Source organism: Achromobacter sp. 413638, assembly GCF_043119405.1.
Classification (GTDB): Bacteria; Pseudomonadota; Gammaproteobacteria; order Burkholderiales; family Burkholderiaceae_B; genus Achromobacter.
Genome location: NZ_JBICCO010000024.1, coordinates 1 through 55,368, shown reverse-complemented (window position 1 = coordinate 55,368; position 55,368 = coordinate 1). Strand labels below are relative to the sequence as shown.

General features: G+C 67.8%; 51 protein-coding genes. 32 read left to right on the top strand and 19 right to left on the bottom strand.

All coding sequences use genetic code 11. The annotated features are described in order from the left end of the window. Positions 1-78 precede the first annotated feature (78 nt). Positions 79-423: a DUF1840 domain-containing protein gene (locus ACEU5R_RS12255; protein ID WP_392410411.1), complete on the bottom strand. Its 345-nt coding sequence runs from the start codon at positions 421-423 to the stop codon at positions 79-81. Positions 424-753: 330 nt separating this feature from the next. Here ACEU5R_RS12255 and argS point away from each other — a divergent pair, with 330 nt between their 5' ends. The 3 genes from argS (at position 754) to ACEU5R_RS12240 (ending at position 3,888) form a co-directional block, all read left to right on the top strand. Then, positions 754-2,439 (top strand): arginine--tRNA ligase, encoded by a 1,686-nt coding sequence (gene argS / locus ACEU5R_RS12250; protein WP_392410409.1) that lies wholly within the window; start codon positions 754-756, stop codon positions 2,437-2,439. A gap of 9 nt (positions 2,440-2,448) precedes the next feature. Next, positions 2,449-3,186, top strand: coding sequence for an SPOR domain-containing protein (locus tag ACEU5R_RS12245; protein WP_103271930.1), 738 nt, complete (start codon positions 2,449-2,451; stop codon positions 3,184-3,186). Positions 3,187-3,252: 66 nt separating this feature from the next. Then, positions 3,253-3,888: a thiol:disulfide interchange protein DsbA/DsbL gene (locus tag ACEU5R_RS12240; protein WP_392410407.1), complete on the top strand. Its 636-nt coding sequence runs from the start codon at positions 3,253-3,255 to the stop codon at positions 3,886-3,888. 106 nt (positions 3,889-3,994) lie between these two features. Here the strand turns inward: ACEU5R_RS12240 and metC are convergent, their stop codons facing one another. Both metC and ACEU5R_RS12230 read right to left on the bottom strand, forming a co-directional pair. After that, positions 3,995-5,182: a cystathionine beta-lyase gene (gene metC / locus ACEU5R_RS12235; protein WP_392410405.1), complete on the bottom strand. Its 1,188-nt coding sequence runs from the start codon at positions 5,180-5,182 to the stop codon at positions 3,995-3,997. 86 nt (positions 5,183-5,268) lie between these two features. Continuing rightward, positions 5,269-5,961 carry a nitroreductase gene (locus ACEU5R_RS12230; protein ID WP_392410402.1) on the bottom strand — a complete coding sequence of 231 codons (693 nt, stop codon included), beginning with the start codon at positions 5,959-5,961 and terminating at the stop codon, positions 5,269-5,271. A gap of 171 nt (positions 5,962-6,132) precedes the next feature. Between ACEU5R_RS12230 and ACEU5R_RS12225 the strand changes: the two genes are divergently transcribed. Next, positions 6,133-6,759, top strand: a complete 627-nt coding sequence (locus ACEU5R_RS12225; RefSeq protein WP_103271926.1) for a LysE family translocator — start codon at positions 6,133-6,135, stop codon at positions 6,757-6,759. 25 nt (positions 6,760-6,784) lie between these two features. Here the strand turns inward: ACEU5R_RS12225 and ACEU5R_RS12220 are convergent, their stop codons facing one another. Beyond that, entirely contained in the window at positions 6,785-7,852 is a 1,068-nt protein-coding gene (locus tag ACEU5R_RS12220) for an MBL fold metallo-hydrolase (protein ID WP_392410399.1), read from the bottom strand. Between the two features lie 99 nt (positions 7,853-7,951). On the opposite strand from ACEU5R_RS12220, the gene ACEU5R_RS12215 reads away from it, so the two are divergent. Then, a complete protein-coding gene (locus ACEU5R_RS12215) occupies positions 7,952-8,332 on the top strand; it encodes a MerR family DNA-binding transcriptional regulator (RefSeq protein WP_392410396.1) in 381 nt (126 codons plus the stop codon). A gap of 7 nt (positions 8,333-8,339) precedes the next feature. Then, positions 8,340-8,672 (top strand): YnfA family protein, encoded by a 333-nt coding sequence (locus ACEU5R_RS12210; RefSeq protein ID WP_103271923.1) that lies wholly within the window; start codon positions 8,340-8,342, stop codon positions 8,670-8,672. A gap of 64 nt (positions 8,673-8,736) precedes the next feature. Here ACEU5R_RS12210 and ACEU5R_RS12205 read toward each other — a convergent pair whose 3' ends face one another. Both ACEU5R_RS12205 and ACEU5R_RS12200 read right to left on the bottom strand, forming a co-directional pair. Continuing rightward, positions 8,737-9,708 carry a tripartite tricarboxylate transporter substrate binding protein gene (locus ACEU5R_RS12205; protein ID WP_103271922.1) on the bottom strand — a complete coding sequence of 324 codons (972 nt, stop codon included), beginning with the start codon at positions 9,706-9,708 and terminating at the stop codon, positions 8,737-8,739. Positions 9,709-9,870: 162 nt separating this feature from the next. Next, positions 9,871-11,049: a M20 aminoacylase family protein gene (locus ACEU5R_RS12200; RefSeq protein WP_392410392.1), complete on the bottom strand. Its 1,179-nt coding sequence runs from the start codon at positions 11,047-11,049 to the stop codon at positions 9,871-9,873. Between the two features lie 245 nt (positions 11,050-11,294). On the opposite strand from ACEU5R_RS12200, the gene ACEU5R_RS12195 reads away from it, so the two are divergent. The 10 genes from ACEU5R_RS12195 (at position 11,295) to ACEU5R_RS12150 (ending at position 25,943) form a co-directional block, all read left to right on the top strand. Continuing rightward, entirely contained in the window at positions 11,295-12,473 is a 1,179-nt protein-coding gene (locus ACEU5R_RS12195; protein ID WP_103271921.1) for an isovaleryl-CoA dehydrogenase, read from the top strand. Positions 12,474-12,498: 25 nt separating this feature from the next. Beyond that, positions 12,499-14,430: a bifunctional isocitrate dehydrogenase kinase/phosphatase gene (gene aceK / locus ACEU5R_RS12190; RefSeq protein WP_392410389.1), complete on the top strand. Its 1,932-nt coding sequence runs from the start codon at positions 12,499-12,501 to the stop codon at positions 14,428-14,430. Positions 14,431-14,453: 23 nt separating this feature from the next. Continuing rightward, positions 14,454-15,635: an acetyl-CoA C-acetyltransferase gene (locus tag ACEU5R_RS12185; protein WP_103271919.1), complete on the top strand. Its 1,182-nt coding sequence runs from the start codon at positions 14,454-14,456 to the stop codon at positions 15,633-15,635. A gap of 222 nt (positions 15,636-15,857) precedes the next feature. Next, positions 15,858-17,465 carry a carboxyl transferase domain-containing protein gene (locus ACEU5R_RS12180; RefSeq protein ID WP_392410386.1) on the top strand — a complete coding sequence of 536 codons (1,608 nt, stop codon included), beginning with the start codon at positions 15,858-15,860 and terminating at the stop codon, positions 17,463-17,465. Between the two features lie 55 nt (positions 17,466-17,520). Continuing rightward, a complete protein-coding gene (locus tag ACEU5R_RS12175; RefSeq protein WP_392410384.1) occupies positions 17,521-19,533 on the top strand; it encodes an acetyl/propionyl/methylcrotonyl-CoA carboxylase subunit alpha in 2,013 nt (670 codons plus the stop codon). Between the two features lie 175 nt (positions 19,534-19,708). Further along, the gene (locus ACEU5R_RS12170) at positions 19,709-19,987 is read left to right on the top strand and encodes a hypothetical protein (protein ID WP_103271916.1); all 279 of its coding nucleotides are present in this window, start codon (positions 19,709-19,711) and stop codon (positions 19,985-19,987) included. Positions 19,988-19,991: 4 nt separating this feature from the next. Continuing rightward, on the top strand, positions 19,992-21,041 hold the full coding sequence (mdtN, locus tag ACEU5R_RS12165; protein WP_103271915.1) for a multidrug transporter subunit MdtN: 1,050 nt from the start codon (positions 19,992-19,994) through the stop codon (positions 21,039-21,041). Continuing rightward, positions 21,022-23,064, top strand: coding sequence for an FUSC family protein (locus tag ACEU5R_RS12160; protein WP_392410381.1), 2,043 nt, complete (start codon positions 21,022-21,024; stop codon positions 23,062-23,064). Before mdtN ends, ACEU5R_RS12160 begins: the two co-directional genes overlap by 20 nt. Before the next feature lies 1 nt (position 23,065). After that, on the top strand, positions 23,066-24,625 hold the full coding sequence (locus tag ACEU5R_RS12155; protein ID WP_369869780.1) for a TolC family protein: 1,560 nt from the start codon (positions 23,066-23,068) through the stop codon (positions 24,623-24,625). Positions 24,626-24,716: 91 nt separating this feature from the next. Further along, complete coding sequence (locus ACEU5R_RS12150; RefSeq protein ID WP_392410379.1) at positions 24,717-25,943, top strand: MFS transporter; 1,227 nt, start codon at positions 24,717-24,719, stop codon at positions 25,941-25,943. 49 nt (positions 25,944-25,992) lie between these two features. On the opposite strand, the gene ACEU5R_RS12145 is transcribed toward ACEU5R_RS12150, so the two are convergent. The 7 genes from ACEU5R_RS12145 to ACEU5R_RS12115 all read right to left on the bottom strand — a co-directional run bounded on the left by ACEU5R_RS12145 (position 25,993) and on the right by ACEU5R_RS12115 (position 32,933). After that, the gene (locus ACEU5R_RS12145; RefSeq protein ID WP_392410377.1) at positions 25,993-27,309 is read right to left on the bottom strand and encodes an NAD(P)/FAD-dependent oxidoreductase; all 1,317 of its coding nucleotides are present in this window, start codon (positions 27,307-27,309) and stop codon (positions 25,993-25,995) included. A 57-nt stretch (positions 27,310-27,366) separates the two neighbouring features. Continuing rightward, positions 27,367-28,137: an ABC transporter ATP-binding protein gene (locus ACEU5R_RS12140; protein WP_103276268.1), complete on the bottom strand. Its 771-nt coding sequence runs from the start codon at positions 28,135-28,137 to the stop codon at positions 27,367-27,369. A gap of 32 nt (positions 28,138-28,169) precedes the next feature. Further along, positions 28,170-28,940: an ABC transporter permease gene (locus ACEU5R_RS12135; RefSeq protein ID WP_212321048.1), complete on the bottom strand. Its 771-nt coding sequence runs from the start codon at positions 28,938-28,940 to the stop codon at positions 28,170-28,172. A gap of 71 nt (positions 28,941-29,011) precedes the next feature. Further along, positions 29,012-30,013 carry an ABC transporter substrate-binding protein gene (locus tag ACEU5R_RS12130; protein ID WP_103271908.1) on the bottom strand — a complete coding sequence of 334 codons (1,002 nt, stop codon included), beginning with the start codon at positions 30,011-30,013 and terminating at the stop codon, positions 29,012-29,014. Positions 30,014-30,253: 240 nt separating this feature from the next. Further along, the gene (locus tag ACEU5R_RS12125) at positions 30,254-31,225 is read right to left on the bottom strand and encodes a LysR family transcriptional regulator (RefSeq protein WP_392410374.1); all 972 of its coding nucleotides are present in this window, start codon (positions 31,223-31,225) and stop codon (positions 30,254-30,256) included. Positions 31,226-31,512: 287 nt separating this feature from the next. After that, positions 31,513-31,653, bottom strand: coding sequence for a hypothetical protein (locus ACEU5R_RS12120; RefSeq protein WP_392410372.1), 141 nt, complete (start codon positions 31,651-31,653; stop codon positions 31,513-31,515). 221 nt (positions 31,654-31,874) lie between these two features. Beyond that, the gene (locus ACEU5R_RS12115; RefSeq protein WP_392410370.1) at positions 31,875-32,933 is read right to left on the bottom strand and encodes a YwqG family protein; all 1,059 of its coding nucleotides are present in this window, start codon (positions 32,931-32,933) and stop codon (positions 31,875-31,877) included. A gap of 449 nt (positions 32,934-33,382) precedes the next feature. On the opposite strand from ACEU5R_RS12115, the gene ACEU5R_RS12110 reads away from it, so the two are divergent. The 7 genes from ACEU5R_RS12110 (at position 33,383) to ACEU5R_RS12080 (ending at position 38,184) form a co-directional block, all read left to right on the top strand. Beyond that, on the top strand, positions 33,383-34,288 hold the full coding sequence (locus ACEU5R_RS12110) for a hypothetical protein (RefSeq protein WP_392410369.1): 906 nt from the start codon (positions 33,383-33,385) through the stop codon (positions 34,286-34,288). Between the two features lie 148 nt (positions 34,289-34,436). Further along, complete coding sequence (locus ACEU5R_RS12105; protein ID WP_392410367.1) at positions 34,437-35,012, top strand: isochorismatase family cysteine hydrolase; 576 nt, start codon at positions 34,437-34,439, stop codon at positions 35,010-35,012. Between the two features lie 43 nt (positions 35,013-35,055). Continuing rightward, positions 35,056-35,757, top strand: coding sequence for a hypothetical protein (locus ACEU5R_RS12100; protein WP_392410364.1), 702 nt, complete (start codon positions 35,056-35,058; stop codon positions 35,755-35,757). 124 nt (positions 35,758-35,881) lie between these two features. Beyond that, positions 35,882-36,256, top strand: a complete 375-nt coding sequence (locus ACEU5R_RS12095) for a glutathione S-transferase N-terminal domain-containing protein (protein ID WP_103271901.1) — start codon at positions 35,882-35,884, stop codon at positions 36,254-36,256. A gap of 16 nt (positions 36,257-36,272) precedes the next feature. Continuing rightward, entirely contained in the window at positions 36,273-36,698 is a 426-nt protein-coding gene (locus tag ACEU5R_RS12090; RefSeq protein ID WP_392410361.1) for a hypothetical protein, read from the top strand. A 182-nt stretch (positions 36,699-36,880) separates the two neighbouring features. After that, on the top strand, positions 36,881-37,321 hold the full coding sequence (locus ACEU5R_RS12085; protein WP_392410359.1) for a GNAT family N-acetyltransferase: 441 nt from the start codon (positions 36,881-36,883) through the stop codon (positions 37,319-37,321). A gap of 671 nt (positions 37,322-37,992) precedes the next feature. Beyond that, positions 37,993-38,184 (top strand): hypothetical protein, encoded by a 192-nt coding sequence (locus tag ACEU5R_RS12080; protein WP_392410358.1) that lies wholly within the window; start codon positions 37,993-37,995, stop codon positions 38,182-38,184. Positions 38,185-38,250: 66 nt separating this feature from the next. Here the strand turns inward: ACEU5R_RS12080 and ACEU5R_RS12075 are convergent, their stop codons facing one another. After that, the gene (locus ACEU5R_RS12075) at positions 38,251-38,865 is read right to left on the bottom strand and encodes an ATP-binding cassette domain-containing protein (RefSeq protein ID WP_392410356.1); all 615 of its coding nucleotides are present in this window, start codon (positions 38,863-38,865) and stop codon (positions 38,251-38,253) included. A gap of 177 nt (positions 38,866-39,042) precedes the next feature. On the opposite strand from ACEU5R_RS12075, the gene ACEU5R_RS12070 reads away from it, so the two are divergent. Continuing rightward, positions 39,043-40,413, top strand: a complete 1,371-nt coding sequence (locus ACEU5R_RS12070; protein ID WP_392410354.1) for a Fic family protein — start codon at positions 39,043-39,045, stop codon at positions 40,411-40,413. A gap of 355 nt (positions 40,414-40,768) precedes the next feature. Here ACEU5R_RS12070 and ACEU5R_RS12065 read toward each other — a convergent pair whose 3' ends face one another. Beyond that, entirely contained in the window at positions 40,769-41,959 is a 1,191-nt protein-coding gene (locus ACEU5R_RS12065) for an acetylornithine transaminase (RefSeq protein ID WP_103271896.1), read from the bottom strand. 207 nt (positions 41,960-42,166) lie between these two features. Here ACEU5R_RS12065 and ACEU5R_RS12060 point away from each other — a divergent pair, with 207 nt between their 5' ends. After that, positions 42,167-43,132 (top strand): Bug family tripartite tricarboxylate transporter substrate binding protein, encoded by a 966-nt coding sequence (locus tag ACEU5R_RS12060; protein WP_392410351.1) that lies wholly within the window; start codon positions 42,167-42,169, stop codon positions 43,130-43,132. Positions 43,133-43,205: 73 nt separating this feature from the next. Here ACEU5R_RS12060 and ACEU5R_RS12055 read toward each other — a convergent pair whose 3' ends face one another. Then, positions 43,206-43,463, bottom strand: coding sequence for a hypothetical protein (locus ACEU5R_RS12055; protein ID WP_158658318.1), 258 nt, complete (start codon positions 43,461-43,463; stop codon positions 43,206-43,208). A 179-nt stretch (positions 43,464-43,642) separates the two neighbouring features. On the opposite strand from ACEU5R_RS12055, the gene ACEU5R_RS12050 reads away from it, so the two are divergent. From ACEU5R_RS12050 to ACEU5R_RS12030, 5 genes are all read left to right on the top strand, one after another. Further along, positions 43,643-45,136, top strand: coding sequence for a PAS domain S-box protein (locus ACEU5R_RS12050; protein WP_392410349.1), 1,494 nt, complete (start codon positions 43,643-43,645; stop codon positions 45,134-45,136). A 183-nt stretch (positions 45,137-45,319) separates the two neighbouring features. After that, positions 45,320-45,505, top strand: coding sequence for a CsbD family protein (locus ACEU5R_RS12045; RefSeq protein ID WP_103271892.1), 186 nt, complete (start codon positions 45,320-45,322; stop codon positions 45,503-45,505). Between the two features lie 55 nt (positions 45,506-45,560). Next, positions 45,561-45,926: a hypothetical protein gene (locus ACEU5R_RS12040; protein WP_392410345.1), complete on the top strand. Its 366-nt coding sequence runs from the start codon at positions 45,561-45,563 to the stop codon at positions 45,924-45,926. 65 nt (positions 45,927-45,991) lie between these two features. Beyond that, a complete protein-coding gene (locus ACEU5R_RS12035; protein ID WP_369869779.1) occupies positions 45,992-46,090 on the top strand; it encodes an entericidin A/B family lipoprotein in 99 nt (32 codons plus the stop codon). Positions 46,091-46,693: 603 nt separating this feature from the next. Next, positions 46,694-49,429 carry an autotransporter outer membrane beta-barrel domain-containing protein gene (locus ACEU5R_RS12030; protein WP_392410343.1) on the top strand — a complete coding sequence of 912 codons (2,736 nt, stop codon included), beginning with the start codon at positions 46,694-46,696 and terminating at the stop codon, positions 49,427-49,429. Positions 49,430-49,462: 33 nt separating this feature from the next. On the opposite strand, the gene ACEU5R_RS12025 is transcribed toward ACEU5R_RS12030, so the two are convergent. Beyond that, positions 49,463-50,602, bottom strand: coding sequence for a DSD1 family PLP-dependent enzyme (locus ACEU5R_RS12025; RefSeq protein WP_392410341.1), 1,140 nt, complete (start codon positions 50,600-50,602; stop codon positions 49,463-49,465). A gap of 489 nt (positions 50,603-51,091) precedes the next feature. On the opposite strand from ACEU5R_RS12025, the gene ACEU5R_RS12020 reads away from it, so the two are divergent. Both ACEU5R_RS12020 and ACEU5R_RS12015 read left to right on the top strand, forming a co-directional pair. Next, positions 51,092-52,054 (top strand): TAXI family TRAP transporter solute-binding subunit, encoded by a 963-nt coding sequence (locus ACEU5R_RS12020; RefSeq protein ID WP_392410339.1) that lies wholly within the window; start codon positions 51,092-51,094, stop codon positions 52,052-52,054. 326 nt (positions 52,055-52,380) lie between these two features. Then, complete coding sequence (locus tag ACEU5R_RS12015) at positions 52,381-54,405, top strand: TRAP transporter permease (protein ID WP_392410338.1); 2,025 nt, start codon at positions 52,381-52,383, stop codon at positions 54,403-54,405. Positions 54,406-54,510: 105 nt separating this feature from the next. Here ACEU5R_RS12015 and ACEU5R_RS12010 read toward each other — a convergent pair whose 3' ends face one another. Next, a complete protein-coding gene (locus tag ACEU5R_RS12010; RefSeq protein ID WP_103271885.1) occupies positions 54,511-54,813 on the bottom strand; it encodes a DNA-binding transcriptional regulator in 303 nt (100 codons plus the stop codon). Then, on the bottom strand, positions 54,797-55,180 hold the full coding sequence (locus ACEU5R_RS12005; protein WP_392410336.1) for a type II toxin-antitoxin system RelE/ParE family toxin: 384 nt from the start codon (positions 55,178-55,180) through the stop codon (positions 54,797-54,799). Before ACEU5R_RS12005 ends, ACEU5R_RS12010 begins: the two co-directional genes overlap by 17 nt. Positions 55,181-55,368: the final 188 nt, after the last annotated feature.

The following is a 55,368-nucleotide window of genomic DNA, read 5'->3' as shown; positions in this document are numbered from 1 at the left end:
GGCAGAATTCCTTGATGTGGCGTCAGCCGGCAAGCGTAGGCAAAAATCGCCGGACAGATTGTCCGCCCGGCGACATTGCTACCAGCCGCGCGACACTTCCCAGGTGACTTCGGCGCCGGCGGCCTGCGACTGGCGCATCATGTCCAGCAGCGGAAAGGCGCGTTCCTTCAGGCCCACGGCGCGCGCCATCGGCGCCACCGGCTGCTTGTCCTCGTCCTCGTCGTCATCATGGCCGCTCTTCTGGTAGTCGGCGATGGCGCGCTCGATGCCCTGGATGGCCGGACCGAGCTGGTCCGCGGTGAACACGCCGCGTTCCGGAATCTTGTCCCCGAAGGACTTGCCCGCAGCCTGCAGCAGCGCGCCGGCGTGGTCGGTCAACATCAGCACTTCGGCCACGACCTTGGAATGAAAAGTGATCAGCATATTCCTGTCTCCGGGATAGGGTGGGACTCCATAACACTACCGCAACCCCGCCCCGGATGCCACCGGCCATCCGGTGCCTGGCCTAGCGCCTTGATTTCATTGGCGCTTTGAACGCGCCGCCAGAAACGCCGCGGCATGCCTGCATGGGCCGGCCCGCCCCCGGCAAGCGCCGGTCCGGCCGCCAAATCAACTATGATTCAGGGGATTCCCGTGACAGCAGGACCTGCGGCAGCCACGAATCCGGCGCCGACGCGCCGCGCATCCCTGGACGCCCCCGGCCCGCCCGGCCCGGCCGCCTGCGCCACTCCTACCGAACTACTCCGGACGCCCATGCTCCTCGAGCAACAGAAACAACTCATTTCCCTGATCCAGGCCGCCGTCGCGCAAAGCCTGCCCGACGCCCAGCCCAACGTGCTGCTGGAGCGCCCCAAGGTCGCCGCCCACGGCGACGTCGCCACCAATGTGGCCATGCAGCTGGCCAAGCCGGCCAAGCGCAATCCGCGCGAGCTGGCCCAGGCCATCGTCGACGCGCTGATGGCGCAGCCCGACGCCCGCGCCCTGGTCGAGAGCGCCGAGATCGCCGGCCCCGGCTTCATCAACCTGCGCGTCACCCCCGCCGCGCGCCAGGCCGTCATCGCGACGGTGGCCGAGCAGGGCGCCTCCTATGGCCACGCGCCGCGCACGGGCGAGAAGATCCTGGTCGAGTTCGTGTCCGCCAACCCCACCGGCCCGCTGCACGTGGGCCATGCCCGCCAGGCCGCGCTGGGCGACGCCCTCTGCCGCCTGTACGACGCCAGCGGCTGGGACGTGACCCGCGAGTTCTATTACAACGACGCCGGCAACCAGATCGAGAACCTGGCCATCAGCGTGCAGGCCCGCGCCCGCGGCCTGACGCCGGATTCGCCCGAATGGCCGGCCGACGGCTACAAGGGCGACTACATCAGCGACATCGCCCGCGACTTCCAGGCCGGCAAGACGCTGCAGGCCTCCGACGGCGCGCCCGTCACCGCCAGCGGCGACATCGCCAACCTGGACGACATCCGCGCCTTCGCCGTGGCCTACCTGCGCCGCGAACAGGACCTGGACCTGCAGGCCTTCGGCCTGGCGTTCGACAACTACTACCTGGAAAGCTCGCTCTACACCTCCGGCCGCGTCGAGGCCACGGTGAAGGCGCTGATCGCCGGCGGCCACACCTACGAAGACGGCGGCGCGCTGTGGTTGCGCACCACCGAACTGGGCACCGGCGACGACAAAGACCGCGTCATGCGCAAGAGCGAGGGCGGCTACACCTACTTCGTGCCCGACGTGGCCTATCACAAGGCCAAGTGGGAACGCGGTTTCCACCGCGCCGTGAACATCCAGGGCAGCGACCACCACGGCACCGTGGCGCGCGTGCGCGCCGGCCTGCAGGCGCTGGGAGAGGGCATCCCGAAGGACTACCCGTCCTACGTGCTGCACAAGATGGTCAAGGTCATGCGCGGCGGCGAAGAGGTCAAGATCTCCAAGCGCGCCGGCAGCTACGTCACCATGCGCGACCTGATCGACTGGGTCGGCCGCGACGCTGTGCGCTACTTCCTGATCCAGCGCCGCGCCGACACCGAGTTCGTGTTCGACGTGGACCTGGCGTTGTCCAAGAGCGACGAGAACCCCGTCTACTACATCCAGTACGCGCACGCCCGCATCTGCTCGGTGATCGCCAACGCCGGCATGCCGGCCGACGACGTGGCCCGCGCCGACGCCGCGCTGCTGACCGCGCCCACCGAATTCGCGCTGATGCAGCGCCTGGCCGAGTTCCCGCAAGTGGTGGCCCTGGCCGCCCAGGATCTGTCGCCGCACCACATCGCCTTCTGGCTGCGCGATTGCGCGTCCGACTTCCACGCCTGGTACAACGCCGAGCGCGTGCTGGTCGACGACACCGCCCTGAAGCTGGCGCGCCTGCGCCTGGCCGCCACCACCCGCCAGGTGCTGGCCAACGGCCTGGAGCTGATGGGCGTGTCGGCGCCGGAGCGGATGTAACATCGGCACATGGCGACCAAGCGCAAATCCTCCGGCCGGTCGGGCGAAAGCGGCAGCACCCTGTACGGGGCGCTTGCCGGCCTGCTGATCGGCCTCATCGTCGCCGCGGTGGTGGCGTTCTACGTGACCAAGGCGCCGGTGCCCTTCGTGGACCGCGCCAGCCGCGACGCCGGCAAGCTGCCAGACCCGCGCCAGGCGCCGGATCCCAACGCCGGCCTGTACGGACGCGACGGCGCGGCGGGCACGCCGCCCAGCGGACCCACCGCGACCACGCCGGCGCCGCTGCCCGGCACCGGCACGGCCGGCGCCGATACGCCGCCGTCCAAGTCCGACGACCTGGGCGCGCTGATCGCCACGTTGCCGACCTCCAACAACAAGCCGGCCGCCGCGGCCGTGGCGCCAACTCCCGCCGCGCCCAATCCGCTGCCCACGCCGATCGCCAAGGTCGCGCCGACGCCAGCCCCGGCGCCCAAGGCCAGCGCGCCGGCGGCATCGGCGTCCGCCTCGGCATCGGCCAACGGCTCCTACTATCTGCAGGCCGGCGCCTTCCGCAGCGCCGACGACGCCGAATCGCTCAAGGCCCGCATCATCCTGCTGGGCCTGCCGGTGTCGGTGCAGAAGGCCGAAGTCAACGGCAAGGCGCTGAACCGCGTCCGCGTGGGGCCGTATGCCCGCCTGGACGACATGAACCGGGCGCGCGGGCGCCTGGGCGAGAACAAGATCGAAACCGCGGTGGTGCGGCAGTGAATGGCCGCATTGAACTAATCCGGCCTTGGGCCTGTCTGTAACGTTTTCTCCAGGAACCTCATACCCATGCTGTCCCAAAAGCTCATCCGCCTTATGGCCGCCGCCGCCCTCACCGCGACGGCCTTCCTCAGCCCGGCGAGCCACGCCCAGGGCGGCGCCCAGCAATACCAGGCGATCAACCCGCCGCTGCCGTCGGACACCCCGGGCAAGATCGAAGTGCTGGAATTCTTCGCCTACACCTGCCCGCACTGCGCCGCCATGGAACCGCTGGTCGAAGACTGGGCCAAGACCGCCCCGCCCGACGTGGTGCTCAAGCAGGTGCCGATCGCCTTCAACGCCGGCATGAAGCCGCTGCAGCAGCTGTACTTCACGCTGATCGCGCTGGAACGCCCCGACCTGCACGCCAAGGTCTTCACCGCCATCCATGGCGAGCACAAGCGCCTGATCGACAAGAAGGCCATGGGCGAATGGGCCGCCGCGCAAGGCGTGGACCGAGCCAAGTTCGATTCCGTGTTCGATTCGTTCAGCGTCCAGACCCAGGTGCAGCGCGCCAACCAGCTGGCCGACGCCTATCGCATCGACGGCACGCCGTCCTTCGCCGTGGGCGGCAAGTTCATGACCTCGCCGGTCATGGCTGGCAACAGCTACGAAGGCGCGCTGAAGGAAGTGACGCGCCTGATCCCGATGGCCCGCGGCAACTGAGCGCGCCAGGCTGCGCCCGACAGGGCGCGGGAATGAAAAATGCCCCCGGGAACCCGGGGGCATTTTTCATGGGCGCCGTTCACAGGCACCCGATTTCAGACCAGTCCTACTTCGCCTGATCCAGCGCCTGCGCCAGATCCGCGATCACGTCCTCGGTCGATTCCAGGCCGATGTGCAGCCGCACCAGCGCGTTCTGGCCCTCGCCCCAATAACGGTGCTTGGACAGGTCCTTGGGCGAGACCAGCTGCACCAGGCTCTCGTAGCCGCCCCAGGAAAAGCCGATGCCGAACAGCGTCAGCGCGTCGACGAACTTGCGCGCGTTCTCGGGCGACAGGCGCAGCTCCACCGACAGCATGCCGTTCGAGCCGGTGCAGTCGCGCTGCCACAGCGCATGGCCGGGATCCTCCGGCCAGGCGGGATGGAACAGGCGCACGGTCTCGGGCCGGCTCTTGAAGAATTCGCAGACCTGCAAGGCGTTGCGCGCATGCTGGGCCATGCGGATCGGCATGGTGCGCACGCCGCGCAGCGCCAGCCAGGCGTCGTCGGCGCTGATGGAATAGCCCATCGCGTACTGCGTGCGGTTGAGCTTGCGCGCGATCTCTTCATCGTTGGTCACCACCGCGCCCAGCATCAGGTCGGAGTGGCCGCCCACGTACTTGGTGCCGGCGATCACCGACACCTGCGCGCCCAGCATCAGCGGACGATAGATATAGCCCGAGCCCCAGGTGTTGTCGGTGGCCAGCACCAGACCGTGGCGCTGCGCGAAGGCCGCCATCGCACCCATGTCCAGCATCTCGAACAGCAGCGAGCCCGGCGATTCCACGTAGAGCAGGCGCGTGTTCGGACGCACCAGCTCGTCCAGCGCGTCGTCGGCCGAGAAGTACGTGATGTCGATGTTCAGGCGCTTGAGCACGGCGTCGTCCAGCTCGCGCATCGGGCCGTACACGCAGTCCGAGATCAGCGCGTGATCGCCGGCCGAGCACAGCGCCAGCATCACCATCGTCATGGCCGACAGACCCGACGAGGCCAGGTAGCAATGCGTGCCGCCTTCCAGCTGCGCGAAGACCTCTTCCAGCGCGGCATGCGTGTCCATGCCCATGCGGCCGTAGGTGGTGGCGCGCTGGCCGGCGGCCTTGGTGCGCTGCGCGTTCTCCAGCGCGGCCAGGTTCTGGAAGCGCACGGTGCTGGCGCGCATGGCCGGCAGCGGCACCGGCGCGGTGCCGGTGGCGGGGTTGAACGGGGCCGTGCCGGCATGCTGCAGGACGGTGTCGATGTGCGGATGGGGCGTCTTCAAGGCAGGCTCGCGAGGTTCGGTGTTCGGAAAGCGACAGTCGGAAAATAGTACCGCGCGGGCGTGCCGCGCGGTGTTCAGCGCGATGGTCAGCGCGACAGCCAGGTCACCGCTTCGTCCAAGGTGGCGCGGCTGGTGCGATAGCTGTTGGCCGGATGGGCCGTGTCTTCATAACCAAAGGAAATGCCGCAGACCACGCGACGCGCCGGATCGATGTCCAGCGTCTCGCGCAGCACCTCGGGATACATGGCCAGGGACGCCTGCGGCACCGCGGCCACGCCGTTGGCCTGCGCCGCCAGCAGGAAGGTGGCCACATAGCCGCCGCAGTCGATGGCGCCGTACTCGCCCAGCGCGGCATCGGTGCTGATCACCGCCACGTGCGGCGCGTCGAACAGTTGGAAGTTGCGCAGTTCCTGGCGGCGGTAGCCTTCGCGGTCGCCGCGCGCCACGCCCACGGCGCCATAGAGCTGGAAACCGGCCTCGCGGCGGCGCGCCAGATAGGCGTCGCGGTACTCGGCGGGGAAGGGGAAGTCCGGCGTGAAGCCGGGCTCTTCGGCGCGCGCCAGCAGCGCCTGCCGCAACCGCTCGGTGGCTGCGCCCTCGGTCACCGCCACCTGCCAGGGCTGACAGTTGCACCAGGACGCGGTGCGCTGCGCCAGCGCCAGGATGCGCTCGATGACGGCGCGCGGCACCGGCTCGGGCAGGAAGGCGCGGCAGCTGTGGCGCTCGCGCAGCCAGGTTTCCAGCGGCTGATCGCCGGCGATGGGGCTTTCGGTGGACACGGTGTCTCCTGTCTGATGTTCGTCTTGCGCGCCGGCGGTCCTCCGCGCTTATGGTTCGCGGTTCGTGGCCCTGGCGGCGCGCCGGAATGCCGGCGCGCCGTCTCGCGGTTTGCCCGTATCATGCCACTTCCGGCCGATGACGGCCGGCAACACCCTGCCGCCGGAACTCCCATGCTGCCCCTGGACAACCTGATCGCCTTCTTCGGCATCGCCGTACTGCTGGCCCTGACGCCGGGGCCGGACAATCTTTTCGTGCTGATGCAATCGGCCATCTGGGGCCGCAAAGCCGGCATGTTCGTGGTGCTGGGGCTGGCCACGGGCATCCTGGGGCATACGATGGCCGTGGCGATCGGACTGGCGGCGGTGTTCGCCGCCTCGCCCATGGCCTTCACCGCGCTCAAGCTGGCGGGCGCGGCCTACCTGCTGTATCTGGCCTGGCAGATCCTGCGCGCGCCGGTCGGCCCGGAACAAGGCCAGCGGCCCGAGCCGCAGAAGCCGGCCGCGCTGTACCGCCGCGGCATCATCATGAACCTGACCAATCCGAAGGTGCTGCTGTTCTTCTTCGCCTTCCTGCCGCAGTTCACCTCGCCCGCGCTGGGCCCCATCGGCCCGCAGACGGTGCAGCTGGGCGCGGTGTTCATGCTGGCCACGCTGCTGGTGTTCGGCGCCATCGCCTTCTTCTCGGGCGCGTTCGGCGAGCTGCTGCAGCGCTCGGTGACGGCGCGGCGCTGGCTGAACCGGATCGCGGCGCTGGTGTTCGTGGGACTGGCGCTGCGGCTGGCGACGGCGTCGCGCTGAGGCGCGACGCGTCCACGCCTGACAATCAGGCCGCCGTGAAGCGCACGATGCCGTCGGCGTCCTGCGCGCGCTTTAGCTTGCCTTCGAAGTACAGCGCATGCAGGTGCGCCAGGGCCTCGCCCATGGCAAAGGTCAGCTGGTGCAGGTCCAGCTTGCGCTTGAACAGCACCGGCACGATGTCCGACGTGGACTTCGGCCCCTGCGCACAGGCCTCCAGCACTTCGGCCAGGCGATCGCGGTGATGCTCGTGCTGCTGCGCGATGCGCGCATGCAGCCCCTTGAACGGACGGCCGTGCGAGGGCAGCACCAGCGTGTCCTCGGCCAGGTCGGCGTAGCCGTCCAGCGAACGCAGGTACAGCGGCAGCGGATTGGCGTCGGGCTCGTAGTCGAACACGCTGACGTTGGTGGAAATGCGCGGCAGCACCATGTCGCCGGAGATCAGCACGCGCAGGTCGGGCGCGTACAGCGAGGCATGCTCGGGCGCATGACCGTAGCCCACGATGACGCGCCAGTCGCGGCCGCCGATACGGACCTGATCACCGTGCAGGATGCGCGTGTAGCGCGTCGGCATGGCCGGCACCAGGCCGGGATAGTAATTGGCGCGCTGGCGGATCTGTTCCTGCGAGGCCGGGTCGACCAGTCCGTGGCGCGCGAAATGGTCCACCGCCGACTGGCCGCCGGGGCCCACGCCGTCGCCGCCCCGGCGCGAGGACCAGAGCGAAGCCACCATGAAATCCGTCATGGTCATCCACAGCTCGGCGTTCCAGCGCTCGCACAGCCAGTGCGCCAGGCCGACGTGGTCGGGATGCATGTGCGTGACCAGCACGCGCAGCACCGGCAGGCCGTCCAGTTCCTGCTCGAACACCCGCTCCCACAGCGCCTTGACCTCGTCGCGGGCGATGCCGCAGTCGACGATGGTCCAGCCCTGGCGTCCGTTGAGCTCGTCGCGCAGCAGCCACAGGTTGATATGATCCAGCGCGAACGGCAGCGGCATGCGGATCCACTTCACGCCGTCGGCGACCGCCTGGGCCTTGCCGGGTTCGGGCTGGACATCGCCCCATGGGTACTGCAGCTGGTGCTCGTTGGGATTCATTGCCTTGCGCTCCGTGCTTGACGATCGGGTCAAGGCATCATAATTTACGTTTACGTAAACTGCCACCCACCACTACTACCCACCCCCGCCACCCGCCGCATGTCCCCGTCAACCTGGACCATCTCCGAACTCGCCCGCGAGTTCGACGTCACGCCCCGCACGATCCGCTTCTATGAAGACCAGGGGATCGTCAGCCCGGCGCGCGAGGGGCGCAACCGCATCTTCGGTCCGCGTGACCGCACGCGGTTGAAGCTGGCGCTGCGCGGCAAGCGGCTGGGCCTGCAACTGTCGGAAATCCGCAGCCTGATCGACATGTACGACGGCCCCGGCGACACCGACGTCCAGCTGCGCCAGTACCAGAGCGTGCTCGCGCAGCACCGCGCCATGCTGGAGCAGCAGCGGCGCGACATCGACGACACCCTGCGCGAGATCGCGGAACAGGAACGCCAATGCAGCGACCTGTTGGCGCACAAGTCCTGAACGCGCCGTGGCGGTCCTGCAAACCTTCCTGCTGTTCGTCCTGACGGCGCTAGCCGAGATCATCGGCTGCTATCTGCCGTACCTGTGGCTGCGCAAGGGCTATTCCGCCTGGCTGCTGCTGCCCGCCGCCGCCAGCCTGGCGCTGTTCGCCTGGTTGCTGACGCTGCATCCCGAGGCCTCGGGCCGCGTCTACGCGGCCTACGGCGGCGTGTACATCAGCATGGCGCTGCTGTGGCTGTGGCTGGCCGACGGCGTGCGCCCGGTCGCCAGCGACTGGATCGGCGCGGGACTCTGCCTGGCCGGCATGCTGGTGATCATGTTCGGCCCGCGTTCGGGTTAGCGTGCGCGGGCCGGCATCGCCAGGGCCCGCGATCAGCGCGGGGCCCCTGGCGAAACGCCGGTCGTCACTCGGCCTTGATGCCACCTTCCTTGATGACGCGGGCGTTGCTCGCGTACTCGTCCTGCACCTGCTTGACGAAGGCATCGCCGGCGGCGGTGCCCGGCTGCAGATAGGACTTGGCCAGCAGGTCCTTGAAGTCGGCGCTGGCGGTGGCCTTGGCCAGCGCGGCCTGCACCGACTGCACCACGGCCGGCGACAGCTTGGCCGGGCCGAACACGCCGAAGTTCGAGTAGTACTGCAGCTGCGGCAGCTTCAGTTCGGCCATGGTGGGCACGTCCGGCCAGGCGGCCAGGCGTTGCGGCGCCATCACCGCCAGCGGCTTGAGCGCGCCGCTGGCCACGTGCGGCAGCACCACGTCGCTGTTGATCACCAGCAGCTCGACCACGCCGCCCAGGCCGTCGGTCAGCGCCTGGCTGTTGCCGCGATACGGCACGTGCAGCATCTTGGTGCCGGTCTGCGCGGTCAGCGCCGACATGCCGATGTGGGCCACGGTGCCCTGACCCGGCGTGCCGTAGCGCACGCCGTCCGGACGCGACTTGGCGAATTCGATCAGGCCGGCGAAGTCCTTCACCGGCAGCGCCTTGGTGGCGACGATGGCGACCGGAGCGACGGCCACGCTGGCCAGCGGCGTCAGGTCCTTCAGCGGGTCGTAGTTGGTCTTGGCCAGATGCGGGTAGATCGTCAGCGGGCTGGTCGAGGCCAGCAGCAGGGTGGTGCCGTCCGGCTGCGCCCGGGCCACCACGTCGGTGCCCACCGAGGCGCCAGCGCCCGGCTTGTTCTCGACGATGACGGTGATGTTCGATTCCTTGCGCAGCACGTCGCCCAGGCGGCGCCCGATCGCGTCGGCGCTGCCGCCGGCGGTGTAGGGCACGACCAGCGTGACGGGCTTGGCGGGCCAATCCTGGGCCATTGCGCCGCTTGCCATGATTGCCAGGGCCGCCCCCGCGGCCTTGATCAGCAATGTCTTCTTTTTCATATCTTCCTGATGATGTTGCGTAGCACTGCGTTGAAGTAAAGCGTGTGCCGGTCGACGGACCGGGTAGAACAACCTGCGGGTAAGACTAGGGAAAAGCGGGGTAAGACATCGGTCGGGCGGCCCGCGCGCGTAGCGCCGGCCGCCCTGGATTCGGAAACGGGATCAGGCCGCCAGATAGCGCTGCGCCAGCCGCACCCAGTAGCTCGCGCCCGGCGCGATCAGCGCGTCGTTGAAGTCGTAGCTGGCGTTGTGCAGCATGCAGGGGCCCAGGCCGTGGCCGGCATGGCGGTGATCGCCGTCGCCGTTGCCCAGGAATATGTAGCAGCCGGGCTTGGCCTGCAGCAGGAACGCGAAGTCCTCGGACGCCATGGCCGGCTCGATGATCCGGGCGCGGCCTTCGCCGGCCACTTCGCGCGCCACCTCCAGGCAGAACGCCGTCTCGGCCTCGGTGTTCACCAGCGCCGGGTAGCGGCGCTGGAAATAGACCTCGGCCTCGCAGCCGTGCGCGGCGGCGATGCTGCCGGAGATCTCGTGCATGCGGCGCTCGATCAGGCCGACCACTTCATCGCTGTAGGCGCGCACCGAACCGCCCAGCCAGGCGCTGTCGGGAATCACGTTGATCACGCTGCCGCCGGCCTGCACCTGCGTGATGGACAGCACGGCCGCGTCCAGCGGGCGCTTGCTGCGGGTCAGGATGGTCTGGAACGCCTGGCCGATGGCGAACAGCGCGGGCACGGGGTCGGCGCAGTCCTGCGGCGCGGACGCGTGGCCGCCCTTGCCGCGCACGGTGATCTTGAAGCCGTTGGCCGCCGCCATCATGGGACCGGCGCAGACGCCGAACGTGCCGGCTTCCATGCCCGGCCAGTTGTGCATGCCGAACACGGCCTCGCAGGGGAAGCGCTCGAACAGCCCGTCCTGGATCATGGCGCGGGCGCCGGCGCCGCCTTCCTCGGCCGGCTGGAAGCACAGGTACACCGTGCCGTCGAAGCCGCCGTGCTGCTGCAGGTGGCGGGCCGCGGCCAACAGCATGGCGGTGTGGCCGTCATGGCCGCAGCCGTGCATCTTGCCGTCATGGCGCGAACGGTGTTCGAACTGGTTTTCCTCCTGCATCGGCAGGGCGTCCATGTCGGCGCGCAGCATGATGGCGCAGTCCGACGTGCCCTGGCGCAGCACGCCGACCACGCCGGTCTTGGCGATGCCGGTATGGACCTCGATGCCCCAGCCGCGCAGCGTGTCGGCCACCACCTGGGCGGTGCGGTGCTCTTCGTAGCACAGCTCCGGATGGGCGTGCAGATCGCGCCGCAGCGCCACGATGTCTTCCAGGTTCGATAGTTCGGGCACCGCCAACTCCGTTGCAATGTTTCGAAATAAAACAGGAGCCCGATAATACTCAGACACCGTGACCGGCACACAATCATTTGCCTAGGGAAAACCCCAATCTAATTTACGTTTACGTAAACGTAATATTTGCGGTGCATCATTGCGCGGCGACGACGGTTCGGCGCATGATGCGAGCACGCGACGGATCTGGCGCGGTAGTTGGCGCCTACAAGAACATGTAAGTACCTACTATCACGGAGACATCGATGAATCTTCCCGGACTGAACTTCGACCTGGGCGAAGACCTGGATATGCTGCGCGATGCGGTGCGCACTTTCGCGGCCGCCGAGATCGCCCCGCGCGCCGCCGAAGTCGACCGCAGCGACCAGTTCCCGATGGATCTGTGGCGCAAGTTCGGGGACCTGGGCGTGCTGGGCATGACCGTCGGCGAGGAATACGGCGGCGCCAACATGGGCTACCTGGCCCACATGGTGGCGATGGAGGAAATCTCCCGCGCCAGCGCCTCGATCGGCCTGTCCTACGGCGCGCACTCCAATCTGTGCGTGAACCAGATCAACCGCAACGGCACCGCCGCGCAGAAAGCCAAGTATCTGCCCAAGCTGATTTCCGGCGAGCACGTCGGCGCGCTGGCGATGAGCGAGCCGGGCGCCGGCTCCGACGTGGTCAGCATGAAGCTGCGCGCCGACAAGAAGGGCGACCGCTACGTGCTCAACGGCACCAAGATGTGGATCACCAACGGCCCCGACGCCGACACCCTGGTGGTCTACGCCAAGACCGATCCCGAGGCGCATCAGCGCGGCATCACCGCCTTCCTGGTGGAAAAGGGTTTCAAGGGCTTCTCGGTGGCGCAGAAGCTGGACAAGCTGGGCATGCGCGGCAGCCACACCGGCGAGCTGGTATTCCAGGACTGCGAGATCCCCGAGGAAAACGTGCTGGGCCAGGTCAACGGCGGCGTCAAGGTGCTGATGAGCGGCCTGGACTACGAGCGCGCCGTGCTGTCCGGCGGCCCGGTCGGCATCATGCAGGCCGTGATGGACGTGGTGGTGCCCTATATCCACGACCGCAAGCAGTTCGGCCAGGCCATCGGCGAATTCCAGCTGATCCAGGGCAAGGTCGCCGACCTGTACACCACGCTGCAGGCCAGCCGCGCGTTCTGCTACCAGGTCGGCAAGAACCTGGACCGCCTGGGCGCCGAGCACGTGCGCCAGGTGCGCAAGGACTGCGCCGCGTTGATCCTGTACACGGCCGAGAAAGCCACCTGGATGGCGGGCGAGGGCGTGCAGATCCTGGGCGGCAACGGCTACATCAATGAATACCCGGTGGGCCGCCTGTGGCGCGACGCCAAGCTCTACGAGATCGGCGCCGGCACCAGCGAAATCCGCCGCATGCTGATCGGCCGCGAGCTGTTCGCCGAAACGGCCTGATCCACCGCCCCGCCCGCGTGCCGCCATGATCCGCATGTCCGACGTCCAGCGCATCGAGCAGGCGCCCGTTCCCGGGCCCTCGCCGCGCGACGTCGCCCAGCGCATCCTGGCCGGCTTCGACCGCCACTACGCGCTGTTCCGCTACAGCGCGCAGCGCGCCAAGTCGCTGTATGAATCGGGCGACTGGCACGGCATCCAGCGCCTGTCGCGCGAGCGCATCGAGTACTACGACATGCGCGTGCGCGAATGCACCGCGCAGCTCGAAGGCGCGCTGCGCGGCCGGCCCGGCGGCGCGACGGGCCCGAACGGCGCGGACGCGGCCAACGGCAAATCCACCGCGAACGGCGCCGGCGGCGCGGACGGCAGGTCCGCCGCGCTGGACGATGCGCAGACCGCGTTCTGGCAGCAGGTGAAGCAGGAATTCGTCGGCCTGCTGGCGGACCACCGCCAGCCCGAGTGCGCCGAGACCTTCTTCAACTCGGTGTCGTGCCGCATCCTGCACCGCGACTACTTCCACAACGATTTCCTGTTCGTGCGCCCGGCGGTGGCCACCGACTACCTGGACAGCAGCATGCCGTCCTACCGGGTCTATTACCCGGTGGCCGACGGCCTGCAGAAAAGCCTGATCCGCATGGTGGCCGACTTCGGGCTGGCGCTGCCGTTCGAGGACCTGCCGCGCGACACGCGCCTGCTGGCCCGCGCCGCCGTCAAGCAACTGCGCGCGCAACTGCCGCGCCACGTCGGCCGGCGCATCGCCAGCGATTGCCAGATCCATGCGCTGGGCTCGCTGTTCTTCCGCAACAAGGGCGCCTACATCGTAGGCCGGCTGATCAACCAGACCACCGTCTACCCCTTCGCCGTGGCGCTCACGCGCAACCCGGCCGGACAGGTGACGCTGGACGCGCTGCTGCTGGGCGCCGACGACCTGAGCACGCTGTTCAGCTTCACGCGCGCCTATTTCCTGGTGGACATGGAAACGCCGGCCGCCGTGGTCAACTTCCTGTCCACGCTGCTGCCGCGCAAGCCCAAGGCCGAGCTGTACACCATGATCGGGCTGCAGAAGCAGGGCAAGACGCTGTTCTACCGCGACTTCCTGCACCATCTGGCGCATTCGCGCGACGCCTTCGACATCGCGCCCGGCATCAAGGGCATGGTGATGTGCGTGTTCACGCTGCCGTCCTATCCCTATGTGTTCAAGCTGATCAAGGACCGCATCGACAAGGACGGCATGGACCACGCCACCGTGCGGCGCAAGTACCAGATGGTGAAACTGCACGACCGCGTCGGCCGCATGGCCGACACCTGGGAATACTCGCAGGTGGCGCTGCCGCGCGCGCGCTTCGCGCCGGCCCTGCTGGACGAGCTGCGCCGCCTGGTGCCCGAGCTGATCGAGGAAACCGCCGACACCGTGGTCATCCGCCACGTCTACATCGAACGCCGCATGACGCCGCTGAACCTGTACCTGCAGCAGGCGCCCGACGCGCTGCTGGAGCCGGCGGTGCGCGAGTACGGCGACGCGATCCGGCAGCTGGCCGCGGCCAATATCTTCCCCGGCGACATGCTGTACAAGAATTTCGGCGTCACGCGCCTGGGCCGCGTCGTGTTCTATGACTACGACGAAATCCAGCGCATGACGGAAATGAATTTCCGCCGCATCCCGCCCGCCCCGAACGAAGAGGCGGAAATGTCGTCGGAACCCTGGTACGCCATCGGCCCGAACGACGTGTTCCCCGAGGAGTTCGGACGATTCCTACTCGGCGACGCAAGGGTGCGCGCCGCCTTCATGCGCCACCACGCCGAGCTGCTCGAACCGGAATGGTGGCAGGCCTGCCGCGCGCACGTGGCGCAAGGCAGGATCGAGGAATTTTTCCCTTACGATACAGACAGGCGACTGCGCCCCCGACACGCCGCGGACACCCACGCGGCGGCGGGCGCAGCCTCGCAAACCCCGAGCTGACCAGAACCTCACAGGAGCTAGCCATGTCAGATCCCATCGTTATCGTTTCCGTCGCCCGCACGCCCATGGGCGGCATGCTGGGCAGCCTGTCCGGCCTGGCCGCGCACGAACTCGGCTCGGTCGCCATCAAGGCGGCCGTCGAGCGCGCCGGCATCAAGCCCGAGCAGGTCGACGAAGTCATCATGGGCAACGTGCTGCAGGCCGGCCAGGGCCAGGCGCCCGCCCGCCAGGCCGCGCTGGGCGCGGGCCTGCCGCTGGGCGTGGCCTGCACCACCATCCACAAGGTCTGCGGCTCGGGCCTGAAGGCGGCGATGTTCGGCCACGACCTGCTGGCCTCGGGCAGCGCCACCATCGTGGTGGCCGGCGGCCAGGAAAGCATGAGCAACGCCCCCTACCTGATGCTCAAGGGCCGCCAGGGCTACCGCTACGGCCATAGCACCGTGTACGACCACATGGCGCTGGACGGCCTGGAAGACGCCTACGACAAGGGCAAGGCCATGGGCGTGTTCGCCGAGGACTGCGCGTCCAAGTATTCCTTCACGCGCGAGCAGCAGGACGCCTTCTCGCTGGAATCGCTGCGCCGCGCCCGCGCCGCCTCGGAAGACGGCAGCTTCAAGTGGGAAATCGCCCCCGTCACCGTGGCCGGCCGCAAGGGCGACACCGTGATCGACACCGACGAGGCCCCCACCAAGGCCATGCCGGAAAAGATCCCCACCCTGAAGCCCGCCTTCAAGAAGGACGGCACCGTCACCGCCGCCAACTCCTCGTCGATCTCCGACGGCGCCGCCGCCATGGTGCTGATGCGCGCGTCCACCGCCGAAAAACTCGGCGTCAAGCCGCTGGCCCGCATCGTGGCCCACAGCCAGCACTCGCAGGAACCGAACTGGTTCACCACCGCCCCCGTGGGCGCGCTGAAGAACCTGTTCGCCAAGACCGGCTGGAAGGCCGAGGACGTGGACCTGTACGAGATCAACGAAGCCTTCGCCGTGGTCACCATGGCCGCCATGACCGACTTCAAGCTCCCGCATGACAAGGTCAACGTCCACGGCGGCGCCACCGCCCTGGGCCACCCGATCGGCGCCTCGGGCGCCCGCCTGATGGCCACCCTGGTCGGCGCGCTGCGCAAGACCGGCGGCAAGCGCGGCGTGGCCACGCTGTGCATCGGCGGCGGCGAAGCCGTGGCGATGGCCATCGAGATGGTCTGATCCCGCACCCCGCTCCGCTTTCCGGGGCGGGCTACTCGCCCGCCCCGGAAACGGATGCCGCTGCGCCTGCTGCCGCCACGGCCCGCAGAGGCGCAACGATATCCGCGCAGTCCCTTGCCACACCCCGCGCGACACAGACAACCATGCCCGGACCACCGGGCGGCGAGACAAACCGCTCCCCGAGCGCCTTCAAATCCCAACCAGCAGGACGGGTGGAACCCCATGCCCATCATCGAATCCCGCATCAATACGCGATCGCAGGACTACACCGACAAGGCCCGCGCCATGCAGGCGCAGCTGGACGACCTGAACCAGCAGCTGGCGCGGACCGCGCTGGGCGGCAACGAGGCCGCGCGCGCCAAGCACGTGGCGCGCGGCAAGCTGCTGCCGCGCGACCGCGTCGAACAGCTGATCGATCCGGGCAGCCCCTTCCTGGAACTGTCGCCGATGGCGGCGCACGGCATGTATGAAGGCGAGGCGCCGGGCGCCGGCGTCATCACCGGCATCGGCCGCGTGTCGGGCACGGAATGCGTGATCGTGTGCAACGACGCCACGGTCAAGGGCGGCACTTACTACCCGATGACGGTCAAGAAGCACCTGCGCGCGCAGGAGATCGCCGCGCAGAACCGCCTGCCCTGCGTCTACCTGGTCGACTCCGGCGGCGCCAATCTGCCGCGCCAGGACGAGGTCTTCCCCGACCGCGACCACTTCGGCCGCATCTTCTACAACCAGGCCACCCTGTCGGCCCAGGGCATCGCGCAGATCGCGGTGGTGATGGGGTCCTGCACCGCCGGCGGCGCCTACGTGCCCGCCATGAGCGACGAGTCCATCATCGTCAAGAACCAGGGCACCATCTTCCTGGGCGGCCCGCCGCTGGTGAAGGCCGCCACCGGCGAGGAAGTCAGCGCCGAAGACCTGGGCGGCGGCGACGTGCACACGCGCCTGTCCGGCGTGGTCGATCACCTGGCCGCCAACGACATGCACGCGCTGCAGCTGGCGCGCAACGCCGTCGCGCGGCTGAACCTGCAAAAGCCGCAGCCGCTGGCGCTGCGGCCCGTGCGCGAACCGCGCTACGACCCGTCCGAACTGAACGGCATCATCCCGGCCGACACCCGCAAGCCCTATGACGTGCGCGAGGTCATCGCGCGCATCGTCGACGGCTCGGAATTCGACGAGTTCAAGGCCCGCTTCGGCCCCACGCTGGTCACGGGCTTTGCCCACATCCAGGGCATGCCGGTGGGCATCGTGGCCAACAACGGCATCCTCTTCTCGGAGTCGGCGCAGAAGGGCGCGCACTTCATCGAGCTGTGCGCGCAGCGCAAGATCCCGCTGGTGTTCCTGCAGAACATCACCGGCTTCATGGTCGGCCGCAAGTACGAGAACGAAGGCATCGCGCGTCACGGCGCCAAGATGGTGACGGCCGTGGCCACCGCCGCCGTGCCCAAGTTCACCGTGCTGATCGGCGGCTCGTTCGGCGCCGGCAACTACGGCATGTGCGGCCGCGCCTATTCGCCGCGCATGCTGTTCATGTGGCCCAACGCGCGCATCTCGGTCATGGGCGGCGAGCAGGCCGCCAGCGTGCTGGCCACCGTCAAGCGCGACGGCATCGAGGCGCGCGGCGGCAACTGGCCGGCGGCCGAGGAAGACGCGTTCAAGGCGCCCATCCGCGAGCAGTACGAGCGCGAAGGCCATCCGTACTACGCCACCGCGCGCCTGTGGGACGACGGCATCATCGCCCCGGCCGACACGCGCCGCGTGCTGGGCCTGGCGCTGTCGGCCGCGCTCAACGCCCCGATCGAAGACACGCGCTTCGGCGTATTCCGGATGTAGGGCGGCGCAGCCGCCCCTCGCGCAGCCCCAGAACAATCCCGCCTGGATGAACTCCATGTTCGATACTTTGCTGATTGCCAACCGCGGCGAAATCGCCTGCCGCGTGGCCGCCACCGCCCGCCGCCTGGGCATCCGCACCGTCGCGGTGTATTCCGATGCCGACGCCAACGCGCGCCACGTCGCCGCCTGCGACGTGGCCGTGCACATCGGCGGCCCCGAGCCGCGCGCCAGCTACCTGCGCGCCGACGCCATCCTGCAGGCCGCGCGCGACACCGGCGCGCAGGCCATCCACCCCGGCTACGGCTTCCTGTCGGAAAACGAAGCCTTCGCCCAGGCCGCCACCGACGCCGGCATCGCCTTCGTCGGTCCGCCGGCCTCGGCCATCGCCGCCATGGGCAGCAAGTCCGCCGCCAAGTCGCTGATGGAAAAAGCCGGCGTGCCGCTTGTGCCCGGCTACCACGGCGACAATCAGGACCCGCAGTTCCTCAAGACGCAGGCCGACGCCATCGGCTATCCGGTGCTGATCAAGGCCAGCGCCGGCGGCGGCGGCAAGGGCATGCGCGTGGTCGAATCGTCCGGCGCCTTCCTCGACGCGCTGGCTTCCTGCCAGCGCGAGGCCGCCTCCAGCTTCGGCGACGACCGCGTGCTGATCGAACGCTACCTGCAGAAGCCGCGCCACATCGAGATCCAGGTCTTCGCCGACACGCAGGGCAACTGCGTCTACCTGTTCGAGCGCGACTGCTCGGTGCAACGCCGCCACCAGAAGGTCATCGAGGAAGCGCCCGCGCCCGGCATGACCGAAGAACGCCGCCGCGCCATGGGCGAGGCCGCCGTGGCCGCCGCGCGCGCCGTCGGCTACGTGGGCGCCGGCACGGTGGAATTCATCGCCGAGCCCGACGGCCGCTTCTACTTCATGGAAATGAACACGCGCCTGCAGGTCGAGCATCCGGTCACCGAGATGATCACCGGCCACGACCTGGTCGAATGGCAGCTGCGCGTGGCCGCCGGCCAGCCGCTGCCGGCGCGCCAGGAAGACCTGCGCATCGAGGGCCATGCCATCGAGGCCCGCATCTACGCCGAGAACCCCGAAAAGGGCTTCCTGCCGTCCATCGGCACGCTGGCCTACCTGGGCCTGCCCGCGCACACCGCCTTCGCCAACGGCGACATCCGCGTGGACGGCGGCGTGCGCATGGGCGACACCATCACGCCGTTCTACGACCCCATGATCGCCAAGCTGATCGTGCGCGGCGCCGACCGCGACCAGGCCCGCGCCCGCATGCTGCAGGCGCTGGCGCAGACGCAGGCCGTGGGCGTGCAGACCAACGTCGCCTTCCTGTCGCGCCTGATGCGCGACAGCGCCTTCGCCGCCGCCGACCTGGACACCGGCCTGATCGAGCGCCAGCGCGACACCCTGCTGCCCGCGCCGCGACCGGCCGGCGCCGACGCGCTGGCGCTGGCCAGCGCCGCCGTGCTGGCGCGCCAGGGCCTGGCCCAGCCCGGCGCGGCCGCGCAGGCCTCGGCCGATCCCTGGGACGCGCGCGACGGCTGGCGCCTGGGCGGCCAGTACCGCCGCGAGCTGCAATGGGTGGACAACGGCGAAACGCGCCGCGTCGCCATCGCCCGCCACGGCAAGGACTGGACCCTGGATGCCGGCGATGGCCCGCAACCGTTACTGTGGCGCGCGCAGGCCAACGCCGGCGGCGCCTTTGCCCTGCGCGTCACGCTGGGCGGCCATGAAAGCGCCGGCACCGTGGCGCTGCACGCCGACCGCGCCTACGTCTTCACCGACGCCGGTTCGCACGCGCTGGAGCTGTACGATCCGCTGGCGCACTCGCAGGACACGCAGGGCGAGCACGGCGGCGGCCTGACCGCGCCCATGCCGGGCAAGATCATCTCCATCGCCGTCAAGGCCGGCGACACGGTCGAGAAGGGCCAGCCGCTGCTGGTCATGGAAGCCATGAAGATGGAGCACACCATCTCGGCGCCGGCCGACGGCAAGGTCGCCGAGGTGTTCTACGCCATCGGCGACCAGGTCACGGAAGGCGCGGAGCTGGTGGCGATAGAGTAGTCCAGGCGGCGTGGCGAGCGGGCCATGTGGCCGCCGCGCCGCGCCGCTTGCCCGCGCGCTGGCGGGACTCCGCGACAATAAATGTCAAGGCTGGGGTAACTCCGGAGCGCGACGCGGCATGGCGGTGATACTCTGGTCAGCTGTAGTCCGACACAGGCGATCCGGCCAACACGCCATGCCGAAATCACTGCCTCTTTTCCGAGCCGCCGCCGTCACGGCGGCTCTCCTGGTCCTGCAAGGCTGCGGCCCCGGCGGCGCGCCGTCCTATGTGATCTTCGGCGCCTACTTTCCCCGCTGGCTGCTGGCGGGCCTGATCGGCATCGTCGCGGCCCTGGTCGCGCACCGGCTGTTCGTGGCCAAGGCCTGGAACGGCAAGCTGCCCCTGCAACTGTCCGTGTGCTGCGCCATCGGCATGGTCGTGGCCGTCCTGTTCTGGACGCTGGCGACGAGGTGACCCCATGAAACTCGCCGGCACGCGCAAGACTCCCGCCCTCGGCCGCCTGATCGCGCTGGCCATCATCGCGCTGGGCGTGGCCGCCCTGGCCTACGCCTGGCACCGCAGCGCGAACTACCCCGCCACCGACAGCGCCGGCATCGACGCCGACCTGGTCCACATCGCCACGCCCGTCGGTGGCCGCCTGGTCGGCCTGCCGGTCAAGGAGAACCAGCGCGTCGCCAAGGGCGATGTGCTGCTGGAGATCGACCCCGAACCCTACCGCCTGACCGTGCAGCAGGCCGAGGCCGACCTCGCCATGGCGCGCGCCTCGCTGGAATCGCGCCGCCGCATGCTGATCTCGGAACGCGCCAATTCCGCCATCGCCGACGAACAGCTGCGCCGCGCCGAGGCCAACCACGCGCTGGCCGCGCGCACCGTCAAGCGGCTGGCGCCGCTGGCGGCGCAGGGCTACATCCCGACGCAGCAATACGACCAGTCCCAGGTCACGCTGCGCGACGCCGAGGTATCGCTGAAACAGGCCCAGCAACAGCAGGCGGCCGCCGCCAGCACCATCGGCGACGAGGCCGAGGCGCAGGCCGCCGTGCAGGCCCGCGAGGCCGCCCTGGCGCGCGCCCGCCACTCGCTGGAACAAACCGTGGTGCGCGCCCCCCACGACGGCTACGTGACCGGGCTGTCGGTGCTGACCGGCGAGACCGTCGCGCCCAGCCAGTCCCTGTTCACGCTGGTGGCGTCGGATGAATGGTTCGCCGTCGCCAACTTCCGCGAAACCGATCTGGCGCAGATCGCCATCGGCGACTGCGCCACGGTCTACTCCATGATCGACCGAGGGCAGGCCATGCGCGGCAAGGTCGTGGGCATCGGCGCCGGCGTGCTCGACGGCGACCGCGTCAACCTGCCGCATTCGCTGCCGCTGGTGCAGCGCTCGGTGAACTGGGTGCGGGTGGCGCAGCGCTTCCCGGTCCGCGTCGAACTCGAGGAGCCGCCGGCGCAGCTGGTGCGCATGGGCGCCAGCGCCGTGGTCGAGATCCGCCATGGACCGGCCTGCCGCTAGGCCCGGCTTCCCGCGCCCGGGCGATCTGGCGCGGCTGCTGGCGCCGTTCCCCGGACGCGGCGAGATGACGCTGCGCCTGACCGTCATCTGCGCGCTGACCGCGCTGGTCGCCAGCGCCTACGGCACGCCGGAAGCGGCGCTGTCGGTCTACATCGCCTTCTTCCTGATCCGCCCGGACCGCGTGCTCAGCGCCATCCTGCCCGCCATGATGCTGCTGCTGGTCTCGGTGATCCTGGGCGTGATCCTGCTGGTCACCACCGCCAGCATCGACTATCCCATCCTGCGCGTCTCGGCCATGGCGCTGCTGTCGGCGGGCTTCCTGTTCCTGGCCTCCGCCAGCAAGCTGCGGCCCATCGGCGCCATCCTGGCGATGATTGTCGGCTTCGGGCTGGACCAGATGGGCCGCGTGCCGATCGGCGAGGCCAGCACCCGCATGCTGCTGTATGCGTGGCTGCTGGTGGCCATCCCGGCCGGCGCGGCCATCGTCGCCGGCCTGCTGCTGGCGCCTTCGCCACGGCGCCTCGCCTGTGATCGGCTGGCGCGCCGGCTGAGGCTCGCTGCCGAACGGCTGAGCGGCAGTGCGGACAGCACCCCCGCCTTCGCCCTGACCTTGCGCGAAGGCAACAAGCAGATCCTGACCTGGCTGAAGCTGTCCGCGCTGGAAGGCAGTTCAAGCCGCGCCGACGTGGCCGCGCTGCGCCAGGCCGCCGTCTCCAGCATCGCCATTCTGGGCGCCGTGGATGTGCTGCGCGGCGAGGGCGGCACCGGCCTGCCCGACGCGCTGGCGCGGTCATTGGCCGGCACGCTGGCGGACATGGCGGCCATGCACGAACAGGGCGGCTATCCCGTCGAGATCGACCTGGCGTTGCCGTCGGTCACGCTGCCCCCGGCCGCGCGCGCCGCCCTCGATGAAATGCACGACGCCATCATGCGCTACGCGGAATCGCCGGATGCGCCCGCTGGAGCAACCGGCGTCTCCGATGCGTCTGCCGCGGGGTCGCCCGCCGCAGGGGCGCCTGCCGCAGGGTCGCCCCCCACGGATGCGTCCACCGCGCCGACCGCGCCCAAGCGCGGCGGCTTCTTCCTGCCCGACGCCGGCACCAATCCCGAACACATCGCCTACGCGCTCAAGACCACCGGCGCGGCGATGTTCTGCTACCTGCTGTACACGCTGCTCGACTGGCCCGGCATCCACACCTGCGTCATCACCTGCTACATCGTGTCGCTGGGCAGCGCCGGCGAGACCGTGCAGAAGCTGCGCCTGCGCCTGGCCGGCTGCGTGATCGGCGCGCTGGCGGGCACGGCCGCCATCGTGTTCATCGTGCCGCACATGGACTCCATCGCCTCGCTGCTGGCGCTGGTGTCCATCGCCGCCGCGCTGTCGGCCTGGATCGCGGTGGGCCCGCCGGCCATCGCCTACGCGGGCTTCCAGATCGCCTTCGCCTTCTTCCTGTGCGTCATCCAGGGCGCCGGCCCGGGCTTCGACCTGACCATCGCCCGCGACCGGACCATCGGCATCCTGCTGGGCAACATGGTGGTCTACCTGATCTTCACGCGCGTCTGGCCGGTCAGCATCGCCGCCAGCGTCGACCGCGCCATGACGGCCCTGCGCGCGCAATGGCGCGCGGTCGCGGCCGGCGGCGCGGCGCGCCATGCCCTGGCCGCCGAGGCGCTGGCCGCCGGCCGCGACGCGCAGCGACAGCTCTCGCTGACCGCCTATGAACCCGCATGGCTGCGACCGCCGCAAGCCTGGCAGGATGCCCGCCGCGACACACTGGCGGCGCTGTCCGCCACGGCCGCGCCGCTGGTCCTGGCCGCCGGCCGCGCGCCAGGCGATGCCGCGCTGCTGGCGCGGATCGACGGCGCGGGCCTGGCCAGTCCGCCATCGCCCCCCCTGCCGGCCGCGCGGGGCGACGCGGCGCTGCCCGCCTTGCTTCAGCTGATGGACGCCCGGGCCGCGCGCGCCGTCGCCGGCCCGTCCACCGAACCCACCCAGGAAGCCCCGGCCCATGCCCCTGCCTAAGATGCCGAGCCTGTCCGTCCGCCCATCCTGGCCAATCCCGCTGCCGCGCCTGTCCTGGCCGGCCCTGCTGTTGAGCCTGGCCGGCTGCGCCACCTCGTCGCTGGACCTGGCCCCACCGCGCGCCGACCGGCCCTGGACGCCACCCGTCGACGCCAGCGGCGCCATCGTCTCCGGCCCGGCCCGGCCCGACAGCCCCGACGCGCGCTACGTGCTGCCGGCCAACGCCGCCGCCGGCGCGGTGCCGCAAGACAACGCCATCGATCCCGGCCACGAATACACCTTGGCCGAACTCATCGACCTGGCGCAATCGTCCAATCCGCGCACCCGCATCGCCTGGAACGCGGCGCGCAACGCCGCGCTGGCCACCGGCATGGTCAAGAGCGTCTACCTGCCGCAGCTGGCCGCCACCGCCATGACGGGCTGGCGCCACAGCAACGGCTCCAGCAACATCGGCCTGGGAGACTCCTCCAGCAACAGCAGCACGCACGGCACCGTGGGCGTGCTCTCGCTGCAATGGCTGCTGTTCGACTTCGGCGGCCGGCAGGCGCGCGTGCAGGCCGCCGAACAGGCGACCATCGCCGGCAACGTCGCCCTGACCGCCGTGCACCAGCAGCTGGTCCAGGAGGTCAGCGTCGCCTACCACGGCTATATCGCGGCGCGCGCGCGCACCGTCAACGCGCGGCAGGGCCTGGTCAATGCCGGCACCCTGCTCGATGCCGCCAACGCGCGCTACCGGCAAGGCCAGGGCACCGTGGTCGAGGTGGCGCAGGCGACCCAGAACCGCGAACAGGCCCGGCTGGCCACTGTCACCGCCGACGGAGCCGAACAGGACGCTTATCTGGCGCTGATCACCGCCATGGGCATCTCGCCGCTGGCGCAGCCGCGCATCGCCGCGCTGCCCGATCACGCGCTGTCGCCCGCGCTGGCGCAGCCGGTCGAACAGATCATCACCGACGCGCTGGCGCGCCGGCCCGACGTGCTGGCCGCCTATGCGGCCGAGCAGGCCGAACAGGCCAAGGCGCGCGCGGCGGACTCGGACTTCCTGCCCAAGGTCTTCCTGTCCGCGTCGACCTCACACACCTCGGGGCGCTCGTCCATCACCGCCGTGCCCGCCATCGGCCAGCAGGCCGGCACCGTCAACCTGGACGGCAGCCGTTCCGGCTCCAGCGTCTTCCTGGGCGTGACGCTGCCGCTGTACGACGGCGGCCTGCGCGCGGCGGCGCGGATGCAGGCGCGCAACGACGCCGCCAGCGCCGGCGAACGCCTGACCCGCGCCAAACAGGACGCCACGCGCCAGATCGTCGCCGCCCGCAATGCGCTGCGCTCGGGCATCGCCGCGAACGAGGCCGCCGTCGCGCTGCTGAAAGCCGCGCGCGTCACCTACGACGCCGCGTCCGCCGCCTATCGCAACGGCGTGGGCTCGCTGACCGACGCCACGCTGGCGCAGAGCCAGATGCTGGTCGCGCAGAACGCCTACGCCGACAGCATCGCCAATGCGCGCTCGGCGGCGGCGGTGCTGGCGGTGGCGACGGGCAGGGTGTCGCTGCTGGACGAACGCTAGGACGGCGCGGCCGCTGGTCCGCCCCCTTTAGCTCGCCGTCAGCCCGCCGCGCCTAGAATCGGAAGCTTTCGCCCGCGCCGCGCGACCCGCCATGCCTGCCCCAGACACCTCCGGTCCCAGTCCGTTAGGACGCCCCGCCTTCCTGCATTTCCTCTTCGCGCGCGTGAGCGCGTCGCTGGCCTTCCAGATCGTCTCGGTCGCCGTGGGCTGGCAGATCTACGAACTGTCCGGCAGCGCGCTGGACCTGGGCCTGATCGGGCTGGCTCAGTTCCTGCCGATGGCGGCGCTGACGCTGGTGGTGGGCCACGTGGCCGACCGATACGACCGCCGCAAGATCGTGGCCATCTGCATGGCGGTGGAAGTGCTGGCCACGCTGATGCTGGCGGTCGCCGCGCTGCACGGCCTGGGCGACAAGCCGCTGATCTACGCCACGCTCATCATCATGAGCTCGGCGCGCGCCTTCGAGGCGCCCACGCTGTCCACGCTGATCCCCGCCGTGGTGCCGCGCGAATGGCTGCCGCGCGCCACGGCCCTGTCCTCGTCGGGCGGGCAGATCGCGCAGATCGCCGGGCCGGCGCTGGGCGGCGTGGGCTACGGCCTGGGCGCGGGCTGGATCTACTGCGTGGCCGCCGCGCTGTACCTGACCGCCTTCGCCGCCGTCGCCAGCATGAAGATCGACAGGACGCCGCCGCGCAAGGAGCCGACCACCTGGCACACGCTGTTCGCCGGCATCACCTTCATCTTCCAGCGCCGGCTGCTGCTGGGCACGCTGTCGCTGGACCTGTTCGCCGTGCTGCTGGGCGGCGCCGTCGCGCTGCTGCCCATCTACGCCAAGGACATCCTGCAGGCCGGCCCCTGGGCGCTGGGCGCGCTGCGCGCCGCGCCCGCCTGCGGCGCCATGCTGATGTCGCTGACCCTGGCGCGGCTGAGCCTGGGCAACCAGGTCGGCCGCCTGCTGTTCAGCGCGCTGATGGTGTTCGGACTGGCCACCACGGTGTTCGGGCTGTCCACCTCCATCCCGCTGTCGATCGCCGCGCTGGTCGTGCTGGGCGCGGCCGACGCCGTCAGCGTGGTGCTGCGCTCGTCGCTGGTGCAGCTGAACACGCCCGACCACATGCTGGGCCGCGTCAGCGCCGTCAACACGCTGTTCGTCAGCGCGTCCAACCAGCTCGGCGAATTCGAGTCCGGCGTGATGGCCGCGCTGGTCGGCGCGGTGCCGGCCGTGGTGATCGGCGGACTGGGCACCGTGGCGGTGGCCGGGTTGTGGATGTGGTGGTTCCCGGAGCTGCGCAAGCTGCGCACGCTGGTTCCGGCATGACGCCGGGGTCGGGCTGGCCTGGTCTCGCCTGATTGACCCCGCCGCGCCCCTACTTCTCCAGCCCCGCCTTCCTCACCTGACAGGCAATCGCCGTCAGCACCCCGATGCGCCGCAGCGGATCGGGCGGCAGCCAGTTCGGTTTCTCGAAGGCTTCCAGGTCATCCAGCATGGCGCTGCGCTGGCCGGCGATGCGCTCGGCCAGCAGGCGGCCGTGGATCGTGCCCTTGATGACGCCCGCGCCATTGCAGCCAACGGCGGCGTAAAGCCCGGGCCGGACCTCGCCGACGAAGGACGCGCCGTTGCCGGTCAGGGCGGTGGAACCGCTCCACACATATTCGAAATCATGCGCGGCCAGTTGCGGATAGCGGCGCTGGAACGACGCGCGCAGCTGTCCGGCCATGCGCTCCAGCGGTTGCTCGGCCTCGTAGGAATAGGCGCTGCGCACCATGAACCTGCCGCCACGGATGCGGCGCAGCGTGGTGCCCAGGCGGTTGGCGGGAATGACGCCCCACTGGTCGCGCTGGCCCAGCAGCGCCTGCTGCGCCGCGTCCAGCACCGGCGTCACGCCCGCGTAGGTGTAGATGGTGACCAGCCGGCTGCGCAGGAAACCCAGCCGCCGCGCGAAGGCATTGTTGGCCAGGATCACGTTGTCGGCGCTGAACTGGCCATTGCGCGTGCGCACGATGTAGGGACCGCCGCCATCCACCGATTCGACCGGATTGTTCTCCATCAGCCAGACGTTGTCCGGCAGCGTGTCGGCCAGTCCGCGAATCAGCGCGGCGGGCTGCACGAAGACGTTGTTCATCGAGTGGTAGCCGAACTGGTAGTAGTCCGTGCCCAGCTGCTCGCGCATCGCGTCGCGGTCCAGCTCGGAGTACGCCACGCCCCAGTCGCGATACTGCGCCAGCGATGCGCGCAGATTCCGGCTGCCTCCCTCGGTGGCGGCGGCATGGTACTTGCCGGCCAGGTCCCAGCCGCAATCGAAGCCGCCCTGTTGCGACAGTTGCGCCAGCCAGTCCAGCCCGGCCTGGTACATGGCGATCTGCTTGCGCGCGATCTGCAGCGGGCTGTGATGCCCGCTCATGCGCGTGTTGTGGGGCAGGTTGATCAGGAAGCCCGAGTTGCGTCCGGCCGAGCCTTCGCCGGCGCTGCTGGCGTCCAGCACCAGGATGGGTTCCCGCGGCTGCAATTCAGCCAGCCGGCGCGCGGCCGCCAGGCCGGTATAGCCTGCGCCGATGACCACATGCCTGAAGCGCGATTGCGGCGGCGCGGCCACGCGCGGCGCGCGCGCCGGCAGCATGGCGTTCCAGCCCGAGCCGCTTTGGTAGTGAGGAAAAGTCCGCGATTGCCCTGAGGGGTGAGACATGATGATGGGTTCAGTGTTGCGGTTGGAATAGCGTTCGCCGGCGCGCCGCCGCGCGCCTCATTGGTCGGCGCGCGCCTGCAGGCTGCGCATGACTTCGTTCTGCACGATGCCCCAGATCTGCGATTTCAGCTCGATGTAGCGCGGCGACAGCTGCACGTCGGCATTGCGCGGAAAGGGCAGGTCGTTGGGAATATCGCAAGCCACGCGGCCCGGCCGCGCGCTCATGATGACCATGCGGTTGGACAACAGCAGCGCCTCGTCGATGGAGTGCGTGATGAAGATGATGGTCTTGCCGCTGCGCTCGTAGATGCGCGTCAGCTCTTCCTGCAGCACCTGCCGCGTCATCGCGTCCAGCGCCGCGAAGGGCTCGTCCAGCAGGATCACGTCGGGATCGTTGGCCAGCACCCGCGCGATGGACACGCGCTGGCGCATGCCGCCGGACAGCGCCTTGGGATAGGCGTCCTCGAAGCCCTTCAGGCCCACCATCTCGATGAACTGCTGCGCGGTGGCGCGGCGCTCGGCGGCCGGCACGCCCTTGAGCTTCAGGCCGAAGGCCACGTTCTCGGCCACCGTCAGCCAGGGAAACAGCGCGTACTGCTGGAACACCATGCCGCAATGCGGATCCACGTCGCGCACCTCGCGGCCATTGACCACGATGCGGCCGGCGCTTGGCTGCTCGAAGCCGGTGATCAGGTTCAGCAGCGTGGACTTGCCGCAGCCCGAGGCACCCAGCACCACCAGGAACTCGCCGCGCTTGACCTCCAGATCCACGCCTTGCAGCGCATGGAAGGAACCGAAGGACTTGGAGATGCCTTCGAGCGAGATCATCGTGTCGTTCGCCATCGTATCGGCCTTCGTATTCATCGCGACCATGCCAGCACCCTGTTTTCGATGACGCGGAACACCACGTCGGTGATCAACACCGTGACGCTGATGAGCGCCATGCCCAGCACCACCGTGTCGGTCTGGAAGAACTCCTTGCCGTTCATGATCAGGAAGCCCAGCCCTTCCTTCGCCGCCACCAGCTCGGCGGAGATCACGCAGGTCCAGGACAGCCCCAGGATCACCTTGAAGCCGCTGAAGATCTGCGGCAGGCTGGCCGGCAGGATCACCAGGCGCATCACCTGCGGCCCGCTCGCGCCCAGGTTGCGCGCGGCGCGGATCAGCAGCGGATCGATGTTGCGCGTGGCCTCGATCACGTACAGCAGCGCGGGCGCGAAGGTGCCCATGAAGACGATGCTGTACTTCTGCGTCTCGGTGATGCCGAACCACAGCAGCGACAGCGGAATCCAGCTCATCGACGGCAGCGGCCGCAAAAAGGACAGGATCGGATCGAAGGCCGCGCGGGCGCGCCGCGACGTGCCCAGGAAAATGCCCAGCGGGATCGCCAGCGCGGTGGCGGCGGCGAAACCCACCATCACGCGACGCGCGGACGCCAGGATGTGGGACATCAGGGAACCCTGTTCCCACATGCCCGCCATGCGGGCGTAGACGGAAGAGGGTGGAGGCAGGAACAACGGGTCCACCCATTGCAGGCGGCACGCGGCCTCCCAGAACAGCAGCAGCGCGATCACGGACACGCTGCTGATCAGCATCAGATCCGGACGCCGCTGGCGAGTCGGGGCGTTCATCATTCAGTTCATTCCAGGCGTTGAAGGTTCAAGTGCGCGAACAACGCGGCGCCAGGCCGGCGCCGCGCGTCCTACAGATAGGCCGGGTCGATCCACTCGCGCACCGGCGGCGCCTTGTCGATCTGGCCGTAGCGCACCATCATCTCGGCCAGCTTCTGCAGGCCGTCGATGTACTTGCCGCCCGGATCCAGCAAACCGCGCTGGTCCGCCGCGCCGTACCAGTCGGCGCCCTTCACCATCGCCAGCTGATCCGCCGGCGCCAGCTTGGTCAGCTCCACCAGCGCGGTCACGGCGCTGTCCGGCTGCGCGCGCAGCTGCTCATTGGCGCGGAAATACGCCTTCAAGAAACGCTTCACCGCGTCCGGGTTTTTCTCCAGGAAGGCGCGGCGCGCCACCAGCACGTCCGGTCCCGGCGTCACGCCGTAGTCGCGGTAGAGCGAGAACTGCGTGTCATCCGCCAGCACGCGCGCGCCCGGCATGGCGCTGATGGCGTTGAACTGCGGCGTCCAGGCCGCCGCCGCATCGATCTGGCCGGACTGGAACGCGGCCGGCATTTCCGGCGCGGGCACGTTCAGCACGGTCACGTCCTTATCCGCCTTCAACCCGGCCTGATCCAGCAGGTTCAGCACCAGCAGATGCGCGCTGGACGCGAAGGTCACGCCGACCTTCTTGCCCTTCAAATCAGCCAAAGTCTTGACGCCATCGCGCACGATCAGCCCTTCCACGCGGCCGAAATTCTCCGGCACGCCGATGATGGCGAAGTGCTTCGACCCGCGCGCCATCACCGCCAGCGCCGCCGGCGCGGCCGTGACCGCCATGTCGATATTGCCCGACAGCAGGGCGCTGACGCGCGCCGACGTGGTGCCGAACGATTCCCAGCCCACGTCCAGCCCCTCGGCCTTGAAATAGCCGGCCTGGATGGCCAGCCAGGCCGGGTAATGGCCCAGCCAGGCCGAGCCGCCGTAGCGCACGGCCTGCGCGCCCGCCGCCCAGGCGCGGCCGGTCAGCGGCAGCGACAGCGCCGCCGCCCCCAGCGCCACGCCCTGGATGAATCTCCGTCTTGTCTCCTGCATGTCCTTCTCCCTTTGCGTTGTTATGGTCTGGCCGCCCCAAGGCTGACGACGGTCCCGCGGGGGCAGCGTGCGCACCTCAGGCGCGCGACGCGGGGACCGCCTTGATTCACCGATTTCACCCACCGCGATACGCGCGTCATCGGGATCGCGCGGAGCCGGCTTTTTCAGTCAGTAGTGATGCCCTCTTGAGGGGCCGCCCAGATGGGCGGCGCACAACGCTTCAGATGTGGGCCCTGCCTTTCAACACAAGCGCATCTGCCGTCCCAGCCACGGCAGCCGCGCGTTGATCTGCGGAAAGATCTCCGTCTCCAGCGCGGTTCGGCTGTACTGCCAGAACGCGTCCGCCATCTCCTCGAACTCGCCCTGGCGCGACACCTGGTGCAGCGTGCGCGCCAGGCCCGGTCCCGGCAGCGGCAGCACCGCCACCTGGTCCAGCCACGAACGCCCCTGCAACAGGCACAGCGGCGTGGTCAGCGCCCAGCCCAGATTGGCCGCGATCATCGCCATCACCACGTCGCTGGTATCGATTTCCAGGAACGGCGGCGCGGTCACGTTGGCGCGGCGCATATGGCGCTCGATCATGGCGCCGAAATGCGAGCGGCGGCTGAAACGGATGAACGGCGCCGCCTGCGCCAGCTGCCGCAGATCCATGCGCGCGAATTCGTCCGCGCGCGCCGTCGGCGCCACCAGCACGAAGGGCTCGTTCAGGATCGCGCGGCGCGCCAGTCCATCCACATCCTCCAGCGCGTCCGTGGTGACGATGATGTCCACCTGCCTGTTCAGCAGCGCCTGCGCATGGCCGTAGGCCAGCCCCGACCACACCAGCACCTGGCTCGCGCTCTGCGTCAGCCGCTTGACGATGGCCGGCCCGGTCGTGGCCGCGAAGGAATCGATCATGCCGATGCGGATCGCCGGCCGGTTCATCAGGTCGGCCTCGCGCACCTGCGCGATCAGCCGGTCCACGTCATCGACGATCTGCCGCGACTGCCGCTGCAACGTCACGCCCGCCGGCGTCAGCCGGTACGGCCGGCGCGTGCGGTCCAGCACGCGCATGCCCAGCGTGGTCTCGATCTGCGAAATCGTCTGCGACACCGCCGACTGCGTCACGCCCAGCGCCTCGGCCGCCGCCGACAGGCTGTCGGCACCGGCCACCGCCGCGAAAATACGCAGCATGCGGATATCGAGTCCGGAATCGTTTTTCAGCGCGCCCATGGTGTCTCCTATGAGAAATGCTAAGAATGCCTATCTTTGTGGTCAAAAATATCGGCTTGTTTAAGCAAATCTAATAGTTGGCATTAGGGCGTGTGAAGTGGGCGGATGGCGGAGTGACCGCGAGCCGGTGGGAAAAGAGGGGGGAATTTGCCGACGCCCGCAGGCTCGCGGGCTGGCCTTGGCCGTTGAACCGCGCGTGTTCGGGCCGGGGAAAATCCGGCGATCAGCGACGGGTCACACTGCCGCCAGCCGCTCGACCGTGTCGGGGAATTTCTCGACCAGGCGGATCAGCAGCGCGGCCTGGGCTTTCGGCTTGGCGCGGGCTTGAGCTCCACCTCGTGCGTGCGCAGCGTGTGCTTGCCCGCGCGCGCGTTCGACATCGCGTCGAAACCTTCGGCGATTTCCGAGTACAGGTTGCGCTTCTTCATCGTCTGGCCTCCAGTTCGGCATGCAGCAGCGCCTGAGCGCATGCGCTTTGGTCGACGTTGAATATACGTAGGCAGCGTAGGAGCATCAACCCGCGACGCATGGCGCATCGTCTGATAATCGCTGGCCCCTGCCGGATTACGGAACCGGCCGGCGCGCACGAACGCGCGCCCGGACAGTGGCTACAACCGCGCAGCGTGATCCTGGACGAGAGGGCAACGACCTAATCGCACTGATACGTCAGCCGCGCCCGATCAAACCGGCGCGCCGCGATGTCCTCTTCGCGCATCGTCACGTAATAGGCACCCGGCTGCGGAATGCCTGCATTCGGATCCGCGCCGATCTGCAGCACCAGCCGCCATTCCTGCGCGGACGCCATCAGCTTGCGCGCCTGCTCGGTCTGCCAGACCTCGCTGGTGCCGCAATACAGGCCGTTCGCGACCAGCTGGCAGGTTTCCTGCATGCCGCTCTGTATCGTCTGCGGAAAACCGCCCAGCTGGTGGTTGTCGCGTTCTTCGCTGTCTGGCGTGCCGAACTGTTCCAGCCAGTCTTCGTAAGCGTCGCAGCTTTCCTCGTCGTCCAGATCGAAGGCGTCCCAGGACGCGTCGTCGGTCTGGATAGGCGTGTAGACGGTCTGGGCCGAGGCCGGCGCCGCGCGGAACACGCAGGTCCATTCCTCATCGGAGATCGACGACAGCGCTTGCGGAACCGATGCGCGCACCAGCGCGGCCGCCGGCGTCGCGTCCCACAACACGCGCCAGCCCACCGAGGCGGCGGGCGAGAAGGCCTCGGCCTGTTCCAGGAAGTCGTAGAACACCAGCAGCCGGCCTTCGTTCGGCAGCGCGGTGTCGAAGCCCGCATGCGTCGACAGATCGGCCAGGTTGAACTGGCCCAGGAAGGACAGCGGGAACGCCGTTTCCACCGCGTCCGCGCGCCGCCGGTATTCCTCGCTGAACAACTTGCCCTGGGCGGGCGTCATCCACGAACCCTTCTTCTTCGAATCCGCCAGCGTGCGGTCCGCATTCTGGCGATGCCCCTGCGCGCGCTGTGCCGCATCCGGATAGGCAGGCCGCGTCGGCCAGGCCATGCCCGGCGGCAGATCAGGGCTGCCGCCGATCTTGGTCGCGCCCAGGGGAATCGCGGCCTCGTCGGCGGCGGAGGTGGCCAGCACCAGCGCCGGACGCGCCTGCGCGACCAGATGAGCGACGACCGTCCCGGGCAGCTCGGTCTCGGCGAGCGACTGGCGCAGGGCGTCCAGGCTTGCGGGGAATGAGGTAGACATGTCCAGCAGGTCCTCCGGGATGGCGCGCAATGCCGTCACGGTGTCACGGCGTCTTGCCGCCGGACCGGACACTGCGCGAATCACTCAACCGCCGCGTGCAAACCAGACAAGGCAACGTCAGGCGCAAGGGACTGCGCACGCAGCATCCCCGCGACGGGCTTCGAGTGCGAAGCCGCCATTCTACGGCGGCACCGTGACCGGGCTCTCCCGCTCGTCCCGTACCAGGCCAACCGCCACCACCAGGACGCCGGCGCGCCAACGCGCTATAACTGGCCGCTGTCCCCATTGCAGACGGACACAATTGGCAAATGGTTGTCCGACGCGAAGCGCGACGGCTCATTAAGATGGCGTCGCATATCGCGGCATGCCGCCGGCGCAACCGGCACCGGCGTCATGAACCCGCCCGCCGCATGCCTCTCAACGCAGGCCCAAGAGCAGATCCTCCATCCATGAAAACGTTAAGGAAAGCCCGCCTCACCCCCCGCGCCGCGCTGCTGCGCACCACGATGGCGGGCCTGGCCGCGTCGGCCCTGGCCGCCGCCTTCAGCCCGGCCGCCCACGCCCTGGAACCCGTCAGCAACGCGGCGCGGCAGGACGTCGCCCAGGCCGCCGCCGTCGCGCCGCCCGACGTGCGCACCGTGATGCAATCGATCTACCAGGTCGACGGCCAGGGCAAGGATTCGTATGAAGTCGCCAATGGCAGTGTCGCCACCTACTGGTACGGCCATTCCTTCGACCTGAACGGCACGCGCTACTTCACCGGCTTCACCTGGGACACCCGCGAGCGCTACGGCAAGCCCGGCGAGGACGACGCCGGCCCCGACACCCAGGTCAATCTGGCCGAAGCCACCTACACGCTGACCGGCTCCACGCCCGACAAGCCCTGGCAGTTCCGCGGCATGACAAACACCATCGGCAACTTCGGCGCCTACGAAAAGCCCGAGTTCGTCGACCCCAAGCGCAAGCCCGTCGAATACCGCACGCCGGCCGGCAAGCTGGTGCTGGCCGTGCCCACCGACGGCTTCGACAACGGCACCAGCTTCACCGGCTACGCGCTGTTCGTCTTCAACCCCGGACCGCGTGACGAGCTCAAGGACAAGGTCTGGACCTACGTGGGCAGCGTCAACACCGGCAGCGACAACAGCGCGGCCTGCGCCGACGGCGACGTCATGCCCTGCGTCAGCAGCCAGGGCGAACTGAGCTTCGCCGCGCACGGCGGCAGCGACATGCCCCGCATCAGCATCAAGGTCAGCGGAACCACCATCACCGGGCCGGGCAAGACCCGCCAGCTCGGCGCGGCCGACACTGTCACCTACCACTACGACGCGGCCGGCAAGAAGTACGCCAGCCAGTAAGCGGCATCGCCGGCGCGGCCGTTCAGTACCGCGCCGGCCGACACGCAAGACGGGATGGGCATCACCCGCGATGCCCATCCCGTCATTGCATCCACCCCGTCAAAACACCGTGCTACAGTCGGCCGTCCTTCCTGTCGCGGAGCGGAGCATGAGCCCCCAGACCCCGGTTTTCGATCCATCACGTACCGCCTTGCTGGTCATGCATTACCAGACCGACATCATGGAACTGTTCCCGTCGGTCGCCCCCGCCTTGCTCTCCAATACCCGACAGCTGTGCGACGCCGCGCGGCACGCGGGCGTGGCCGTCTACTTCGCCAAGATCCACTTCAGCCCCGGCTATCCGGAAGTCAGCCCCTTGAACAAGAACGGACAGGGCATCAAGCAGCTGGGCCTGTTCGTGCACGACCGCATCTCGCCCGAGCTGGGGCAGCGCGACGACGAGCCGCTGATCATCGCCCACCGCGCCAGCGTGTTCTACGGCACCGACCTGCAAGTGCGGCTGTCGGCGCAAGGCATCGACACGCTGATCCTGGTCGGCGTCGCATCCACCGGCGTCATGCTGTCCACCATCGCGCACGCCAGCGACGCGGACTACCGGCTATATAGCGTCAAGGACTGCTGCTACGACCCGGACGCGGTGGTGCATGAACACCTGTTCGCCACTGCCTTCGAATCGCGCACCACGGTGCTGTCGCTGGCGGACGCCCTGGCGCTGCTGCGCTGACCGCCCCTGGCCCGCGCGCACCGCAAGCCCGCCGGAGACACGCATGGAGACCATCGAAGGCCAGACCTTCCTGATGAGCTACGACAAGGGCGGTTCGCACTTTCACGACCTGCACCTGCGCGATTGCACCTTCGACAACGGCGCGCTGTCGATGGTGAAGCATTCCAAGCGCATGTCGCGCGTGCGCAACCTGCGCCTGAGCCAGTGCAGCGCCATCAACTCGATGATCAAGCCCTGCGTCTTCGAGGACGTGCTGGTCGAAGACCTGTCCACCAACCCCATCCTGCTGGTGTGGGCCTCGTTCTTTCGCCGGGTCACGCTGCGCGGCAAGATCGGCAAGATCAATCTCAACCTCGTGCCTGAGGCCTTTTGCACGGACGCCGCCATCCTCGATCAATTCGCGCAGGCGCGCGCCGCGTTCTATGCCGAGACCGACTGGGCGCTGGACATCAGCGAGGCCAAGCTGCTGGGGCTGCGTTGCGAGGGCGTGCCGCTGCACCTGATCCGGCGCGATCCGCAGACGCAGGTCATTCTGGACAAGCAGGGCCGGTATCGCGGGCAGCAGGTGCTGGACCAGGGCTTCGCGCGGGCGTTTCCCGTGACGGACAGCGTGCTGCGCGGTTTCGATGAATCGGACACGCAGTCCATGCTGCTGACCGCCTCGCTGGGCGCGCCGAAAGCGCGGCGCGAGCAAGAGCAGGGCGCGATTGCCGAGCTGCGCAAGCTGGGGTTCGTGGAAGACTGAACGTCGCGCGCCAGCTTCGAGTCCTGCACGTGACATGACACAGGATGACGGACGACAGCTGCAATATTGGCAAGCGCCGCACAGAGTAGACTGATCCCCTGTCTCCCCGATCGAGTCCCTTTCCATGCTAGTCAAAGCCATACATGCCGGCCTGGCTCAAATCATCCTGCTGGGCGACGCCCTGACCCGGCCGCGCCCGCAACAGCGCTCGGCGCAAGGCCAGGCCAAGGTCAACGCCGAAGCGGCCCAGCTGTCGCTGTATCAATTCCACGCCTGCCCGTTCTGCGTCAAGACGCGGCGCGCCATGCGCAGGCTGAACGTGCCCATCACGCTGCACGACGCCAAGCGCGATCCCGAAGCGCGCGCGCGGCTGCTGGCGGGCGGCGGCAAGGTGAAGGTGCCGTGTCTGCGCATCGACGACGCGCAAGGCACGCGCTGGATGTACGAGTCCAATGACATCATCGCCTACCTCGAACAACGCTTCGCGGGCGTGGCCTGACGGGAGTTCATGGGGCATGATGCGCCGGACTTGTCTTTACCTCGTCAGCTTGGGCGCCGCAATCGCACTGGCCGGCTGCGACGACTCGTCGCTGGACCCCGCGCCGCCGGGATCGAAACTCAACGCCGAGACCATCGCCACGCGCGACACGCCGCCTGAGTTGCAGTTCAAGGGCACGCTGGCGGGGCAGCCCGTGTATCTGCTGATGCATAAATGCAAGGTGTACAAGGTCGAACCGGGCGCGGGCGAGAACGTGAAGTGGACGCTGGTGCTGGAAGGCGACTCGTCTCTGCTGCCGACCGTCTGCGTTCAGCAATCGCTGACCGAGAGCAAGGGCGTGGTGACCGCGTTTATTGGAAGGCAGGCGTTTGGAGCGGGAGGGTGTTGCACTGGGACGCCGGAGTATCGATCCAGGGATGGGGTGAATTGGAAGCCGCGTTGAGTGTGGGCTTGCTGTTCACGGAACCCTCAGAGGCAGGCCGGCTCCTGCCACTCGGCTATTGAATCGATATCGGCGCGCTGCGTTGTGCCGAATTTTTGGCCTTCGTCAACAACGGCTGTCCGTGCTGCGAACCCACGCGAGCCAGCTTCTTCCGTCTTTGTGCTTAGCAATAAGGCAACAACATGCAGGTCATCGTGCGAGATTTTGTAGAAACCGACCGGGACGCTCTGCGCCAGTTATTTGTCGTGTCCCGCGATGCCGCTTTCTCGTGGGCTGCCATTGGCAGCCATAAGCTTGAAGACTTTGATGTGAGCACTGCAGGTGAGCGGATTCTGGTGGCAGAGCATTCATACCGTCCCATCGGCTTTGCGTCTGTATGGCAGGAAGACAGCTTCTTGCACAACCTATTTGTTCATCCACGGTTTCAGGGGCTCGGGGTAGGAAAGATGCTATTGGCAGGCTGCGACAAGTACTTTTCCAGCGCGCCGACACTGAAATGCCTCAAAGCCAATGAGCGTGCCAAGCGGTTCTATCAGTCTCAGGGGTGGCGAGTACGTAGTGAAGCCGACGGTCCGGAAGGCCCGTATTTCCTTATGGAGGCCGACCCGCGCCAGCAGGTCTAGCTCCAGTCTTCGGCTCCAAGTTTTCACCTCATGCCGCGCAGTTTTCCCCTAGCTCATCCGCGTGGGCGAATCGATTGCGAATTGTCCAAGCCGCACTACATGCGCTCTATCGAATAGACATCGATCTCGCAAGGCCATCCTCCCATATGTCCGCATCCCATGTAGCCGGACTCTGCGTGCAGGCTGCCATGGGCAATTCCAAGGACTCTTACTCGCTTCCTGTTCCATCGCGAAAGCACACGTTCATTCGGTCGGAGACTGCCCGTCCCGCCGAACGCGAGCCAGACGCTGGATGGATAGAGAGCCAGCCCAGACCCGTGGCCCAGCTCACGTTGCTCCGCTTTAGGGAAATGAGAGATCGACTGGTCTTCGAAATCGAATGTCAGCAGCCCCAAGACAGCGACTGGCTTGGTGTGAAACTCTGAAATGCGATCAACTAGCTCGTTTACAGATAATGTCTCGTAATCCATCAACAATGTCCCGGTTGCCCGCTAACAATCGTAGCTATAGGCCGTGACCTGAAAACTGGGCTCAACACGAAGCCGAAATCCGTATGGCGTGGGGCGACTATTGTCGTACCGACCAGCAAACAAGTTCGCTGCCGCGAACTCGATATGTTTCCCCCGCTTGTCGTCCACGATCCGCGCGCCCGGACAATCCAGAAGATTCAGATGTATGACTGGCTCGCTGACACCATGGCAGCGCAGCGCCAGGTCAACGTCACCCTGCATCGGCCAGATGGTCAGGGTCAGATGCAATGGGCCTTGATCCAACGTGTAGCGATACGAAATGGCGTGGTCCTCTTCGACAGGGACTACGCCAAGTACATCGAGAAAATCGAGAGGTTCCCACGTAAAGGCTGACATGCGGAATGTGGTCGCGTTGTGGCGGCTAGGGCAATTGCATGGCCGGAAAACAGATCGTTGCGGCTAACGCAGCGCCGCCACATCGACGGTTCTCGCCTCGCAAGCCTGCACCAGTTCGGGATCATGGCTGGCAAACAACACGACGCGATCCCTGCCCCACGCCATGAATAGCTCGGCCAACACCGCGCGACCCCGAGCATCGAAACCATTGCTAGGTCCATCCGCAATCACCACCGCCGGATCCCCCAACGCCGCTGCCGTCACAAACACCTTCCGCCTAGTCCCCGTCGACATCTGCTCAAAGCGCTTGTCCAGATGCGGCTCCAGCCCCAAGTCATAGGCCAGCTCCAACGTGGCCTCATCCAGCGCCACGTTCTTCTCCGCCGCCACCCTCTCCAGCAATCCGCGCCCCGTCATCTCGGGAAACAGCAAGCAGTTATCCGGCACATAAGCCAGACGCCCCTTGGCCTGCGCCGGCGCATGGAGCATCGAGTGACCGTCGATCCACACATCCCCGCTATCCGGCGCGATCACGCCCGCGATGATGTTCAGCAGGCTGGATTTGCCGGTGCTGTCTTCTTCGCATAGCGCCACGCAGCCGGGCGTGAAGGTATGGGTCAGGCCCTGGAAGACGAGGTAGTCGCCGTAGCGTTTGCTGAGATTGTCGATTCGTAGCATGTGAGGGAGTTTATGCAGGAACACCAGAGGCGAAAGCAGAGAGACTCGCCTCCGTGAAGGATCGGGTCAAGGAGCAGCTCAAAATCAGACCAATTCAGCTCATTAAAGCTCAGAAATGGCTTTTTCTTGAGCTGATTACTGCTAAATTGAGCTGATTCGACTTGGCTTGATCACATCATGACCGTTCGCGAAGACATACTCCAGATACTCCGCGCCCGCCAATGGGAAGCGCGTCCGTGGCTGAGTTCCAGCGAACTGGCCGACAACATCGACACCAGCTGGTCCACCGTGAAACGTCAACTGGACGTCCTGCTCAAAGCCGGCATGGTGATACGCGAAGGGCGCGGCCGAGCCACGCGCTACAAGATCGCGGACCCGGCGGCTATCTGGACGTTTCCGACGCCCGACAATGCGACTCGGCTGGCTGAACCGGCGCCCATTGCCAACAGGATAATCTGGTCAGAGCAGGGATTGGCATTGCTGGCCCATCTCCGGCAACCGCTGGCATCGCGCACGCCGGTAGGCTATCAGCGCAGCTTCGTGGACGATTACGTTCCGAACCAGAGTTCCCTGTTGCCGCCCGCTCTGGCTCAGGCCTTGGCCGACGAAGGGCGCATGCAGGGCCAGCAACCTGCCGGCACGTATGCGCGCCGCGTGCTGGAACCGCTGTTGCTTGACCTATCCTGGTCATCCTCACGGTTGGAAGGCAACCGGTATTCGCTGTTGGCCACGCAAGAGCTCTTCAAGCGCGGCACGGCAGACAATGACCTGGACGCGATCATGCTGCTCAATCACAAGGCCGCCATCGAGTTCATGGTCGATGCCGTGCCCCTGCACGGCCTGACCTCTGCTGTCATTGGCAATCTGCACACGCTCCTGATGGAGCATCTGTTGGCTCACACCGACGGTCTGGGTCATGTCCGCCGTACCGTGGTCAACATCCGCGACACGACCTACATCCCTATCCAGGCGCCTGCGCTGCTGCAGGAAATGCTCGATCACATCGTGGAAAAAGCGCGGCTGATCAAGAATCCCGTGGAAGCGGCGTTCTTTCTCTGGGTGAACCTTGCTTACCTGCAACCCTTCGAGGACGGCAACAAGCGCACCAGCCGCTTGTCGGCCAACATTCCGCTGATGCTCTACAACTGCGCGCCGCTGTCCTTCCTGGACGTGGAGGCGCAGGACTACGCCTACGCCATGATGGGCGTCTACGAGCGCGGCGATGTCGCGCTCGCGGTGGATCTGTTCACCTGGTCTTATCGGCGCTCAATTCGTAAATACACCGTCCAGCTCGATGCGGCGGGCGTGCCGGATCCCGTTCGGCTGCGGTTTCGAGAGAAACTGAATGAAGCGATCAGCCGGGTAGTGCGTGCACGGCAGACCGCCGATGCGGCAGTGGCGGCGCTGGCCTTGCCTGAAGACGATGCGCGCGTGTTTCGTCCGATGTTGGCGGAAGAGTTGCGGGTGCTGGATCTGTACAACTGCGCGCGGTATCGATTGGCGATGGAGCAGGTGCAGGAATGGATCGAGGCGGGGCGACCGCAGTAACGTTCATTTTCGTCATACCGCGCAGCCGGAAAAGGCCAGCCTTGTTGTTCACTACCTTCCTGTCATGCCATAGCAGTTGACGACAAAGCGCCGGACAGTGCATGGAAATTTGCCGCCTTTTTTTTCGCCAGGCATTTCCTTTTCAAGCCATTGAAACTCAAGAACTTTCAATAGATTGACTCACGAATTCCACAAAAATTCTGCCGCTTTTTTTGCCGGTTTCTCTCACCCATTCATTCGGTTCACGTCCGACATGCAGCCGCGTTCAGGAACAGAATCCAGTCACCCAAAAACAAGGGCCGCGAATTCATCGCGGCCCTTGTCCATACTACTCAGGAATCAACGCAGCAGCGCCTTACTTACGCACCTGCGCAATCAACCCATCCAGCTGCGCCAGCATCGTATCAATCTCCTCAGCCGTCACATTCAACGCCGGCATGAAGCGCAGCAGATTCCCACGCGGCGCATTCAGCAGCAAGCCATTCGGCGACAACTTGCGCGCCGCCTCGACAATCGCCGGACCATCATCGCGATCCATCACCAGCGCGCGCAGCAGACCCATGCCGCGCTCACCCTGCATGCCGTACTTCGCCGACAGCGCCAGCAGGCCTTCCGACAGCTGCTTGGCACGCGCATTGACCGATTCCATGAAGCCCGGCGCGGCCAGCGCATCGAACACCGCGACGCCAACAGCCGCCATCAGCGGGTTGCCGTTATACGTGCCGCCCTGGTCGCCGTGCGAGAACACGCACACTTCCTGGCGCGCCAGCAGGGCGGCCAGCGGCACGCCACCGCCGATGCCCTTGGCCAGCGTCATGATGTCCGGCACCACGTCCGATTGCTGGTAGGCGAACATCGTGCCGGTGCGGCCCATGCCGGTCTGCACTTCGTCGACGATGAAGAGCAGCTTGTGCTCGTCGGCCAGCTTGCGCAGGCCCTGCATGAATTCCTTGGTGGCGGGGATGACGCCGGCCTCGCCCTGCACCGGCTCCAGCATGATGGCGACGGTCTGGTCGTCGATCAACTTGCGCACCGATTCCAGGTCGTTGATCTCGGCCTTGGGGAAGCCTTCGACCTGCGGGGCGAACATCTTGTCCCAGCCCGGCTTGCCCGACGCGGACATGGTCGCCAGCGTGCGGCCATGGAAGCCGTGGTTCATGGTGATGATCTTGTAGGCGCCCTTCTTGTTGACCTGGCCCCACTTGCGCGCCAGCTTGATGGCGCCTTCGTTGGCTTCGCCGCCGCTGTTGGCGAAGAAGACGCGGTCGAAGACCGACGCGCTGGTCAGGCGGGAGGCCAGCTCGATGGACGGCAGGTTGTAGAACGCCGGCGACGGGTTCATCAGCAGCTTGGACTGGTCCAGCAGGGCCTTCTGCATTTCCGGGGCGCTGTGGCCCAGGGTGTTGACGGCCCAGCCCTGGACGAAGTCCAGGTATCGCTTGCCCGCGTGATCCTCCAGCCAGGATCCCTGGCCTCGCACGAACACGAGGTCCGGGCGGGCGGTGATCTCCATGAGGGCGTTGACGTTGAACTGGCTGAATTCCATGGCGGTTCCTGCGGAATGAGGGTACAGGGTTGAAAGACGGGGAAACGCTAAATCGCGAATTTAGCACCGGCGGGGGGATGCTATCGTGACGCACCCCCTGCCGATCCGCCCCAGGCCGCCTCAAAAAGGCCGGCGACGCGGGCGCTCTATTTTATGCAACAGGCGCTACCCCGCGCGCAGACCTTCATCGCTTTTTACTGACCAATCATGAAACGTATTCTTTCCAGCCTCGCGGCTGGCCTGGCGCTGGCGGCCGCCGGCGCCCCGGCGCATGCCGAGTATCCCGACCGTCCCCTGCGCCTGATCGTGCCGTTCCCACCGGGGCAGGCGACCGACATCTTCGCCCGCGCGCTGGCCGAAAAGCTGGGCTCGGCGGTGAAGCAGCCGGTGGTGGTTGAAAACAGGGCCGGAGCCGGCAGCAATATCGGCATGGAGCAGGCAGCGCGCTCGGCGCCCGACGGCTACACGCTTGTGATCGCGGGCAGCGCGGCGGCGGTGAACCAGACGCTGTACAAGACCGTGAACTACAAGCTGCCGGACGATTTCGCGCCGGTGTCGGGCGTGTTCTCGGTGCCGCTGATGTTCCTGGCCACGCCGGCCTCGGGCATCCACTCGCTCAAGCAGCTGGTGGAGCAGGCGCGCGCCAAGCCGGGCGACCTGGCCTATGCCAGCGCGGGCATCGGCGGCACGCAGCACCTGTCGGCCGAGATGTTCAAGGCGGCGGCCCAGATCGACATCCGCCACATCCCGTACAAGGGCAGCGGCCCGGCGCAGGCGGATTTCCTGGGGCACCAGGTGCCGCTGATGGTGGACTCGGTGACCGCCGGCCTGCCGCATGTGCAGAACAAGAAGGCGGTGGCGCTGGCGGTGACGACGGCCAAGCGGCTGCCGCAGCTGCCCGACGTGCCGACGGTGGCCGAGTCCGGCTATCCGGGTTTCGAGGCGATCGGCTGGGCGGCGGTGCTGGCGCCTCGCGGCACGCCGCCGGAGGTGACGAACTATCTGAGCCAGCAGATCGGCCGCGTGCTGGGCACGCCCGAGATGCAGAAGTTCTTCCGCGACCGCGGCGCCGAGCCGATGCCGATGACGCCCGAGGCGACCGGCAGCTTCATCAGCGGCGAAGTGAAGAAGTGGGGCGAGGCGGTGAAGCAGTCGGGCGCGCAGGTCGACTGAACGCTGGCATCGTCTTGCAAACGGGCTGTCGCCGCGTTGCGGGACGGCCCGTTGCTTTATGGCCTCGCCATGCTCAGTGCAGGGCGTTCACATCGGGCCTGCCCGGATCGCCAGGCCGGCGGGGCTGGTCCGGGTTGTGCGGTTGCCGGGGATCTCCCGGTTGCCCCGGCTGGCCAGGCTCGCCGGGCTGCCCCGGTTGGTTAGGCTTGCCGGGCACTTCCGGCGGCACGCGGCCCGGTTGATTGTCGTCCTGCCCGGGTTTGCCTGGCTGCTGCTGCTGACCGGGGGCTTGCTTGGCCGGCGCGTCGCCGGGCGGATGAGTCGTGTTCATGGTGGTCTCCTGAAAATTCGCGCAAGGCGATACAGATGAGGGGCACGCATAACGAGCGCAGGACCACGATAGAAGCAGCTCGTAACCGCGCACAGAGCTCGCGGGACGAATTTATCTAGTACTTTCTTCCTACCTCCGGGCCGCGCCGCGCGGCCCGCCTCGCGCATCAGGGAGACAGGATGAAGAAGACCGCCACGGCGTTCACGACGGAACGCCGCCATCTGCTGGAGATCATCGACGGCCTGATCGAGGGCATCATCCTGCTGGACAACAACCGGCATATCGCCTGGGCCAACGACACGGCGCTGGCCATGCACGGCGCGGCGGACCTGGCGGGGCTGGGCGGCACGGCGGCCGGCTATCGCAAGGCGTACACGCTGCGCTACCGCAACAACCGCAAGCTGGACGCGGCGCAGTACCCGATGGATCGGGCGCTGGCGGGCGAGGCCTTCAAGGACATGGTGGTGGAAGTGTGCAGCCGGCGCGATCCGGATTTCCGCCGCATGCACCAGGTGCGCAACCTGGTGCTGAACGATGCGCAGGGCGCGGTGGAAGGCATGGTGCTGGTGGTGCTGGACGTGACCGAGCGCTACAGCGCGGAAGAACGATTCGAGCGCACCTTCAACGCCAATCCCGCGCCGGCGGTGATCTGCTCGCTGGCGGACCTGCGCCATGTGAAGGTCAACCAGGGCTTCCTGGAAATGACGGGTTACGCACGCCAGGACGTGCTGGACAAGACCGTGCGCGAACTCGACGTGCTGGGCGACACGCCGCAGCGCGAGGATGCGCTGCAACGGCTGGCCGAAGGCCGCACGATTCCGCAGACGGAGTCCTGCATCGCGGTGCAGGGCGGCAGCAAGCTGGTGGTGGTGGCGGGCCAGCCCATCGAGGTGGCCGAGCAGCCCTGCATGCTGTTCACCTTCAACGACCTGGAGCCGCGCCGCAAGGCCGAGACGGCGCTGCGCCACAGCGAACAGCGCTTCGCCACGGCGTTCCGGCTGGCGCCGGTGCCGATGACGCTTAGCACGGCGGAAGGCGAGCTGCTGGAGGTCAACGACGCCTTCGTCGCCACCACCGGCTACGACGCCGCGACGCTGTCGCGCGACGAGGACGCGCTGGCGCGGCTGTGGACCGATCCGCGCGCCTACGACCGCGCCATGGCCTCGCTGGAGCAGGGCGCCAGCGTGCGCAGCCTGGAAATGGCGCTGCGCACGCGCGAGGGCGCGCTGCTGGACTGCCTGCTGTCGGCCGCGCCGGTGAAGATCCAGGACCTGCCCTGCGTGCTGGGCGCGATCCAGGACATCACCGAGCGCAAGCGCAACGAACTGGAGCTGATGGAGGCCATCGAGACGGTGATGCAGGACACCTCCTGGTTCAGCCGCACCGTGATCGAGAAGCTGGCGCAGATCCGCGCGCCCGGCGCGCCGCAGTCGCAGGGCGAGCTGGCCGACCTGACGCGGCGCGAGCGCGAGATCCTGGGCCTGATCTGCGACGGCCACACCGACGCCGAGATCGCGGCCACGCTGCACCTGTCGCGCAACACGGTGCGCAATCATGTGGCGGCGCTGTACGGCAAGCTGGACGTGCACCGGCGCAGCGCCGCCATCATCTGGGCGCGCCAGCGCGGCATCGTGGGCTACGAGAAACCGCCGCGCAAGCGCGCGGGGAAGTAGGCGCGGCGCGGGCAGGCTGCTCGGGCGCCATCCATCAAACAAGTAGAAAAGTACCAGTCGATCTGGTGCGTGCGTTTCTTACGCGCGCGCGCCGCCATTCCTATATTGGGTTCGTCCGCGGCCACGGCCTGCAAGCCGCCCGGCGCGCGATTTCCCCGCAACTGGAACCCAAGGAGCAACCCCATGGACAACGACCGCATCAAAGGCGCCGCCAAGGAAGTGAAGGGCGCGATCAAGGAAACGGCCGGCAAGCTGACCGGCAACCGCCAGACGGAAATCGAAGGCAAGGCCGAGAAGGCCGTCGGCAAGGTGCAGCGCAATGTCGGCGAGGCCAAGGACAAGGTCCGCGACGCGCTGGACAAGAAGTAGGAAGGACGCGCGCCAGCCCGTTCTCGTTCTTCGCACTGACAGGAGTTCACCGATCATGAAGCACTACCGAAACGCCGCCCTGGGCCTGGCCCTGGCGCTGGGCGCCGCGCTGGCGCCGGTCCATGCGCAAGGCACCGCCATGTCCCAGGACCAAATCGACGCGCGCTACGACGCCGCCAAGAAGCAATGCGACGCCCGCAGCGGCGACTCCAAGGATCTTTGCCTGAAACAGGCGCGCGCCGACAAGGACGTGGCCGAGGCGCAGGCCAAGGCCGGCAAGCAGAAGGCCGAGGCCAACCACGACGCGGCCAAGGCGCGCCAGGACGCGGACTACGACGTGGCCAAGAAGAAGTGCACAGCCATGTCCGGCGATGCCAAGGACGCCTGCCTGGCCGAAGCCAAGACGCGCTACGGCAAGTAAGGCATCGGCACATGAACGCAACAAGGAGAACCGCAATGGCGCAACGGATCTGGATCGTGCTGGTCATGGCCGTGGCCGGCATGACGGCGGGCTGCAACACGGTCGAAGGTGCCGGCAAAGACATCGAACGTGGCGGGGAGAAGATCCAACAGCAGGCACGCTGATCGCCCCGTAGCAACCTGGCCTTGCCGCCGGCGCGCCTTGTGCGCGCCGGCGTTTTTTTCGGCGGCCGCGCCTGTCGCCGGGCATCCCCCGCGAATCCGCGCAGGCGCGCACATCACGACACGCCCCGCGCGCCACGCCTACCGGCTTCCCGCCATGGCGCGCCTGCGCCCGACCACTTTAAGAAAATTCCTACTCACAAGTCCGGCCCGCATCGCAAGAATGCAGCAATGAATACCCGAATGCCGGCAGGACCACGGATTTTCTCGCTCGACACAGAGACGCCGCACCCACTCATGGCGCCACTGCCCTCAAGTCCGCTCCTTCCGGGCGAACCGTAACTCGCGGGTTGCGGCAAGCCATGGTCGCGCCAGCGGCCACCCGCCCGCCCCCATCCCGGCCTCTCGTTTCAACCGCGCGCTGTCCGCTCGCGCATTTCGCGTTCCCGCCCGCTCGGCGGCATCCGCATGACCTCCTGATTGTCAGGCATTGCAAGGTATCGGACCGGGCTGATTTCCTCGTGGCGCCGCAATCGCGAGACTCAAGCCAGGTGAGCAACGCGAAGCTTGTGGAGCGCCGCCCATTTCGCAACCAGGAGAATCCTCATGAAGCCCGGCAAACACCTGCTGCTCCCCGTCTTTTATTTGCTGGCCGCCAGCGCGGCGTGGGCGGACGATTGCAGCGTTGCGGGAAATGCGCTGTCCTGCGCGCCTGACGGAACCTACAACCCGGCGGACCATGGCGGCAAGGGCATGCAGGACTATGCATCCGTCTCGCTGGAAACCACGGCCGCCAACCGCCACGGCTACGCGCAGTACTCGGGTCAGGTCCAATTCAACGATCTCGCGGTCACCACGTCCGGCAGCAGCGCGGACGGCATCCGGCTCATGAACTGGGGCCCGACGGTCAGCTTCGACAATCTGACGGTCACCACCACGGGCCTGAGCGCGGACGGCATCAACCTGGGCCGGGACAATTCCGCGGGACGCGTCACGGTGAACAAGAAGGCGACCATCAACGTGGCCCAGGGCATGGGCGCCCGCGCCTCGTCCGCCGCGCCCGGCTATGGGGACGGCGCGCACATCATCACGTTCAACGGCAGTTCGGAAATCCGCACGCAAGGCGACGGTTCCTTCAATGGCGGCCACGCGGTGTACGCGGGCGTGGACGCCGGCTGCGGCGCCGGGCTATTCCAGTGCAAGTCGATGGGCGCCGCCGAAGTGCGGCTGCTGGGCGGCGCGAACGATGTCCACCAGATCGCCACCACCGGAAACCAGGCGAACGCCGTCTACGCGGCGGGACGCGGCTTCATCCAGGCGGGCAACCTGGACATCGAAACCTCGGGCGCGGCCGCGCACGGCATCGCCGCGCGGCGGCTGCCGGGTCTTTACTACAACGGGCTCGCCGACATCGGCGGACAGGACTACGCAGGCAGCGTCGAGCTGACGGGAAACGTGTCGGTCCGTACTTCCGGCGCGGGCGCGTATGCGTTCTACGCGGACAGCTACAGCGCCGCCTCGGGGCAGGACTCGCAGGGAACGGTCGCCGCCATTCGCTCATATGACAGCGCGACGGGCTTGCCCGTCATCGACAAGGTCTACCGTGTGACGGGCGACATGCTCGCCACCCGCTCCGGCGTGATCGACCTGCGCATGGGCAATGCCAGCCGCTACACGGGCGCCACGACCATTACCGACAACGGCGTGCTGAACCTGGCCATCGCCGGCGGCGACAGCGTCTGGCGCATGACGCGGGACTCGAGCCTGAGCGCCGTGACGCTGTCATCCGGCGCCACGCTGGCGCTGGCCGATGCGGCCGCGCCCGTCAACGCGCTCACCCTGCGCGGCACGGTGCTGAACCAGGGCGGCCTGATTGACCTGGCGGGCGGGCGCGGCACGGCGGGCAACCGCCTGACCATCATCGGCGACTACGCCGGCCAGGCAGGCACGGTCTTGCTGCGCACCGTGTTGGGCGGCGATGATTCGCTCACCGACCGCCTCGTGATCGACGGCGGCGCGGCCACCGGCGACACGGGCCTGCTTATCCTCAATACAGGCGGCGCGGGCGCACAGACCCAGCAGGGCATACGCGTGGTGCAGGCCATCAACGGCGCGCGCACCGCCGCCGACGCCTTTCATCTGGACACAGGGTCCACGGGCTATCGCGCCGGCACCGGCACGCTGGCCGCCGGCGGATACGACTACAGCCTGGTGCGCGGCGGCAGCGGCGGCGTCGAGTCCGACTGGTATCTGACTTCGCAGGCCACGCCGCAGCCGCCTGTACAGCCTCCCGTTCAACCGCCGGTCCAGCCCCCCGTGCAACCGCCGGTCCAGCCCCCCACGCATACGGATCCGCCCGAGGCCGGCGACAGGAACGTGTCTCCCGAAAGCGGCGCGTATGCCGCCAACCAACGGGCCGGCATGACGCTGTTCTCGCACAGCCTGCACGATCGCCAGCCGGTGCCGGTCGACGCGAACGCGTCGGACCATCGACGCATGCTCTGGACCCGCGCGGTCGGTCGCCGCGATCACGGTCTGCGCATGGCCGAAGGCCGGGTTTCCATCGACAGCGACAGCTACGTGATGCAGATAGGCGGCGACCTGCTGCACGCGCAGGCGGGCCATGACGGCGCGGTCCGCGTCGGCCTGATGGCCGGCTACGGCGAAGCCCGCGCCGACTCCGTGTCCACGTTGATCCGTCCCGACGGCGCGGTCCGCGCCCGGGCGCGCGGCAGGACGTCCGGCTACGCCGGCGGCCTGTATGGCACCTACCATGCCGACGAAGCCAGCCGGCTGGGCGCCTATGCGGATGCCTGGATCCAGTTCGGCCGTTATGACAACCGGGTCGGCAGCGACCTGGGTACCGCCCGCTATGCATCGCGCGTCTGGTCCGCGTCGCTGGAAGGCGGCTACGCGGTCAAGCCGTTCGCGCCTGACAGCGCGCTGGCCAACCTGGTGATCGAGCCACACGCCCAGATCATCCACGCCCGCTACCGCGCCAACGACGCCACATTGCAGGACACCCGCATGCGCAGCGGCCGCAACCGCGCGACGCTGCTGCGCGGCGGCGTGCGCCTGTACCCCGGGCTCGCGGCCGACAAGAATCCTGGCGCGATCCGCCCCTTTGTCGAGGCCAACTGGCTGCGCCGCGACGCGGCGCCGTCCGTCCGGATGGACGACAACACACTGGCCACCGCCGCGTCACGCAACGCGCTCGAACTCAAGCTGGGCATGGACGCCCAAGTGACCCGGCGCACGCAAGTGTCGGCCCAGCTCATCGGACAGTTCGGCGGAGGCGAGCGCGGCTATGGCGGCATGCTCAATCTTTCCCATGCCTGGTGACAGGCATCGCGGGCAGGCGCGCGGGCCGCGCCCTCAGCGCGAATACCCGCGCGCCGAAATCTCCCAGATATCCTCCACCACGCCGTCCCGGAACACCACCAGCCCGTCATGCAGGTTGAAGGTCGGATCGACGTGCGCCGGCACCAGCCGCAGCACCGCGCCCAGCTCCGGCGCTGCGGCGCCGGGCTCGACGCGCACCACGCTGTGCTCGTCGTTGATGGCGGTGCAGGTCAGGCCGGGCTCGCCGTAAACGGCGGGCGGGCCGCATTCGGCGGAGGCGGACTTCAGGCCGGCGTCGAGCACGGCGCGATCGGGCGCGGGCGTGCTCATCACGGTGGACAGCAGGAACAGACTGTGCTGGAACGTCAGCGGTCCGCCCCATTCGTTGGCGCCGTAGTCGCCGTCCATGAAGGCGTAGGAACCGGCCTGCAGCTCGGTGTAGACGCCGCTGGCGGCATCGAACTCGACGCTGCCGGTGCCGCCGCCGGTGATGGTGTCGCAGGCGATGCCGCTTTCGCGCAGCAGCTGGGCATAGGACGCGGCGATGCGCGCGGCGTCGCGGCAGATGCGGGCGCGTTCCTCGCGGCCGCGGGCGTGCTGGACCGAGCCGTGATAGGCCTGCAGGCCGGCGAAGTTGACGCCCGGCAGGTCGCGCGCCTGCTGCGCCAGGGCCAGCACGGTGGCCTCGTCGGACGCGCCGCAGCGGCCCTGGCCCACGTCGATCTCGACCAGCACATCGACCTCGACGCCGGCGCCGGCCATGGTCCGCGAGATCTGCGCCAGGTTGGCGGCGTTGTCGACGCAGACGCTGATGCGCGCGGCGCGCGCCAGCTGGGCCAGCAGCGCCAGCTTGGCCGGGCCCACCACCTCGTTGCTGATGTGGATGTCGCGCACGCCGGCGGCGACAAAGGGCAGGGCCTCGCTGACCTTCTGACAGCAGATGCCGCGTGCGCCCAGCGCCAGCTGGCGCAGCGCGACCTGGGGACACTTGTGGGCCTTGGCGTGGGGCCGCAGCGCCACGCCGTGGCGGTCGGCCCAGGCCTGCATGACGCGCAGGTTGGCTTCGAAGGCCGCCAGGTCCAGCGCCAGGCTGGGCGTGTCGACGCGCGCCAGCGGATCGCCGGGCTGGGCGGCGGGAGGCAGCGCTATGCCGCGTATGACTTCCTGGGACATCGGGATGGCTCCGTTTTTTCGTTCGAACATTCAACAATCAGGCGGCTGACGACTGCGGGCGATGCGTGGGGAAAAGCGGCAGGGCGGCATGCCGGCGATACAGGCACGAACACGCGGCTCGTCATAACCAAAGCGCGCCTGTCCATAACCAAACCGCGAGCCTACCCCCAGGTAAACCATAGCCCCGCGGCCATTGGCGGGGCGGGGACAGCATGACAGAATTTCATCACAACAAACGCCCCCGCGCTTGCCTGTTCATCAGGCCTGACAAAAGGGGCTTTTCCGCTTCGGGCCATGGCGCGCGGCGGAAAGATATCAAGGGGAACGGACGGCCCGCGCGACGGAGATGACGCAAGGGCCCTGTGCCGACATGCCGCCCTCGGGCTCCGCCCCAAGGCGCAGCGCGGCATGCAGGCATCGTCCTTGCCGGCGGCGTGGCCGCGGCAAGGAATACCGACTCAGAGCACACACAGAACCGGAGAAGCTCGCATGAAACTCAAGAAGTGGATCACCACCCTGACCCTCGCCGCGGCCGCCGTCGGCGTCGCCGGCGCCGCGCAGGCGCAACAGTTCTTCCGTATCGGCACCGGCGGCACCGCCGGCACCTACTACCCGGTAGGCGGCATCATCGCCAACGCGGTGTCGCAGCCGGGCAAGCTGATCGCCACGGCGGTCGCGTCCAATGGCTCGGTGGCCAACATCAACGGCATCCTGGGCGGCTCGTTCGAGGCCGGTTTCACGCAGTCGGACGTGGCGTTCTGGGCCTATAGCGGCACCGGCACCTTCGACGGCAAGCCCAAGGCCCAGGATCTGCGCCTGATAGCCACCCTGTATCCGGAAAGCATCCACCTGGTGGCGCGCAAGGGCTCGGGCATCAAGAGCGTGGCCGACCTGAAGGGCAAGCGCGTGTCGATGGACGAGCCCGGCTCGGGCACGCTGGTCGACGTGCGCCTGATCCTGGGCGCCTACGGCATGACCGACAAGGACATCAAGGCCGAGTACCTGAAGCCCAACCAGGCCGGCGACAAGCTCAAGGACGGCGGCCTGGACGCGTTCTTCTTCGTCGGCGGCGCGCCGGCCGGCGCCATCGCCGAGCTGGCCTCCAGCGGCGCGGGCATCGAGATCGTGTCGCTGGTCGGCCCCGAGATCGACGCGCTGCGCGCCAAGCAGGAATTCTTCACGCCCGACACCATCGCCGCCAACACCTACCAGAACGTGGGCGAGGTCAAGACCATTTCCGTCAACGCGCAGCTGGTGAGCTCGGCCAAGGTGCCGGAGGCCGTGGTCTATGAAGTGACCAAGGCGCTGTACAGCGACGCCACCCGCAAGACGCTGGACAACGGCCACGCCAAGGGCAAGCTGATCACGCGCGACAACGCGATCAAGGGCGCGGGCATTCCGTTCCATCCGGGCGCCGAGAAGTTCTACAAGGAAATCGGCCTGCTGAAATAGGCCACCCCCGAGGCGCCTGTGGCGCCTCCCCCTCAAGGGGGCCCGCTGGCGGACCGGCGGAGCCGGATCCGCTGCGGTGCGATCGGGGAGCGCCGGAGGCTTGCGTCGGGTATGCCGCGAGGCTCAATCGATTGGCTGCCCGCATAGGGCCCGGAGCTTGGCGCGCCAATGCAGGATCCGAAGCAGCAGACCAAGTGGCAAGCCAGTAGGTACACATCAGCAAGCACACATGCCAGCCACGCGGGCATGTCCGGCGCGGTATGCGTCGCATGGGCAGGGCCGCCGCGAGCGGCCCTGTTTGTGGAATCACCCAGAGAAATACGGCTATGGAAATAGACCACGATAAGACCCAGCAGCTGGCGGAAAAGTACGATTCGGAAATCCGCTTCCGGCCGCTGGACAAGACCGCCACCTGGATCGTCTCCGGGCTGCTGGTGGCGCTATCCCTCTTTCATTACTACACCGCCGGCTTCGGACTGTTGCGCGAGGCGACGCATCGCGGCGTGCACCTGGCCTTCGTGCTGAGCCTGATCTTCCTGGTGTTCGGCTTCTCGAAGTCGCACTACCAGCGCCAGCCCAAGTCCACCTGGTTCGCCCCCGGCGGCGTGCCGCTGTACGACTGGGCCATGGCGATCGCGCTGGCGCTGTCGGTGCTGTACATCCCCTACATCTTCGAGGACCTGGCGTTCCGCGTGGGCAATCCCTTGCCGGTGGACGTGCTGATGGGCTCGATCCTGCTGGTGGGCCTGCTGGAAGCCACGCGCCGCGCCATGGGCTGGCCGCTGCCCATCATCGCGCTGGTGTTCATGGCCTATGCCATGTTCGGGCCGTACTTCCCAGGCCTGCTCAAGCACGCGGGCAATACCTGGCCGCAGATCGTCAACCACATGTACCTGACCAGCCAGGGCGTGTACGGCGTGGCGGTGGGCGTGGTGGCGACCTACGTGTTCCACTTCGTGCTGTTCGGCGTGCTGGCCACGCGCATCGGCCTGGGCCAGCTGTTCCTGGACGTGGCCTCGACCATCGCCGGCCGCTACGCGGGCGGCCCGGCCAAGGTGTCGGTGTTCGGCTCGGCCATGTTCGGCATGCTGTCGGGCTCGTCGGTGGCCAACGCGGTCACGGTGGGCTCGCTGACCATCCCGGCCATGATCCGCATCGGCTATCCGAGGCACTTCGCCGCCGGCGTCGAGGCCGCCAGCAGCACGGGCGGGCAGATCACGCCGCCCATCATGGGCGCGGCCGCATTCCTGATGATCGAGTTCCTGGGCATCCCATACCAGCAGATCGCCATCGCCGGCATCTTCCCGGCCTTCCTGTACTTCTTCGGCATGTTCATGCAGGTCCACTTCGAGGCCAAGCGCGAAGGGTTGCGCGGGCTGACGAACGAGGAAATGCCCAAGCTGCGCGAGTCGTTCAAGAAGCGCTGGCCGACGCTGATCCCGCTGATCCTGCTAATCGGCGTGCTGGCCAGCGGCCGCACGCCGTACCTGGCGGCCTTCGCCGGCATCACGGGCTGCATCATCGTGGGCCTGCTCAATCCGTTCCAGCGCCTGCGCCTGCGCGACCTGTACGAGGCCTTCGAGACCGGCGCCAAGTACGCGCTGGCGGTGGGCGCGGCGGCGGGCACGGTGGGCATCGTGATCGGCGTGGTCACGCTGACGGGCGTGGGCTTCAAGATCTCGTACATCGTGATCTCGGCGGCGCAATCGCTGGCGGGCGGGGCCTCGGCCTTCATCCCGGAAGCGATCGCCAACATGCAGACGCTGACGCTGATCGCGGCGCTGATCATGACCGGTCTGGTCTGCATCCTGATGGGCTGCGGCATTCCCACCACGGCCAACTACCTGATCATGGTGGCGGTGGCCGCGCCCACGCTGGTGCAGCTGGGCGTGCAGCCCATCGCGGCGCACTTCTTCGTGTTCTATTTCGGCATCCTGGCGGACATCACGCCGCCGGTGGCGCTGGCGGCCTATGCGGCGGCGGGCATGGCGGGCAGCGATCCGTTCAAGACCGGCAATACGGCCTTCAGGCTGGGCATCACCAAGCTGATCGTGCCTTTCGTGTTCGTGTTCTCGCCGTCGCTGCTGATCTCGGTGCAGGGCTTCACCTGGTACGACTTCTTCGTGACCCTGGTCGGCTGCATGGTCGGCCTGGTGCTGCTGTCGGCAGCCTTCTCGCGCTACATGCTGGTCGGCATGAAAAGCTGGGAACGCTGGCTGTGCACGGTGGGCGCGCTGCTGACCATCATCCCCGGCCTGATGAGCGGGCTGATCGGTCTGGCCATCTGCATCCCGGTATTCATCCGGCAGCTGGCGGAGCTGAAGCGGGAAAGCGCGTTGCGGCCGGCTTGAACCTGGCCGGTGCTGGGGCCGATGCGGCCCCAGCCTTGCCAACGTCGATACGCTTCGTTAACAGTCGCAAGCCATCGGCCTGCGGCCACGCGGCACCGCAGGCCATCAGAGAATAGCCTGCAGCCCCTTGTCCGCGATGACATTGAGCAGCTTGAGCGCGGGGCCGGCAGGGCGGGTTTCGCCCTGCTCCCACTTGCGCACTGTCGAAGCGGTGGTGTGCAAATGCAGCGCGAACACTGGCTGGCTGAACTTCAGGGAGTCGCGCAGGCGCTTGATGTCGGCCGCCTCGAATTCCCGCACCGGCGCTGGACAGATCGCGTCGAACTGACGCATCGTCACCTTGCTGATCGCGCCCGCTTCGTGCAGCGCAGCCAGGTCGCCACGCAGGGATTCAATGATCTTGCTCACAAGGTACCTCCAGTAGCACGCCCAGGCTCAGGGCAGTCGCAAGCGCATCGGCGGACAGCTCCAGGAACACCTTGCCCGCCAATTGCAACGCCTGCGTTTCTTCCCTTGTGATGTTCGCCTTGTCGCGCTTGGGAAACCCGTGCAGGAATATGTGGCGCTTGCCGATCCGGGCCGACAGCAGGGTTCGATAGCCGCCGCGCTTGCCTGCGCCGCAGCGGGCGACCCGGTGCTTGTAGAGGCCACCGCCCAGATTCGCATCGACCAAGCCGCTCTCCATCTCCTGAACCGCCTTGCACAACGCAGCGTCGGCCAATTTCTCGCGTGCCTGCCAGCGCGCAAAATCCCTGCGTTTGAAAGTACGCGTCATCACTATCCCCAAACTATACCCGAAACGGGTATAGTTTTCGATACTCATAAATCGGAGTTACTGCTAGTGCGGCAACTGTGAACTTAGCCCAGGAGCATCGCCTTCTGCCTGGCGACAGTGAGCATTTCGTCCCTCCGACACAGGCTCAGCAACAGGCCTATGCCCGTTGTAATAGCACTGCGAAAAAA

What these genes read in the sequence shown, in the direction of transcription:
- ACEU5R_RS12195 (WP_103271921.1), top strand. Translation starts at nt 11,295, where the DNA reads ATGAATCTTCCCGGACTGAACTTCGACCTGGGCGAAGACCTGGATATG.
- ACEU5R_RS12220 (WP_392410399.1), bottom strand. Translation starts at nt 7,852, where the DNA reads ATGAATCCCAACGAGCACCAGCTGCAGTACCCATGGGGCGATGTCCAG.
- ACEU5R_RS12205 (WP_103271922.1), bottom strand. Translation starts at nt 9,708, where the DNA reads ATGAAAAAGAAGACATTGCTGATCAAGGCCGCGGGGGCGGCCCTGGCA.
- ACEU5R_RS12045 (WP_103271892.1), top strand. Translation starts at nt 45,320, where the DNA reads ATGGACAACGACCGCATCAAAGGCGCCGCCAAGGAAGTGAAGGGCGCG.
- ACEU5R_RS12020 (WP_392410339.1), top strand. Translation starts at nt 51,092, where the DNA reads ATGAAACTCAAGAAGTGGATCACCACCCTGACCCTCGCCGCGGCCGCC.
- ACEU5R_RS12085 (WP_392410359.1), top strand. Translation starts at nt 36,881, where the DNA reads ATGCAGGTCATCGTGCGAGATTTTGTAGAAACCGACCGGGACGCTCTG.
- ACEU5R_RS12005 (WP_392410336.1), bottom strand. Translation starts at nt 55,180, where the DNA reads ATGACGCGTACTTTCAAACGCAGGGATTTTGCGCGCTGGCAGGCACGC.
- ACEU5R_RS12065 (WP_103271896.1), bottom strand. Translation starts at nt 41,959, where the DNA reads ATGGAATTCAGCCAGTTCAACGTCAACGCCCTCATGGAGATCACCGCC.
- ACEU5R_RS12170 (WP_103271916.1), top strand. Translation starts at nt 19,709, where the DNA reads ATGCCGAAATCACTGCCTCTTTTCCGAGCCGCCGCCGTCACGGCGGCT.
- ACEU5R_RS12060 (WP_392410351.1), top strand. Translation starts at nt 42,167, where the DNA reads ATGAAACGTATTCTTTCCAGCCTCGCGGCTGGCCTGGCGCTGGCGGCC.
- ACEU5R_RS12215 (WP_392410396.1), top strand. Translation starts at nt 7,952, where the DNA reads ATGTCCCCGTCAACCTGGACCATCTCCGAACTCGCCCGCGAGTTCGAC.
- mdtN (WP_103271915.1), top strand. Translation starts at nt 19,992, where the DNA reads ATGAAACTCGCCGGCACGCGCAAGACTCCCGCCCTCGGCCGCCTGATC.
- ACEU5R_RS12225 (WP_103271926.1), top strand. Translation starts at nt 6,133, where the DNA reads ATGCTGCCCCTGGACAACCTGATCGCCTTCTTCGGCATCGCCGTACTG.
- ACEU5R_RS12175 (WP_392410384.1), top strand. Translation starts at nt 17,521, where the DNA reads ATGTTCGATACTTTGCTGATTGCCAACCGCGGCGAAATCGCCTGCCGC.
- ACEU5R_RS12050 (WP_392410349.1), top strand. Translation starts at nt 43,643, where the DNA reads ATGAAGAAGACCGCCACGGCGTTCACGACGGAACGCCGCCATCTGCTG.
- ACEU5R_RS12150 (WP_392410379.1), top strand. Translation starts at nt 24,717, where the DNA reads ATGCCTGCCCCAGACACCTCCGGTCCCAGTCCGTTAGGACGCCCCGCC.
- ACEU5R_RS12155 (WP_369869780.1), top strand. Translation starts at nt 23,066, where the DNA reads ATGCCGAGCCTGTCCGTCCGCCCATCCTGGCCAATCCCGCTGCCGCGC.
- ACEU5R_RS12145 (WP_392410377.1), bottom strand. Translation starts at nt 27,309, where the DNA reads ATGTCTCACCCCTCAGGGCAATCGCGGACTTTTCCTCACTACCAAAGC.
- ACEU5R_RS12070 (WP_392410354.1), top strand. Translation starts at nt 39,043, where the DNA reads ATGACCGTTCGCGAAGACATACTCCAGATACTCCGCGCCCGCCAATGG.
- ACEU5R_RS12055 (WP_158658318.1), bottom strand. Translation starts at nt 43,463, where the DNA reads ATGAACACGACTCATCCGCCCGGCGACGCGCCGGCCAAGCAAGCCCCC.
- ACEU5R_RS12120 (WP_392410372.1), bottom strand. Translation starts at nt 31,653, where the DNA reads ATGAAGAAGCGCAACCTGTACTCGGAAATCGCCGAAGGTTTCGACGCG.
- ACEU5R_RS12115 (WP_392410370.1), bottom strand. Translation starts at nt 32,933, where the DNA reads ATGTCTACCTCATTCCCCGCAAGCCTGGACGCCCTGCGCCAGTCGCTC.
- ACEU5R_RS12015 (WP_392410338.1), top strand. Translation starts at nt 52,381, where the DNA reads ATGGAAATAGACCACGATAAGACCCAGCAGCTGGCGGAAAAGTACGAT.
- ACEU5R_RS12125 (WP_392410374.1), bottom strand. Translation starts at nt 31,225, where the DNA reads ATGGGCGCGCTGAAAAACGATTCCGGACTCGATATCCGCATGCTGCGT.
- ACEU5R_RS12075 (WP_392410356.1), bottom strand. Translation starts at nt 38,865, where the DNA reads ATGCTACGAATCGACAATCTCAGCAAACGCTACGGCGACTACCTCGTC.
- ACEU5R_RS12140 (WP_103276268.1), bottom strand. Translation starts at nt 28,137, where the DNA reads ATGATCTCGCTCGAAGGCATCTCCAAGTCCTTCGGTTCCTTCCATGCG.
- ACEU5R_RS12160 (WP_392410381.1), top strand. Translation starts at nt 21,022, where the DNA reads ATGGACCGGCCTGCCGCTAGGCCCGGCTTCCCGCGCCCGGGCGATCTG.
- ACEU5R_RS12135 (WP_212321048.1), bottom strand. Translation starts at nt 28,940, where the DNA reads ATGAACGCCCCGACTCGCCAGCGGCGTCCGGATCTGATGCTGATCAGC.
- ACEU5R_RS12025 (WP_392410341.1), bottom strand. Translation starts at nt 50,602, where the DNA reads ATGTCCCAGGAAGTCATACGCGGCATAGCGCTGCCTCCCGCCGCCCAG.
- argS (WP_392410409.1), top strand. Translation starts at nt 754, where the DNA reads ATGCTCCTCGAGCAACAGAAACAACTCATTTCCCTGATCCAGGCCGCC.
- ACEU5R_RS12110 (WP_392410369.1), top strand. Translation starts at nt 33,383, where the DNA reads ATGAAAACGTTAAGGAAAGCCCGCCTCACCCCCCGCGCCGCGCTGCTG.
- ACEU5R_RS12030 (WP_392410343.1), top strand. Translation starts at nt 46,694, where the DNA reads ATGAAGCCCGGCAAACACCTGCTGCTCCCCGTCTTTTATTTGCTGGCC.
- ACEU5R_RS12080 (WP_392410358.1), top strand. Translation starts at nt 37,993, where the DNA reads ATGTATGACTGGCTCGCTGACACCATGGCAGCGCAGCGCCAGGTCAAC.
- ACEU5R_RS12255 (WP_392410411.1), bottom strand. Translation starts at nt 423, where the DNA reads ATGCTGATCACTTTTCATTCCAAGGTCGTGGCCGAAGTGCTGATGTTG.
- ACEU5R_RS12105 (WP_392410367.1), top strand. Translation starts at nt 34,437, where the DNA reads ATGAGCCCCCAGACCCCGGTTTTCGATCCATCACGTACCGCCTTGCTG.
- ACEU5R_RS12130 (WP_103271908.1), bottom strand. Translation starts at nt 30,013, where the DNA reads ATGCAGGAGACAAGACGGAGATTCATCCAGGGCGTGGCGCTGGGGGCG.
- ACEU5R_RS12090 (WP_392410361.1), top strand. Translation starts at nt 36,273, where the DNA reads ATGATGCGCCGGACTTGTCTTTACCTCGTCAGCTTGGGCGCCGCAATC.
- ACEU5R_RS12035 (WP_369869779.1), top strand. Translation starts at nt 45,992, where the DNA reads ATGGCCGTGGCCGGCATGACGGCGGGCTGCAACACGGTCGAAGGTGCC.
- ACEU5R_RS12245 (WP_103271930.1), top strand. Translation starts at nt 2,449, where the DNA reads ATGGCGACCAAGCGCAAATCCTCCGGCCGGTCGGGCGAAAGCGGCAGC.
- aceK (WP_392410389.1), top strand. Translation starts at nt 12,499, where the DNA reads ATGATCCGCATGTCCGACGTCCAGCGCATCGAGCAGGCGCCCGTTCCC.
- ACEU5R_RS12095 (WP_103271901.1), top strand. Translation starts at nt 35,882, where the DNA reads ATGCTAGTCAAAGCCATACATGCCGGCCTGGCTCAAATCATCCTGCTG.
- ACEU5R_RS12040 (WP_392410345.1), top strand. Translation starts at nt 45,561, where the DNA reads ATGAAGCACTACCGAAACGCCGCCCTGGGCCTGGCCCTGGCGCTGGGC.
- ACEU5R_RS12180 (WP_392410386.1), top strand. Translation starts at nt 15,858, where the DNA reads ATGCCCATCATCGAATCCCGCATCAATACGCGATCGCAGGACTACACC.
- ACEU5R_RS12100 (WP_392410364.1), top strand. Translation starts at nt 35,056, where the DNA reads ATGGAGACCATCGAAGGCCAGACCTTCCTGATGAGCTACGACAAGGGC.
- ACEU5R_RS12240 (WP_392410407.1), top strand. Translation starts at nt 3,253, where the DNA reads ATGCTGTCCCAAAAGCTCATCCGCCTTATGGCCGCCGCCGCCCTCACC.
- ACEU5R_RS12185 (WP_103271919.1), top strand. Translation starts at nt 14,454, where the DNA reads ATGTCAGATCCCATCGTTATCGTTTCCGTCGCCCGCACGCCCATGGGC.